36 protein-coding genes and 1 riboswitch (1 of these 37 only partly in view) are annotated in these 47,394 nt (G+C 73.3%); of the genes, 20 read left to right on the top strand and 16 right to left on the bottom strand.

Going from position 1 to position 47,394, the window contains the following annotated elements:
• Positions 1-5: 5 nt before the first annotated feature.
• Both SM573_RS29140 and SM573_RS29135 read right to left on the bottom strand, forming a co-directional pair.
• A complete protein-coding gene (locus SM573_RS29140; RefSeq protein WP_474614869.1) occupies positions 6-1,013 on the bottom strand; it encodes a glycosyltransferase family 2 protein in 1,008 nt (335 codons plus the stop codon).
• A complete protein-coding gene (locus tag SM573_RS29135) occupies positions 1,010-2,662 on the bottom strand; it encodes a carbamoyltransferase family protein (protein WP_474614870.1) in 1,653 nt (550 codons plus the stop codon). Before SM573_RS29135 ends, SM573_RS29140 begins: the two co-directional genes overlap by 4 nt.
• A gap of 186 nt (positions 2,663-2,848) precedes the next feature.
• On the opposite strand from SM573_RS29135, the gene SM573_RS29130 reads away from it, so the two are divergent.
• Positions 2,849-3,490, top strand: a complete 642-nt coding sequence (locus SM573_RS29130; RefSeq protein WP_474614871.1) for a class I SAM-dependent methyltransferase — start codon at positions 2,849-2,851, stop codon at positions 3,488-3,490.
• Positions 3,491-3,602: 112 nt separating this feature from the next.
• On the opposite strand, the gene SM573_RS29125 is transcribed toward SM573_RS29130, so the two are convergent.
• Complete coding sequence (locus tag SM573_RS29125; protein ID WP_474617512.1) at positions 3,603-4,862, bottom strand: SGNH/GDSL hydrolase family protein; 1,260 nt, start codon at positions 4,860-4,862, stop codon at positions 3,603-3,605.
• A gap of 428 nt (positions 4,863-5,290) precedes the next feature.
• Between SM573_RS29125 and SM573_RS29120 the strand changes: the two genes are divergently transcribed.
• Positions 5,291-7,348, top strand: coding sequence for a DNA gyrase/topoisomerase IV subunit B (locus tag SM573_RS29120; protein WP_474617511.1), 2,058 nt, complete (start codon positions 5,291-5,293; stop codon positions 7,346-7,348).
• A 52-nt stretch (positions 7,349-7,400) separates the two neighbouring features.
• Positions 7,401-9,884 carry a DNA gyrase/topoisomerase IV subunit A gene (locus SM573_RS29115; RefSeq protein WP_474614874.1) on the top strand — a complete coding sequence of 828 codons (2,484 nt, stop codon included), beginning with the start codon at positions 7,401-7,403 and terminating at the stop codon, positions 9,882-9,884.
• Between the two features lie 130 nt (positions 9,885-10,014).
• Here the strand turns inward: SM573_RS29115 and SM573_RS29110 are convergent, their stop codons facing one another.
• From SM573_RS29110 to SM573_RS29095, 4 genes are all read right to left on the bottom strand, one after another.
• Positions 10,015-11,358, bottom strand: a complete 1,344-nt coding sequence (locus SM573_RS29110; protein ID WP_474614875.1) for a uracil-xanthine permease family protein — start codon at positions 11,356-11,358, stop codon at positions 10,015-10,017.
• A 198-nt stretch (positions 11,359-11,556) separates the two neighbouring features.
• Positions 11,557-12,882, bottom strand: coding sequence for a polysaccharide pyruvyl transferase family protein (locus SM573_RS29105; RefSeq protein WP_474617510.1), 1,326 nt, complete (start codon positions 12,880-12,882; stop codon positions 11,557-11,559).
• A gap of 237 nt (positions 12,883-13,119) precedes the next feature.
• Positions 13,120-13,755 carry an alpha-ketoglutarate-dependent dioxygenase AlkB gene (locus SM573_RS29100; RefSeq protein WP_474617509.1) on the bottom strand — a complete coding sequence of 212 codons (636 nt, stop codon included), beginning with the start codon at positions 13,753-13,755 and terminating at the stop codon, positions 13,120-13,122.
• 57 nt (positions 13,756-13,812) lie between these two features.
• A complete protein-coding gene (locus tag SM573_RS29095; RefSeq protein ID WP_474617508.1) occupies positions 13,813-15,138 on the bottom strand; it encodes a polysaccharide pyruvyl transferase family protein in 1,326 nt (441 codons plus the stop codon).
• A gap of 293 nt (positions 15,139-15,431) precedes the next feature.
• On the opposite strand from SM573_RS29095, the gene SM573_RS29090 reads away from it, so the two are divergent.
• The 5 genes from SM573_RS29090 (at position 15,432) to SM573_RS29070 (ending at position 20,752) form a co-directional block, all read left to right on the top strand.
• Positions 15,432-16,799, top strand: coding sequence for an acyltransferase family protein (locus SM573_RS29090; RefSeq protein ID WP_474617507.1), 1,368 nt, complete (start codon positions 15,432-15,434; stop codon positions 16,797-16,799).
• Between the two features lie 92 nt (positions 16,800-16,891).
• Positions 16,892-17,371 carry a hypothetical protein gene (locus tag SM573_RS29085; RefSeq protein ID WP_474614880.1) on the top strand — a complete coding sequence of 160 codons (480 nt, stop codon included), beginning with the start codon at positions 16,892-16,894 and terminating at the stop codon, positions 17,369-17,371.
• Positions 17,372-17,493: 122 nt separating this feature from the next.
• Positions 17,494-18,267: a hypothetical protein gene (locus tag SM573_RS29080; RefSeq protein ID WP_474617506.1), complete on the top strand. Its 774-nt coding sequence runs from the start codon at positions 17,494-17,496 to the stop codon at positions 18,265-18,267.
• Positions 18,268-18,666: 399 nt separating this feature from the next.
• Positions 18,667-18,809, top strand: a riboswitch (cyclic di-AMP (ydaO/yuaA leader).
• A 236-nt stretch (positions 18,810-19,045) separates the two neighbouring features.
• A complete protein-coding gene (locus SM573_RS29075) occupies positions 19,046-19,885 on the top strand; it encodes a C39 family peptidase (protein ID WP_474614882.1) in 840 nt (279 codons plus the stop codon).
• A gap of 120 nt (positions 19,886-20,005) precedes the next feature.
• Positions 20,006-20,752, top strand: a complete 747-nt coding sequence (locus SM573_RS29070) for an alpha/beta fold hydrolase (protein ID WP_474617505.1) — start codon at positions 20,006-20,008, stop codon at positions 20,750-20,752.
• Positions 20,753-20,763: 11 nt separating this feature from the next.
• Here SM573_RS29070 and SM573_RS29065 read toward each other — a convergent pair whose 3' ends face one another.
• The 4 genes from SM573_RS29065 to SM573_RS29050 form a co-directional block, all read right to left on the bottom strand.
• Positions 20,764-22,479 carry a CDP-glycerol glycerophosphotransferase family protein gene (locus SM573_RS29065; RefSeq protein WP_474617504.1) on the bottom strand — a complete coding sequence of 572 codons (1,716 nt, stop codon included), beginning with the start codon at positions 22,477-22,479 and terminating at the stop codon, positions 20,764-20,766.
• Between the two features lie 45 nt (positions 22,480-22,524).
• Positions 22,525-24,045, bottom strand: coding sequence for a D-ribitol-5-phosphate cytidylyltransferase (locus SM573_RS29060; RefSeq protein WP_474617503.1), 1,521 nt, complete (start codon positions 24,043-24,045; stop codon positions 22,525-22,527).
• Positions 24,046-24,191: 146 nt separating this feature from the next.
• Positions 24,192-24,989: an ABC transporter ATP-binding protein gene (locus tag SM573_RS29055; protein WP_474617502.1), complete on the bottom strand. Its 798-nt coding sequence runs from the start codon at positions 24,987-24,989 to the stop codon at positions 24,192-24,194.
• On the bottom strand, positions 24,982-25,887 hold the full coding sequence (locus SM573_RS29050; RefSeq protein WP_474617501.1) for an ABC transporter permease: 906 nt from the start codon (positions 25,885-25,887) through the stop codon (positions 24,982-24,984). Before SM573_RS29050 ends, SM573_RS29055 begins: the two co-directional genes overlap by 8 nt.
• Positions 25,888-26,052: 165 nt before the next feature.
• Here SM573_RS29050 and SM573_RS29045 point away from each other — a divergent pair, with 165 nt between their 5' ends.
• The 5 genes from SM573_RS29045 (at position 26,053) to SM573_RS29025 (ending at position 32,359) form a co-directional block, all read left to right on the top strand.
• A complete protein-coding gene (locus tag SM573_RS29045; protein ID WP_474617500.1) occupies positions 26,053-26,685 on the top strand; it encodes a TetR/AcrR family transcriptional regulator in 633 nt (210 codons plus the stop codon).
• A gap of 147 nt (positions 26,686-26,832) precedes the next feature.
• Complete coding sequence (locus SM573_RS29040; RefSeq protein WP_474617499.1) at positions 26,833-27,942, top strand: DegT/DnrJ/EryC1/StrS family aminotransferase; 1,110 nt, start codon at positions 26,833-26,835, stop codon at positions 27,940-27,942.
• Positions 27,939-28,967, top strand: a complete 1,029-nt coding sequence (locus SM573_RS29035; protein WP_474617498.1) for a Gfo/Idh/MocA family protein — start codon at positions 27,939-27,941, stop codon at positions 28,965-28,967. The genes SM573_RS29040 and SM573_RS29035 overlap by 4 nt, the downstream gene beginning before the upstream one ends.
• Positions 28,964-30,658, top strand: a complete 1,695-nt coding sequence (locus SM573_RS29030; protein ID WP_474614891.1) for a glycosyl transferase family 1 — start codon at positions 28,964-28,966, stop codon at positions 30,656-30,658. Before SM573_RS29035 ends, SM573_RS29030 begins: the two co-directional genes overlap by 4 nt.
• Positions 30,659-30,739: 81 nt before the next feature.
• Positions 30,740-32,359: a glycosyltransferase family 4 protein gene (locus SM573_RS29025; RefSeq protein ID WP_474614892.1), complete on the top strand. Its 1,620-nt coding sequence runs from the start codon at positions 30,740-30,742 to the stop codon at positions 32,357-32,359.
• Positions 32,360-32,435: 76 nt separating this feature from the next.
• On the opposite strand, the gene SM573_RS29020 is transcribed toward SM573_RS29025, so the two are convergent.
• The 3 genes from SM573_RS29020 to wecB are packed head-to-tail and all read right to left on the bottom strand — an operon-like array spanning position 32,436 to position 37,088.
• A complete protein-coding gene (locus tag SM573_RS29020; protein WP_474614893.1) occupies positions 32,436-34,559 on the bottom strand; it encodes a glycosyltransferase family 1 protein in 2,124 nt (707 codons plus the stop codon).
• A complete protein-coding gene (locus SM573_RS29015; RefSeq protein ID WP_474614894.1) occupies positions 34,556-35,968 on the bottom strand; it encodes a glycosyltransferase family protein in 1,413 nt (470 codons plus the stop codon). The genes SM573_RS29020 and SM573_RS29015 overlap by 4 nt, the downstream gene beginning before the upstream one ends.
• Positions 35,969-36,002: 34 nt before the next feature.
• Positions 36,003-37,088: a non-hydrolyzing UDP-N-acetylglucosamine 2-epimerase gene (gene wecB, locus SM573_RS29010; RefSeq protein WP_474614895.1), complete on the bottom strand. Its 1,086-nt coding sequence runs from the start codon at positions 37,086-37,088 to the stop codon at positions 36,003-36,005.
• A gap of 453 nt (positions 37,089-37,541) precedes the next feature.
• Here wecB and SM573_RS29005 point away from each other — a divergent pair, with 453 nt between their 5' ends.
• On the top strand, positions 37,542-37,961 hold the full coding sequence (locus tag SM573_RS29005) for a hypothetical protein (protein ID WP_474614896.1): 420 nt from the start codon (positions 37,542-37,544) through the stop codon (positions 37,959-37,961).
• 46 nt (positions 37,962-38,007) lie between these two features.
• Here the strand turns inward: SM573_RS29005 and SM573_RS29000 are convergent, their stop codons facing one another.
• Positions 38,008-39,192, bottom strand: coding sequence for a hypothetical protein (locus tag SM573_RS29000; RefSeq protein WP_474614897.1), 1,185 nt, complete (start codon positions 39,190-39,192; stop codon positions 38,008-38,010).
• A gap of 244 nt (positions 39,193-39,436) precedes the next feature.
• On the opposite strand from SM573_RS29000, the gene SM573_RS28995 reads away from it, so the two are divergent.
• From SM573_RS28995 to SM573_RS28980, 4 genes are all read left to right on the top strand, one after another.
• Positions 39,437-41,065: a glycosyltransferase family 4 protein gene (locus tag SM573_RS28995; protein WP_474617497.1), complete on the top strand. Its 1,629-nt coding sequence runs from the start codon at positions 39,437-39,439 to the stop codon at positions 41,063-41,065.
• Entirely contained in the window at positions 41,062-42,630 is a 1,569-nt protein-coding gene (locus SM573_RS28990) for a glycosyltransferase family 2 protein (RefSeq protein WP_474614899.1), read from the top strand. Before SM573_RS28995 ends, SM573_RS28990 begins: the two co-directional genes overlap by 4 nt.
• Before the next feature lie 4 nt (positions 42,631-42,634).
• Positions 42,635-43,918, top strand: coding sequence for a nucleotide sugar dehydrogenase (locus SM573_RS28985; RefSeq protein WP_474614900.1), 1,284 nt, complete (start codon positions 42,635-42,637; stop codon positions 43,916-43,918).
• A 200-nt stretch (positions 43,919-44,118) separates the two neighbouring features.
• The gene (locus SM573_RS28980; RefSeq protein ID WP_474614901.1) at positions 44,119-45,864 is read left to right on the top strand and encodes a CDP-glycerol glycerophosphotransferase family protein; all 1,746 of its coding nucleotides are present in this window, start codon (positions 44,119-44,121) and stop codon (positions 45,862-45,864) included.
• A gap of 84 nt (positions 45,865-45,948) precedes the next feature.
• On the opposite strand, the gene SM573_RS28975 is transcribed toward SM573_RS28980, so the two are convergent.
• Complete coding sequence (locus SM573_RS28975; protein WP_474614902.1) at positions 45,949-46,491, bottom strand: acyltransferase; 543 nt, start codon at positions 46,489-46,491, stop codon at positions 45,949-45,951.
• Positions 46,492-46,801: 310 nt separating this feature from the next.
• Between SM573_RS28975 and SM573_RS28970 the strand changes: the two genes are divergently transcribed.
• Positions 46,802-47,113: a hypothetical protein gene (locus SM573_RS28970; protein WP_474614903.1), complete on the top strand. Its 312-nt coding sequence runs from the start codon at positions 46,802-46,804 to the stop codon at positions 47,111-47,113.
• Between the two features lie 194 nt (positions 47,114-47,307).
• Positions 47,308-47,394, top strand: the start of a protein-coding gene (locus tag SM573_RS28965; protein ID WP_474614904.1) for a response regulator transcription factor. 570 nt of this gene lie beyond the right edge of the window; 87 of the gene's 657 nt are visible here — the first part of the coding sequence; it begins with the start codon at positions 47,308-47,310; its stop codon lies beyond the right edge, outside the window.

Below are 47,394 nucleotides of genomic sequence, written 5' to 3'. Positions count from 1 at the left end.
GAGGGTCACGGCGCGACCTCCGCGCGTACACCCCGGCTGCGCCACCAGCCGCGTACCCAGTGGGTGACCGCCAGCGGCGGGATCAGCGCGCTGGTGAGCAGCATCGTGGTGATCTCGTCGGCCGAGCGGGGGCCGGGCGCGATCCGGGCCCGCGCGAACTCGGCGGTGCCGGCCGCCCAGGCGAGGGCGGCGAGCCCGGTCGCCACGCCGAGCGCCCGGCGGGACCCCGTGGGCCGGGCCGGCCGGGCACGCAGGGCCGTGCCGGCCAGCGCGAGGACTCCCGCCGCGGTGACCGCGGCGTGCCGGTGCCGCCGGCCCGGCGGCAGCCCCAGGTCGGCGCGCCAGTCCGGCCCGTACAGCCGGCGCAGGAGGGCGTCGTCGGCGTTGCCCCGCTGGGTGCGCAGGCTGATCCAGCGGCCCTCGGGGCGTACCGGATGGGTCACCACCCGCCGGCCACGGAGCAGCTCCCAGCCGGCGCGGCGCACCCGGTGGGCCAGCTCCGCGTCCTCCCGGTAGGCGCGCGGGAAGCGTTCGTCGAAGCCGCCGACGGCGGCGAGCGCCGCCCGGCGGTAGGCCATGTCCGCGGTGATCCACTCGCCCTCGGCGAGGCCCGCGGTGCTCCGCTCCCAGTCCGTCGGCCGCCGGTGCGCCGGCAGCGGCACGCGCACGGCCCCCTGCACGCCGCCGACCCGGTCCCCGACGGCCAGGTCCGCGACCAGCCGCCGGGCCCAGCCGTCGGTGGGCACCACGTCGTCGTCGAGGAAGACCACCCACGGTCCCCGGGCCGCCCGCCAGCCGACGTTGCGGGCCGCCGCCGGCCCGGCGCCGTGCCCGCGCAGCACTTTGGCGTACGCGGCCAGCGCCCCCGGCACCGCCAGCTCACCGGTCGGGTCGCGCCGGTCGTCCACCAGCAGCACCTCCACGGCGGGCAGGTCGTCGAGCTGCCCGGCGAGGGTCTCCAGCAGCACCGCGAGGCTGGGCCGACCGACCGTCGGCACGACGACGCTGATCACCGGCCACCGCCCAGCGCGCCGCGGCGCACCGCGAACGGGCCGAGCGCGAGCAGCTCCACCGGGGCCGAGCCGAACAGCTCCATCGCCTCGCGGGGCGTGTCCACCATGGGTCGCCCGGCGGTGTTGAGCGAGGTGTTCACCACCACGGGCAGGCCGGTGAGCCGTTCGAACTCGGCCAGCAGCTCCGCCACCAGCGGCTCGGTGTCGGGAGAGACGGTCTGCACCCGGGCGGTGCCGTCCACGTGGGTGACGGCCGGGATACGGTCCCGCCAGTCGGGCCTCACCCGGTGCACGAAGAGCATGTACGGGCTGGGCAGCTGCCCCTCGAAGATCTCGGCGGCCCGCTCGGCGCGGACCATCGGGGCGATCGGGCGGAACTGCTCCCGGCCCTTGACGTCGTTCATCCGGCGGGTGGTGTCCGGGTCGCCGGGGTGGGCGAGCAGCGACCGGTGCCCGAGGGCGCGGGGGCCGTACTCGCTGCGTCCCTGGTACCAGGCGACGATGCCGTTGTCGGCCAGCACCCGGGCCGCCTCGGCCGCGATCGACTCCGGTCGCGTGTACGGCAGGGCGGCCCGGCGCAGCTCCGCCTCCAGCTCCTCGTCGGACCAGCCGCGGCCGAGGTCGGCGCCGACCATGGGAACGGGCCGGTCACCCAGGCCACGGGCGACGTGCAGCGCGGCGCCGAGCGCCGTCCCGGCGTCGCCGGCGGCCGGCTGCACCCACACCCGGCGGTACGGGCCCTCGGCGGCGATCCGCGCGTTGGCGACGCAGTTCAGGGCCACGCCACCGGCCAGGGCCAGGGTCGACGGGCCGCCGGACGCGTCGTGCAGCCAGCGGGCGAGGTCGAGGATCACCTCCTCCAGCCGGGCCTGCACGCTCGCGGCCAGGTCGGCGTGGTCCTCGGTCATCTCGCCGTCGGGCTCGCGGGCCTTGGCGAGGCTCGACCAGTCGATGCGCTCGACGGTGAACCCGCCGTCGTCGCTGGCGTGGACCAGCTCCCGCAGCGCGCCGAGGTGCCGGGGCCTGCCGTAGGAGGCCAGCGCCATCACCTTGTACTCGTCGCTGGAGTGCAGGAAGCCCAGGTGGCGGGTCAGGTCCTCGTAGAGCAGGCCGAGCGAGTGCGGCAGCTCCTGCGTACGCAGCGACCGCAGCCGGCCGTCGTCGTACCGGCCCGCGAGGTGGCTCGCCACCTCACCGCGCCCGTCGAGGACGAGCACCGCGGTGTCGTTCCCGGCGTCCGGGGCGGCCAGACCGGCGGACGCGGCGTGCGCGACGTGGTGGGGGACGAACCGGACCTTCGCCGGATCCAGCCCGGGCAGGGCGGCGGCGAGGAACTGCGGGGCCCGGTTGGCGTACTCGACGCGCAGCCAGTCCCACGGATCGGCGAGGCCGAGGCGCTCGGGCTCCCGGCAGAGCGAGGGGTCGAAGGAGTAGGCCACGGCGTCGAGGTCGTCGACCGTGAGGCCGGCGCTGGCCAGGCACCAGGCGGCGGAGAGCTCCGGCAACTCCCAGGCGGAGAAGGGCACCGGACGCTTGCCGTGCTTGCGGCGGCTGAACCGCTCCTCTTCGGCGGCGGCCACCACCCGTCCGTCGACGACCAGGGCGGCCGCCGGGTCATGGAAGATCGCGTTGATACCGAGGACCCGCATGACACAGGTCCGTACCCTCGACTTCTCCCCCTAACCTCTAGATCATCGACTTCTCCCGGCCATCCGCTGTGGAGAATCGGCGGCGGGTCGACCGCGGATACCCTGGGTGTTCGTCGCGTCGCCCACCGTTGCCGGGCGGTCGTGATCCGGGCCAGCGACACCGGCCCACCGGGAGAGGGGGAAGGGATGTCCGGCCGACGCGTCTCGCATCCGGTGTTCGCCCGCGTGTTCGCGAGGGCCAGCGTGAACATGGACCGCGCCGGCGGCGCCGCCCACCGGCACCGCCTGGTGGCCGGTCTGCACGGGACGGTCGTGGAGGTCGGTGCGGGGAACGGACGTAACCTCGCGCACTACCCGGCCACGGTGACCCGGGTTCTCGCCGTCGAGCCGGAACCGCGGCTGCGGGCCGCGGCCCGGGCCGCTGGGCCCGCGTCACCCGTGCCGGTGACGGTGGTCGCCGGGCTGGCCGAGGGGTTGCCGCTCGCCGACGGTGCGGCCGACGCCGTGGTGGTGTCGCTGGTGCTCTGCTCGGTGGCCGACCAGGTGGCCGCCCTGCGCGAGGCACGCCGCGTGCTGCGACCGGGCGGCCGGTTGCGCTTCTTCGAGCACGTCCGGGCGGAGTCGCCCGGCCTGCGCCGGGTCCAGCGCGCCGTCGACGCGACCTGCTGGCCGCTGCTGTGCGGCGGCTGCCACACCGGCCGCGACACCCTGGCGGCCATCGCCGCCGCCGGTTTCACCGTCACCGAGCTGGACCGGTTTCGCTTTCCGGCCACCACGGTGCCGGGCCCGGCCGCCCCGCACGTGCTCGGCACGGCGGTCCGGGGGTAGGCGGGCCGGGGACGCGGGCCCGCCGGCCGGGACGACGCGGTCGTGGCGATGGTGGCCGCCCGCGCGGCGACGGGCCCCACCGGCGGCGGCGGGACCCGTCGCGCGCCCGGTGTCAGGAGACCGTGACCGACCCGTTGGCGGCGCGGACGCAGGAGACCGCGCGGGCGGTGGTGGCCGCGGCGCCGGCGAGGCACTGCCCGAGCACCTGGTGTCCCGCCGCGTTCGGGTGCCACGACTCCTGGCAGGTCTGGAAGTACGTGGCGCAGGTGTTCGCGATCCGCTGGATGGCGATCTTGTCCTTGCCGGAGAGGCTGGTCACGAAGGTGCCGTTCGGCGGGTCGTCCTGGAGCCGGATCGGGGTCGCGAGGGCGCCCGTGGGGCTGGACGCCGACTCGCAGAGGCGGGCGCCGTCGAAGGCCCGTTGCACGTTCAGGTAGACCAGGTCGGCGGTGGGGAACTCGGCGGCCAACGTGTCCCGGGTGGACTTCACGAGGGTGCCGAGGCCCTGCGAGAAGCGGTGGCCGGGCAGCAGGCTCGCCCGGTGGATCGGGCAACCGGCCGCGTACCTCTCGGCGCCGAGCGCGCGGAACTTGTCCCGGGTGTCGTCCCGGCTGTCCTCCTCGTGGAAGCTCGAGTAGAGGTCGAACGGGAGCGGATTGGTGTAGTCCTGGAAGACCACGCGGTGCTGGCCGTCGGCGTCCACCTGGTCGAGCGTGGTCAGCAGCTGGCGTACGGCCGTGACGGTCTCCGTGGTCGCCGCGCTGAACTGCGCCGCGGTGGCCAGGTCGGCGTCGGTGCACGGCTGCTGCGGGACCGGGCCGTTGAGGTAGGCCCAGAACTCCCACCAGCCCGTCCAGGCGTCGGCGATGAACCGGTTGGCGCACTTCTCGGCCACGTTGCCGAAGGTGAACGAGCTGTTGTTGGAGCCGAGGCCGACCAGGACGAGGTCGATGTCGTGGGTCTGGGCGACCGCGCGGAGCTGGTCGAGTTGGCTGGCGACCTGCCGGCCCTTGGCCCGCTGCGCCGAGGCCGTGGCGATGTCGTGGGGCTGCCCGCCGGAGCAGGCGAGGTTGAACCGGGCCTGGATGCCGGGCAGCGTGGCCCGGTGCAGCGAGGCGTTCGCCGAGCGGTGGCAGAAGTACGCGTTGCTGTTCGGCGCCGTCCAGCCGGGGAAGCCCTGCGCGACGCCGTTGACGTCGACGACCGGGGCGTACGACCCGGCGCCCTCACCGCTGACGAAGCTGTCGCCGAGGGCTACGGCGGCGGTGGGCAGCGCGGCGGAGGCGGGAGCCGGCAGCCCGACGGCCGTCGACAGTGCGGCCGTGGCGACGGCGAGCGCCGCCAGCAGGGTGGTACGACGGAATCTGGACATGCGCCCTCCATCAACCCAGGGAAATATGAAAGATCCTCCGAGAGCGCGATCAGATCACCTCGTTGTCACGGACGTCAATCCCTCGATGCCCGCTTCCGCGTCCCCAGCGGTCCCGTTGGTCACAGCGGGCGCACCGGCCCCCGCAGTCACCGGGGGCGGGTCGCAAGCCCCGCGCCCGGGCGTCGTCCGGGTCCGGCTGCGGGCCGGTCCCGCCGGCGCCCCGGCCGGAATCCGGTGCCACCAGCGGGTGTTGCACCTGCGGGCGCCGCGTACCGTACCGGCCGTTCCCCGTGTCACCGCCGCCGCCGTTCGGCGCGGCGGGTCGCGCGGGGTTGTCGGGGCCTCCGGCTAGGCTCGCTGCGGCGCGCCGCGCCGGCGCGACCGCCGGTGAGCGGCACCACACCGCCGAGACCTGGGAGTACGACCCGTTGACCGCAGATCCTGAGACCCTGTACGGGGCCGACGACCTCACGCACCTCGAGGGGCTGGACGCCGTCCGGAAGCGGCCCGGCATGTACATCGGCTCCACCGACAGCCGTGGCGTGGGTCACCTCGTCAACGAGATCCTCGACAACTCCACCGACGAGGGTGTCGCGGGTCACGCCACCCGGGTCGAGGTGACGCTGCACGCCGACGGCTCGGTGCAGGTCGACGACGACGGCCGGGGCATCCCCACCGACGTCCACGCCCGGTCCGGCCTCTCCGGCGTCGAGCTGGTGCTCACCCGCCTGCACGCGGGCGGCAAGTTCGGCGGCTCGGGCTACAAGACCTCCGGCGGCCTGCACGGCGTGGGCGCCTCGGCGGTCAACGCGCTCAGTCGCCGGTTCGACGTCACCGTGCGTCGGGCAGGCAAGATCCACTCGATGTCGTTCCGGCACGGCGTGCCCGGCATCTTCGACGGCGACGGTCCGGACGCCCGGTTCACCGCGGGCCCCGGCCTGCAGGTCGTCGGGGCGATGAAGCGACGCCAGCCCACCGGCACCTCCATCCGCTGGTGGCACGACGCCCGCTACTTCGAGACCGGCGCCGCGCTGGATGTCGACGCCGTCCGGATGAAGCTGCGCAACACCGCCTTCCTGGTGCCGGGCGTCACCTACGTGCTGCGCGACCTCACCGGCGCGGAGCCGGTCGAGGAGACGTTCCACTTCCCCAACGGTCTGACCGACATGGTGGAGTTCCTCGCCCCGGCCGGCGACCGCCCGGTCTCCGGCACCCTGCTGGTCACCGGGGAGGGCACCTACCGGGAGAACGCCGCCGACGCCAACGGCGTCATGCAGTCCAACGTCCAGCGGCGCGCCGAGATCGAGATCGCGTTCCGCTGGGGCACCGGTTACGAGCGCACCGTCGAGTGCTTCAGCAACACCATCCGCAACGCCCACGGCGGCACCCACCGCAAGGGCTTCGAGCGGGCCCTGGCGCGCACCCTGGCCGACGCGGCCCGCAACACCCGGGGTCTGCTGCGGGCCAAGGAGGACGCGCCGACGCTGGACGACGTCCTGGAGGGGATGACCGCCGTCGTGCACGTGCGGATCCCCGAGCCGCAGTTCACCTCGCAGACCAAGGACGAGCTCTCCACGGCCGGCATCACCAAGGTGGTGCAGCAGGTGGTGGAGCAGCACCTGAAGTCCTGGCTGGAGGACCGCAAGACGCGCGCCGAGGCGCGCACCGTGCTTCAGAAGATCGTCGACGCGGCCCGCGTCCGCCTCACCCAGAAGCAGCAGAAGGACGCCGCCCGCCGCAAGACGGCGCTGGAGGGCGCGTCGATGCCGGCGAAGCTGGTCGACTGCCGGGCCACCGGCATCGACCGCAGCGAGCTGTTCATCGTGGAGGGTGACAGCGCGCTCGGCACCAGCCGGATGGCCCGCTCGTCGGAATACCAGGCGCTGCTGCCGATCCGAGGCAAGATCCTCAACGTGCAGAAGGCCAACCTCCAGCAGGTGCTGGACAACGCCGAGTGCGCCGCGATCGTCCAGGTGCTCGGCGCCGGTTCCGGTCGCACGTTCGACCTCTCCGCGCTGCGCTACGGCCGGGTGCTGATCATGGCCGACGCCGACGTGGACGGCGCGCACATCCGGACGCTGCTCATCACGCTCTTCGCCCGCTACATGCGTCCACTGATCGAGGCCGGTCGGCTCTACGCGGCCATGCCGCCGCTCCACAAGATCACCACGAAGGGGCGCAACCCGCAGACCGTCTACACCTACACGCAGGCGGAGATGGAGGCGACGGTCCGCAAGCTGGAGAAGGCCGGCAAGCAGGTCGTGACGCCCATTCCGCGCTTCAAGGGCCTCGGCGAGATGGACGCCGACGAGCTCTGGGAGACCACGATGAACCCGGCCACCCGGGCCGTCCGCCGGATCACGCTGGACGACGTCGACGCCGCCGAGCGGATCCTCGACCTGCTCATGGGGGAGAAGGTCGAGCCGCGCCGCAACTGGCTCATCGAGTCGGCCGACCTGGTCGACCGCGAGGCGATCGACGCGTGAGCCGGCACGACGCGAGCACGGGCACCGGGTCCACCCGAGGGGAAAGCTGAGCATGGCACGCCGCAAGGAAACGAAGGTCGACCTCTCCGCGTTCGACCAGGCGGGCGCGCGGGTCTTCGACAACCCGCTGGTCGCCGAGGTGTCGGACTCCTACCTGGAGTACGCCTTTTCGGTCATCCACTCCCGCGCCCTCCCCGACGCCCGGGACGGGCTGAAGCCGGTGCACCGGCGGATCCTCTGGTCGATGTACGAGCAGGGGCACCGCCCCGATCGCGGCCACGTGAAGTCCGCGCGGATCGTCGGCGACGTGATGGGTAAGTACCATCCGCACGGCGACGGGGCGATCTACGACGCCATGGTGCGCCTGGCCCAGGACTTCTCGCTCAACGTGCCGCTGATCGACGGGCACGGCAACTTCGGCAGCCCCGACGACGGCCCGGCCGCCGCGCGCTACACCGAGGCGCGGATGTCGCGGGAGGCGATGCTGCTCGTCGGCGAGCTGGGCGAGGACACGGTCGACGTCGAGCCGAACTACGACGGCTCCCTGACCCAGCCGACCGTGCTGCCGGCGGCCTTCCCCAACCTGCTGGTCAACGGCGCGTCCGGGATCGCGGTGGGCATGGCCACCAACATGATCCCGCACAACCTGGGCGAGGTCGTCCAGGCCGCCCGCTGGCTCATCAACCACCCGGACGCCTCACTGGACAGGCTCATGGAGTTCGTGCCGGGCCCCGACCTGCCCACCGGCGGGCTGCTGCTCGGCCTCGACGAGGTGCGCCGCGCCTACGAGACCGGGCGCGGCGTCGTCCGCATGCGCGCCAAGGTCGAGATCGGCCCGGTGGAGGGCAGCCGCGGCCGGCAGGCGATCACCGTGGTCGAGCTGCCGTACGGCATCGGCGCGGAGAAGGTCATCGCCGCGATCACCAACGAGGTGACGAAGACCAAGCGCCTCAGCGGCATCGCCGACGTGAAGGACCTCACCGACCGGGAGAACGGCACCCGCCTGGTCATCGAGTGCAAGGTCGGCGTCAACCCGCAGGCGCTCCTGGCCGACCTCTACCGGCTCACGCCGCTGGAGCAGTCCTTCGGCATCAACAACCTGGTGCTGGTCGACGGGCAGCCGCAGACCCTCGGGTTGAAGGAGCTGCTGGAGGTGTTCCTGGCCCACCGCTACGAGGTGGTGACCCGGCGCAGCTCCTACCGCCGGCGCAAGCGCGAGGAGCGCCTGCACCTGGTCGACGGCCTGCTGATCGCGCTGCTCGACATCGACAAGGTGGTCAAGCTGATCCGGGGCAGCGAGGACGCGCAGGCCGCCAAGGACGGCCTGATGCGGAGGTTCACGCTCTCCGAGATCCAGGCGACCTACATCCTGGACACTCCGCTGCGCCGGCTCACCCGCTACGACCGGCTCGAACTGGAGGCCGAGCAGGAGAAGCTGCGGGCCGAGATCGCCGACCTGTCGAAGATCCTCGACGACCCGAGGGTGCTCAAGAAGCTGGTCTCCGACGAGCTGGCCGCCGTGGTGAAGCAGTTCGGCGCGCCGCGGCGCACCACGCTGGTCGATGGCGACCTCAAGGAGGTGCTGGCCGCGTCGGCGCCGGCCGGCCCGCTGGAGGTGGCCGACGACCCGTGCCAGGTCATCCTCTCCGCGACCGGGCTGGTGGCCCGCACCGCGGCCGAGTCGGAGGAGACGGCCGAGGGGCGCCGGCGGCACGGCCGGGTGAAGCACGACGTCGTACGCGCCGTGGTGCCGTCCACGGCCCGCGGCCGGGTGCTGCTGGTGACCAGCGCCGGCCGAGCCTTCAAGATCGACGTACTGCCGCTGCCGGTGCTGCCGGAGCAGGCCGGCACGGTGTCGCTGCGAGGCGGCATGTCCGCCGCCGAGCTGGTGCCGCTGGAGGCGGGGGAGACCGTGGTGGGGCTGGCGCCGCTCGGCGCCCCCGGCGAGGGCTCCCCGGGCCTCGCGCTCGGCACCCGGCACGGCGTGGTCAAGGTCTGCGCGCCGGAGTGGCCGGTCCGCGCCGACGAGTTCGAGGTGATCGGCCTCCGCGAGGGCGACGAGGTGGTGGGGGCGACCTGGCTCACCGACGGCGCGGAGGCGCTGACGTTCATCACCTCGGAGGCCTCGCTCCTGCGCTTCCCGGCGAAGCTGGTCCGCCCGCAGGGGATCCGGGGTGGCGGCATGGCGGGCATCAACCTGCCCGGCACGGCCCGGGTGGTCTTCTTCGGGGCGATCCGCACCGACGATCCGACCCACGGGGAGCCGATGGTGGTCACGTCCACCGGCGCCACGGTCAAGGTGACGCCGTTCGCGGCGTACCCGGCGAAGGGGCGGGCGACGGCCGGCGTGCGCGCTCAGCGGTTCCTCAAGGGTGAGACCGACGTGGCGGTCGCCTGGGTGGGACCGCGTCCGGTCGGCTCCACGGCGAACGGCGAGCCGGTCGAGCTGCCCGCGGCGGATCCGCGCCGAGACGGCTCCGGCTTCGCCGTGATGCTCGGCCCCACGGTCGTGGGCCACCTCGTCGAACGCGACTGACCCCGGCGCACGACGGCGGCGCCCTGCGGACCGGCGGGTCCGCAGGGCGCCGCCGCGGTCTCCGCCGATCGTGACGGTGGTGCCGCGCGTCGCGCGCGGTAGCTGCCGGGCGGCCGGTGCGCGGGGTGGGTCAGAGCTCGGGTTCGGGGGCCGGACGGGACGCCGGGGTCGTGCCCCGCAGGCGCGCGACCAGACGCATGCCGTGGTAGATCGCCAGGGCGGCGGCCGTGCCGAGGGCGATGCCGTTGAACGAGAGGTCGCCCGCGGTCAGGGTGTAGTTCGCGGCGCCGACGATGACCGCGACGGCGGCCGTCATGAGGTTCACCGGGTCGTGGAAGTCGACGCGGTTCTCGATCCAGATGCGTGCGCCCAGGATCGCGATCAGCCCGTACAGCGCGGTGGTCGCGCCGCCCAGCACGCCGGCCGGCACGGTGAGGATCAGCGCGCCGAACTTGGGGCTCAGCCCGAGCAGCACCGCCGCGATGCCGGCCACCCAGTAGGCGGCGGTGGAGTAGACCCGGGTCGCCGCCATCACCCCGATGTTCTCCGCGTACGTGGTGGTGCCCGAGCCGCCCCCGGAGCCGGCGAGGACCGTGGCGAGGCCGTCGCCGAGGAAGGCCCGCCCCATGTCCCGGTCGAGGTTGCGACCGGTCATCGCGCCGACCGCCTTGACGTGCCCGGCGTTCTCCGCGATCAACACGAGGATCACCGGGATGACCAGCACCACGGCCCGCAGGCTGAAGCTCGGCCCGTGGAAGGCCGGCAGGCCGACCCAGGCGGCCTCGCGCAGCCCGGTGACCGCCGCCGGGTCCAGCTCACCCAGCGCGGCGGCGAGCAACCAGCCCACGAGCACGCCGAGCAGGATGGAGAGCCGGGCCAGGAAGCCGCGGAACAGCACGGTGGCGAGCAGGATCGCGGCGAGGGTCACCACGGCGATCAGCGGCTGGGCCTTCACCCCGGTGCCGGCGCCGCCGCCGTCCCAGGCCACCGGCGCCAGGTTGAGGCCGATGAGTGCGACGATCGCGCCGGTCACCACCGGTGGCATCAGCGCGTCGATCCAGCGGGAGCCGGCGAGCTGCACCACCACGCCGACCAACGCCAGCGCCGCGCCGGCCACGAGGATCCCGCCGAGCGCCGGGCCGATGTCCCCACCGGCCTTCGCGGCCAGCACCGGGGCGATGAAGGCGAACGAGGACCCGAGGTACGACGGCAGCCGGTTGCCGGTGACGAGCAGGAACAGCAGCGTGCCCAGCCCGGAGAAGAAGAGCGTGGTGGCCGGGGGGAAGCCGGTGATCAGCGGAACCGTGAAGGTGGCGCCGAACATCGCCACCACGTGCTGCACGCCGATGCCGACGGTGCGGGGCCAGGACAGCCGTTCGTCGGGGTGGACCACGTCACCGGGGCGTACGGCCCGCCCGTCACCGTGCAGGGACCAGGGGGACCAGCGGGAACGCTCGGCAGGGGTCGGGGTCATGGCACGCCCTTCGCGTCGGTGGGATGACGGGGACGGATGACGACCCTGGACGTTGTTTCTAGCACGGGTGATCGACGGCGCCGCGCAGGTGTCGCGGTGCCGTGATCGCCGGGGGCCGCGGGCCGGCACCGACCCGGGGCCGCCGTGGCGAGTGCGAGCGCGTCGGCGGCCCGGCGTGCCGCCACCCGCGTACGACGATCAGCGCCCCAGCATCCGGCGGACCCGGCCGCGCACCGCCTGCTTGACCTGCTCACGCAGCGGCTGTGACCGGCGGCCCTTGAGCTTCTCCCGCAGCGACCGGTTCTCGTCCCGCAGCCACTGGATGCGCGTCAGCAGCTCGTCGGTGTCGTACGCGGAGACCGGCCGGACCGCCGGCGGGAAGACGGTGCGGCGGACCTGCTCGTCGAAGCGGCGGGCGCTGTCCCCGTCGGCGAACGACAGGCCGAGGTCGTGCCGGGTGAGGAACGCGGTCATCCGCGCGAAGCGCTCCTTGTGCCCCTCGTTGAGGGCCGTGTAGTCGGCTTCCTCGTAGAGCTGGGCGGCGTCGACGTCGGTCGGTACGTCGCGCAGCAACCGGTGGGGGATGTCGAAGTAGCGGGCCAGCTCCAGGGTGCGCGCGTCGTGCGCGAGGAGGAAGCCGGGAGTGCCGGAGATCAGCGAGGTGATGGTGCCGTGGATCCGGGTGCCGAAGGCGAAGGTGAACCCGGACAGGTACTCCATCCAGGGCCAGGGGTCCATGAACATCCGCACCTTGTCCTCCACGAAGAGGGGGTGCGAGGTGTGGATGGGCATGTCGTCGGTCTTGCCCCGCAGGTGCGGCGCGTCGCCGTAGAGCAGGGTGCCGAGGGTGTACAGGTCCTGCGCCACGTACCGCAGGTTCGGGTAGCGCCGGTGATGGTTGACGACGAGGGGGGCCAGGTCCCGGGCGTACGGCGAGATGACGAAGGCGAGGCGGTCCTCGGGTTCCAGGGACGCCTTGCGCTTCTCGACGCGCAGGTTGTCGCCGTGCAGGAACATCGAGGGGCAGCCGATCTGCTCGACCGCGGAGAATCCGAGCCCGCGCAGGTAGTCCTCGGTGATCTCGCCGCGCACGCCGATGCCGTGGGACCGGTCGAGCACCGCCCGGCAGAAGGCGCTGACGGGCTCGTCGAGGCGGCGCAGGTGCTCCCGGTCGCCGTCGACGTCGGTCTGCACCCCGACACCGAGCACCACCACGGGGATCTTCAGCCGCTCGATGAGCCGGGTCATCGACTCCAGTCGCTGCACGTAGTCGTGCCGGAACGCGTTGGCCAGCGGGATGACGAAGACGTCGTACTTCTCGTTGATCTCGTCGGCGTCGCGCGGGTCGGCCCGGAACCGCGACGGGGTGATCTCGGCGGTCGAGGTGGCGAGAAGCTTGTGCGCGGCGTGGCTGAAGACCAGGTTGCCGGTGTTCTTGCCGATCCAGTCCCGCTCGTAGGTCTCCTCGGCGCTGAGGGCGTCGAACGGCCCCTTGCGGGCGCGCAGCAGGATCCGCTGATGCATCGCTGGCTCCATCCCTCGTCCGTCGGCGTGCGGTTTCGGCTCCGCGGATCGTCCGCACCGCGCCCGGAAGCCGGTGTACGCCGTCGCCCCCGGGCCCCGCGATAGTAGGTCACCGGTCGGCCCACCCGGCGGCCGCGTCGGTCTCCCCGCGGACTGGGGACCGTGGAGGCGCGTGGCGTGGCGGCCGCGCGCCACCCGTCGGAACAGGTGGCGTCGGCGGACCCGCGACGAGCCCGGTCAGGCGACGCCGACGGGACGGAACTGGACGCTGACCCGGGGGCCCACGGCCCGGTTGGTCTTCGGCACGGCGTGCTCCCAGGTGCGCTGGCAGGAGCCGCCCATCACGATCAGGTCGCCGTGCCCGAGCGGGAACCGCAGGCTCGCCCCGCCGCCGCGCGGACGCAGCAGCAGCGGTCGCGGTGAGCCGAACGAGACGATGGCGACCATCGTGTCGCTGTGCGCCGAGCGGCCGATGGTGTCGCCGTGCCAGGCGACGCTGTCGCGGCCGTCGCGGTAGAGGCACATACCGGCGGTGACGAAGGGCTCGCCCAGCTCCGGGGCGTAGTGCCGGGTGAGCGCCGCGCGCGCCGCGGTGAGCACCGGATGCGGCAGCGCGCGGTCGCCGTCGTACCAGCAGAGCAGGCGGGGCACGTCGACCTCGCTGTCGTACATCGTGCGGCGCTCGGCCCGCCAGGGCACGTCCCGCAGCAGCGTGTCGAGCACCTGGTCGGAGCCGTGCACCCAGCCCGGCAGGTGGTCGACCCACGCGCCGCGGCCGAGCTCGTGCCGGCGCAACCCGCCGGGCAACCGCCCGAGCGACGGCCCGGAGTCGGTGAGGTCGAGCATCGACGGCTGGTAGGCGGCCTGCGTCATGAGGCCACCCTAGCAGCACTTTCGTACATCCGTACGAGCGCGCCACCGGGTGGCGGCTCAGCGGTTCAGCAGGCTCCGCACCCGGCCGCCCACCGCCCGCCGCACCCGGGCCCGCAACCGCGTCTCCTTCTGCGCCTCCAGCTGGCTGTGCATCGTGTCGCCGCGGTCGCGCAGCCACTCGATGCGAGTCAGCAGCTCCTCCCGGCTCGCGGCGCCGACGGGGCGTACGGCGGGCGGGAAGGTGACCGCCCGCACCTGGGCGTCGAAGCGGCTGGCGCTGTCCCCGTCGGCGAAGGCGTGCCCGAGGTCGTGCCGGGCGAGGAAGGCCAGCATGGTCTCGAAGCGCGCCTTGTGCCCGTTGTTGAGCGCGCTGTAGTCGGCCTCGGCGTACAGGTCGGCGGCGTCCACGTCGGCCGGCACGTCCGGCATCACCCGGTGCGGGATGTCGAAGTAGCGGGCCAGCTCCAGGGTGCGGGAGTCGTGCGCGAAGAGGTAGCCGGGGGTGCCGGCGAGCAGCGCCGTGATGGTGCCGTGGATCCGGGTGCCGAAGTTGAAGTCGAACCCGGACAGGTAGTCCATCCACGTCCACGGGTCGACGAACATCCGCACCTTGTCCTCCACGAAGAGGGGGTGCGAGGTGTGGACCGGGATGGGGCTCGTCTTGCCCCGGTCGGCCGGCGCGTCGCCGAAGAGCAGGGTGCCGAGGGTCTTCAGGTCCTGCGGCAGGTAGCGCAGGTTGGGGTACCTCGCGTGGTGGTTGGCCACGACCGACGCCATGGACTTGACGTACGGCGAGATGGTCATCGCGACCCGGTCGTGCGGCTCCAGGGCCGGCTTGCGCTTCTCGATGCGCAGGCTGTCGCCGTGCAGGAACATCGACGGGCAGCCGATGACGTCGACCGCCGAGAAGCCCAGCGTACGCAGGTAGTCCGCGGTGATCTCGCCGCGCACGCCGATGCTGTGCGAGCGGTCGAGGACCGCCTTGACGAAGCCCTTCACCGCGTCGTCGATGGGGCGCAGGTACTCGCGGTCGCCGTGGATGTTGGTCTGTACGCCCACCCCGAGCACCACCACGGGGATCTTCAGCCGCTCGATGAGCCGGGTCATCGTGACGAGCCGGTGGGCATAGCTGCGCCGGAACGCGTTGGCCAGCGGGATGACGTAGACGTCGTACTGCTCGTTGATCCGGTCGGCGTCGCGCAGGTCGATCTTGAATTCGGTCGAGGAGATCTGCGCCGTGGACGTGCGCAGCAGCTTGTGCGCGGCGTGGCTGAACACCAGGTTGCCGCTGTTCTCGCCGATCCAGTTGCGTTCGAAGGTCTCCTCCGGCGAGTACACGTCGAAGGGCCCCTTCCTGGCCCGCATGAGGATCCGCTGATGCATCGCTGGCTCCACCTCTCGTCGGTCGGCGACGCGCCGATCCGCACGATCGTCCCGGGTACGGCGTCCGGAGGTCACTCCCGCGCCCCACGGATCCCGCGATACTAGGTCACCGCGACGCCGGGACCACATCCACGCGTCTCTCCTCTCCCACGCGCACCGGGCACCCCTGGGACCGTCGGGGTAGGGTGCCCGAACGCGTGGAATGACCGGATCCGCGCGGTGGGCGGCCGCGCCGCCCGCGAGATCGACTCCCGGGAGGAGAGGTACGTGCTGCCGACGCGGGGTGAGCCGGCATGACGGTCGTCGCGGCGGAACCGTCGTCCGCCCGGTCCACCGGGCCCGGCACGCCGGCGGGCCGGCTGCCCTCCCTCACCGGGCTGCGCTGGATGGCGGCGCTGCTGGTGTTCGGCTTCCACGCCGCCACCATGCGGATCGTCGCCGAGCCCGGCCTTCAGGAGGTCATGGGCCGGGTCTTCTCCCTCGGCCTCTCCGGGGTGCAGTTCTTCTTCATCCTCAGCGGCTTCGTGCTGGTGTGGTCGGCCCGACCGGGTGAGCGGTGGCGGGTCTTCTGGCGCCGCAGGTTCGCCAAGATCTGGCCCAATCACGTGGTGCTCTGGGCGCTCGCCCTGGTGGTCGCGTTCTGGTTCGCCGACCCGGTGCGGCTCGGCGTCGCGCTGGAGAACCTCTTCCTGCTCCAGGCCTGGGATCCGCGGCCGGGTCACTTCTACAGCGTCAACACGGTGAGCTGGTCGCTCTCGTGCGAGTTCTTCTTCTACCTCTGCCTGCCGATGGCGTTGCCGCTGGTGCGCCGGGCCCGGCCCGGGCTGCTCCGGGCCGTCGTCGTCGCGGTGCCGCTGCTGATCCTGGCGCTCTGGCCCGGCCAGCTGCTGGTGCCGGAGGAGCACCGGTGGTGGTTCACCCAGGTCTTCCCGCTGGTGCGGTCCCTGGAGTTCTGGATGGGCGTCGCCGCGGCGGAGCTGATGCGACGAGGCCGGTGGCGCGGCCCGGGACTCCCGCTGGCCAGCGTCCTCTTCGTCGCCACCTGGGTGGTCGCCGCCGGCTGGATCCCCGCCGAGTTCTGGGCGGCGCTGCTGTCGGTGGCGTACGTCCTGGTCATCACGGCGGCGGCCGACGCCGACGTGCGCGGCCGGCGCTCGCCGTGGCGATCGCGGCCGATGGTCTGGCTCGGCGAGGTCTCGTTCGCCTTCTACCTGGTGCACGTCCTCGTCGTGACGACGGTGCTCCGCCTGAGCGGTGACTGGGGCACCGGCCTGCCCGGCTGGTGGGGTCCGGCCGCCGTGCTCGGCTTCCTCCTGCTCACCCTGGCGCTGGCCGCGCTGCTGCACCGCTGGGTCGAGACACCGATGACGCGTCTGCTCGGGCCGCGCCGGTCGGCCCGCCGGCTCGCGGAGCCGGCCGCCGATCCGGTGTCCGGCCCGGGCGCGGGTCCCGCCACCCGCCCGGTCGTCGCCCCCGCCACCCGTGCCGCGGCGACCACGGTGGACGGTTCCGGTCCCGCGGTGGATCCGAGCGCTGCCACGGCGACCCGTGCCGCGCCGGTCGTGCCGAGGCCTCGATCCGGCGACGGGGGCGCGGGCGGTCGGCCGGGCTCCGCGAGAGCCCGCGACGACGCCCACCGGGTGCCCGTGGACGGGCGTTGAGCGGCGTCCACCCAGGTCGGAGCCGTCGGCGTGGCGCGGACGACACGCCCGCCATCGATGCGGACCGGCGGCGGCGACGGTAGCGTTGACCCGTGCTTCCCGTCGCGCTCACCTGTCCGCTGTGGTGGGTGGCGCGGTGGGCGACCCGGCTGCTCGCCAGTCTCGCGGTCGTCGGAGCGCTGACCCTCGGGGCGCTGTCGCCCGCCGCGGCCTCGGCGGCACAGGGGCCGGGAGCCGTCGACGACCCGCCGCCGGCCGGCGTGTGGGTCGCGGGCGCCGCGTCGCACGGAGACGAGCCGGCGAGGGCCGGGAAGACGATCGACACGCCGTCGCTCGCCGCGTTCGGGGCGCCGGGCGCCGAGGTGGTCGGTCCGCACCGCGCGGCCGACGCGGCGCCAGCGGCCGCCGAGCGCGTGCCGGGTCAGGCGCCGCACGAGACGGTGGCGGTCGCCGCCGATCTCGCACTGCCGGCGCTGGTGCGCGCGGGTCCCGCCGAGCCGGGCGTCCGGGCCCGGGTGCCGCACACGGCCGTGGCGCCGGTCCGGGCGTCGCGGGCCCCGCCGGGCGTCTGAGTTCCGGGCGCCGGCCCTCCGCCGTCGCTCCGACCCGCCCTCTGACGACCGCCCGGCCCACCCGCCGCGCGACTGTCGTACGCCCGCCCTGCCAGCGCATCCGCTCTTCCCGAGGTAGCGACATGGAGAAGACCGTCCTCTACCAGTTCCTCATCGAGGTGCCGCAGGCCGCCGCCATCTGGTCCGCCCTGCTGGTGCTGGCCCTGATCGTGCTCACCGTGCTGGTCGCCCGTCCCGAGCGCGACCGGCCGGAGGGCGACCCGTCGGTCCCCGCGGCGGCGACCGACCGTGAGCTGGCCGTGGCCGAGGCGGCCGACCTGCGCCGGTACGCCGAGGAGGTGGCCGTGGCCGCCTCCGGCGCGGCGCAGACCGCCCGCCGGCGACGCGCCGAGTGGCTGACCGCCCAGACGGAGCTGGAGCGGGCCTGGGCCGCGTACGACGAGGCGGAGACGGTCGCCCGCCGTTTCGCCGGCGCGGGTGCCCTGCCCACACCGCGTACGCCCCACACGCCGGCCGAGTACGCGGCGCGGGAGCGGTACCTGCACCGCGCGGCCACGGCGGCGCACTGGCGGGGCGAGCTGAGCCTTCGCCAGCTCGGTGAGGTGTTCGGGCACCGCGACGGGTGGGATCCCCGGCTGCATCCGGTGGAGCAGGAGGTGCGGCTGGCCCGGGTGGTCCGCGACAGCCGGCTGGCCGACTACCGGGCCGCGCAGGAGCGGGAGCGGTCCGCCTGGCGGGGCGCCGACCTCGCCGCCGAGGCGGCCCGGGCCCTCGCCGCCGAGGCGTATGCGGCGGCGGCGCGGCTGCACCCGGCCCGGATGTCGGCACCGGCCGTGGCCCCCGCCGTCTCGGCGCCCCCGTCCACGGCCCGCTGGCGCCCCGCCCGCGTCGGCTGACACCGGGCGGCGAGGACGACCGCCGGATCGGGGCCGTCGGCGACGCCGGTCGACGCACGCCGATCGGGCACCCGGCAGATCCGATGACCATTCACCCGGTTTGAGTGATAAGACCGATTTTTGCCGAGTGAGCCCCGTCACATGTCTCCGAAAACGGTCAGCACGGCTCAGCCGGGCGCAATTGTCCCCGGCTTCCCGCACGGTTCCCGCCGGCCTGTCCCGTACCGCCCCTCGGGCGCCGACGAAACCGCTCGTCCCATTGAGTCACGTCAGCGTCCCCACGCCCGGAAAAATTGTGCCCGCGACCAGGTTTAAGCAGGTGGGACGGGGTTGGCAGGCTCCACGCCGACCAGTACTGTCGGCCCGTCCGGTGCGGTAACCGATCGCAAGAGGCGACGCCGCGCCGACCTGCCTAATCGTGATTTCACGAGCCGGGGACCCACTTGCACGTCCGGGGTGAATCCGCGAGCCACGGCCCGCGGTAGGGCGATCTTCCCGCCCGAATCCGTCAGCTAACCCGGTAGGCGGTGTCGGAAGGAGTTCCATCCTCGTGCAGCACGAACCCACCCCTCGGCCCTCGCCGACCCTCCACGGCACCGCGGTGCCCACGCCCAGCCGCTCCGTAGCGGCGCTCTGATCCCGGCACCCGCGATGTCCCGCCCGGCCCACCGGGCGTTTCCCTGAGCGATCCCACAGCCGCGGACGGCACGGTCCGCGCGATGACGCACACCCGATTCCGGTCGGCGCGATCGCTCACCCCCCGATCCGTGGAGGAACTGTGAAGCACACCCTGAAGCGTCAGCTCCGTCGACTGGCCACCCAACGCCCGTACCAGGTCGCCGCCGCCTCGGCCGCCGCGCTGGTGCTGGCGACCACCACCGGCGCGCTGATCGGCACCGCCGACGACGCGCCCGCCGCGCAGGGCGCCTCTACCGCGGTCGCGGAGCTGCGCAGCGACGTCAGCGCCGCCTCGCGGGGCGAGGCGCGGATCGCGACCCCGGCCGACAGCGCCCCCGCGACCAGCGCTCCCGCCTCGCCGAGCGCCTCGCCCGAGGCGAAGAAGAAGGCCGCTGACCCGGACCTGACCCGCAAGCCGTCGCCGCCCAAGCCGCCGGCGAGCAAGGTGCTCGACTACGACTACCAGGCGCAGACCACCTACTACTACTGCGGGCCCGCCGCCACGCGGAACGCGCTGAGCGCGGCCGGCATCGAGCGCAGCCAGGACGATCTGGCCGCGCAGCTGGGCACCACCGAGATGGGCACCAACTCGGCCGAGGACACCACCCGGGTGCTGAACGCGGTCGTCAAGGGCAACCCCTACCGGACCCGGATGTTCCCGACCGCGCCCAGCCCGGCACAGATGGACCAGCTCCAGGCTGACGTGGTCAAGGCCGTGACCGACGGGCGCGGCGTGGTCGCGAACATCGCCGGTGACGCGGTCGACGTCGACGGCGGCTGGCACTCGTTCCCCGGCGGGCACTACATCGCCGTGGTGGGCTACCGGGACCAGGGCCGCACGGTCAAGATCGCCGACTCGGCGAACCCGGCGGTGCCGTCGTACTGGATCACCACCATCGACCTCGCGAACTGGATGACCACGCGCGGCTACTCCGCCTGACCACCGCGCTCACCTCGGGCGCCGGCACCCCGACGGGGGCCGGCGCCCGACGTCGTCCATCGCCGGCTGTCGGATGTTCACCACTCGCCCGCGTACCGCGCCGGTGGCACACTGCCGACCATGGTCGACGACACCCCTGCCCCCACGGCGGGCGAGCCGCTTCTCCTGCTGCTGCACGGGATGGGCGCCACCGGCGCCGTCTGGCAGCCCTGGGCGCCCCTGCTGCGGCGCCGGTGGGGCGGACGCTGGCTCGCGCCGGACCTGGCCGGGCACGGCTCGTCGCCGTCGCTGCCGGCGTACTCGTTCACCGCGCTGGCCGAGCGGGTGGCCGCCGCGCTCACGCCGACCGACCGGCTGGTCGTGCTGGGGCACTCGCTCGGCGGAGTGGTCGGGCTGACCCTCGCCGCGCGTGGCGCCGGGCTTCCCGTGGTGGCGGTCGTGGGTCTCGGCATCAAGGCGGTCTGGTCGCCGGCCGAGCTGGCGAAGACGCGCGAGCTGGCCGCGCGACCCGTCGCGTGGTTCGCCGGCCGCGACGAGGCGGCCCAGCGTTACCTGCGGGTCTCCGGCCTGGCCGGGCTGCTCGACGCGGACCATCCGGCGGTCGCGGCCGGGCTGCGCGAGGTTGACGGGCGCTGGCGACTGGCCATGGACCCGGGCGCGTTCGCCGTGGGCGAGCCGGATCTGCCGTCGCTGCTGGCCGCCACCGACGTGCCGGTCCTGCTGGCGCGCGGCGAGCACGACCCGATGGTCACCGACGAGCAGCTCGCGCGTCTCGGGGTGCCGGTGCGGACGCTGCCCGGGCTCGGGCACAACGCGCACGTCGAGGACCCGGAGGCGGTGCTGGCGCTGGTCGAACCGTACCGCTGAGACCGGACCGGTCAGGCGGTGGGGGACAGGGGCGCCGGGTCCGACTCCACGGGCCGCCCGATCCGCGGCGCGTGCGGGCTCCAGCCGGCCCCCAGCTCCCGCCGGGCGGCCTCCAGGAACGCCTCGGCGTACGAGTCGGCCGGGAAGTCGCCCAGGTAGCGCCGGCGGGTGGCCCAGCGCTGGGCGGCCAACGTGTCGGCACCGAGCAGTTGGTCCAGCACCTCGTCGAGGTTGGCCATGTCCCGCCGCAGCACGTAGCCCGCGGCGGCCAGCGGGAACCGGTCGGTGAACGCGTCGCCGTCGGCGCCCATGTCGGTCACCGCGAACGGCTTGCCCGAGTAGAGGTAGTCCGAGATCACCCCGGAGACGTCGGAGACCAGCGCGTCGGACCGGTTCACGCACTCCACGAGGCTCAGCTCGCGGCCGGCCGCGGCACCCCAGAGATGCTGGCGGCCGGTCTGCGCCCGATCGGCCGCCAACAGCTCCGTCAACCGGCCGAGCTGCCGGGCCGAGACGGGATTCTGCGTGGTGTACGGGTGGGCTCTCAGGATCACCGTGACCCCCCGGTACAGCAGCCGGCGCAGCAGCGGCTCGGCGACCGGCAGGGAGCAGTAGTCGGCGTCCGCGTGGTGCCCCGTCCACGTCGGCGTGTAGAGCACGGTGCGCGGCCCGTCGGCGGACCGCGGCCGCGGGCGCACCTCGATCGACTCGACCTGCGGCCGGCCGACCACCACGAACTTCTCCGCCGGGATGTCCACCCCGGCCCGGGCGTACCGGTCGATCGCCGCCTGGCCGGCCACGAAGATCCGGTCGAAGATCGCCGATACCGGGTTGGCGCTCGGCGCCTTGTCGCTGTCGCCGTGGTGCAGCTGGATGTGGGTCAGCTGGGTGAAGCGGATGCAGTGGCTGTTCTTCGCGCCGTGGTTGACGTAGAAGGCCACCTTGAGGGTCGGCACCAGCGCCTCGTCCATGGCCCGGAGGGTGGGGCAGTAGACCACCGGGGCGGAGGTGGCCGCGGCGATCGGCGCCAGGAACTCCGGCTCGCGCAGCAGCACGACGAACGGCCGGCCGATCCGCTCCAGGTAGGGCAGCCACATGGTGACCTGGTACTCCGACCCGGGCGGGGCGGAGAAGTAGAGAAGGAACTCCGGCTGGTGCGCGCGCAGCGCGCGGCGTACCGCCCCGCCGGCGGCCGGTGGCCGGAAGCGGCGCCGGGCCAGGTCCAGCCCCACCAGCCCGGCGCCGGCGGCGACCAGGAGGGCGGCGGCCAGCGCGACCGCCGCCGGGAGGCGCGTCGCGGCGGCCAACGCCACGAGGGTCAGCAGTCCGAACTGCGCGTCGCCGAGGCGTGCGGCGATCGTCGGGGTCCAGGATCGCGCCGGCAGGTTCGCCACCTGGATCTCCAGGCCGCCCGCCTCCCGCAACGGCCCGGCCAGGAGCACGAGGCCGAGGAGGGCCAGCGCGGTCGCGGCCAGCGCCGGGTCGAACCCGCCGTCGAGCCGACGGGCGTACGCCACCAGGACGGCGGCGGCGATCAGCGCCGTCTCGGCCGCGGTGTCCGCGGCGGGGCGGATCCGCCGCTCCGCGACGGCGGCGCCGATGGCGGCCACCGCCAGCACCAGCCCCCAGCCGGTCGCGCCGGTCAGCGCGGCGACGAGGAACGCCAGCACGGCCAGCCCGATGCTCAGGCATCGGGCGATCAACTTGCGGACCAGGTCACCACGCATGTCGCTCCGATCACCGCCGTTGTCTGAAGGTCCGCGGTCGCGCCGTCAGCCGACCGTCGCCGCGCTGTCGGCCTCGGCGGGTGCCGCCTGGGTCGGCACCGTCCGGCCCGCCACCGCCTGCGGCGGCTCACCCGGTGCGCGCCGCACGTCGATGATCTGGCCGGTCAACTCCGAGATCAGCACGTCCAGCGAGGCCCGGGCCACCGCCTCGGCGGAGAGCAGGGTGTGCTCGGGCTCCTCACCGAACGCCCGGGTGCGCATCGGGGTCGCGGTGCGCTCCGGGTTGACGCAGTTGACCCGTACGCCGAACTCGGCCCATTCGTCGGACAGCGCCTGCGTGAGGTTGACCAGCGCCGCCTTCGTCGACGAGTAGAGCGCGTAGCGCGCCCGGCCCCGGGTGTACGAGCTGGAGGTGTAGAGCAGCAACTGGCCCTTGGTCTGCTGGAGGTACGGCAGCGCCAGGCGGGCCACGGTGACCGGCCCCACGAAGTTGACCTGGAGGAGGCGGTCGATGGTCTGCTCGTCCATCTCGGCCAGGGCGCCCTTCTCCAGGATGCCGGCGGTGACCACCACGTGGTCGATCCGGCCGGTCGCCTCGAAGGCGGTCCGGAGGGCGGCCTCGACGTCGGCGGCCCGCTCCACGTGCGTGCCGGTGCTGGACCGGCTGAACGGGAACACCTGGGCGCCGTAGCCGCGGGCCAGCTCCGCCAGGTCGTGCCCGATGCCGTAGCTGCCCCCGAAGATGACGATCGTCCGGCCGGTCAGCTCCTCGCGGTAGCTGCGGTCGTCGGCGAGCCGGGGCACCCGCGCGGCGGCGAGCTGGAAGAGCTTGTCCGCCAGGTGCACGTCGACCGGGTGGGTGACCTTGATGTTCTCGTCCGAGCCGTCGATGACCTTGATCGGCGTGCCGGGCAGGTAGCGCAGCACCACCCCGCAGTCGTCGGTGGCGGCGAAGTGCGGGTCGCCCTCGGCGCGGCGGTAGGCCTCGCGGATGGTGCCGGAGCGGAACGCCTGCGGTGTCTGCCCGCGGCGTAGCGAGGAGCGCACCGGAATGTCGGTGATGCAGTCGTTCCCGTCGACCTGGATGATCGTGTCCGCGGAGGGGATGGCCACGTCGACCGCGGAGTACGTCCAGAGGGCGTTCACGCACTCCCGGACGATCCGGTGGCTGACGAGGGGGCGTACCGCGTCGTGGAAGAGGATGTTGCAGTCGTCCTCGCCGACGGCGTCCAGCGCGATCCGGGTGGTGTCGTTGCGGGTGTCGCCGCCCTCGATCACCGCGCTGACCTTGCGGAGGCCGGCCTTTTCGACGATCTCCTGTGCGTCGGCCACGTGGCCGGGGGCCATCAGCACGATGATCTCGTCGATCTCCGGCGCGGCCTCGAAGACGGCCAGGGTGTGCTCGATGATCGGCTTACCGGCGATCTTCAGCAACTGCTTCGGGATGCCGAGCCCCAGCCGTGTCCCCGTCCCCCCGGCGAGGATCACAGCCACCGTCCGCGAGGGCCGCCAGGGCGCCGGGCTCGCCGGCGTGGCGTCCGCTGCGGTGGTGTGGTCCTGCGTCATTGCCGTTCCTCGCTTCTGCCCGGATGTGGTGGTCTGTACGCCGGTGACCGCTTGGTGAACCTTGGCCGACGTTCTGGAAACCTTAGCGCCTACGACTGAGCGCACCGACCGGGCCAGCGGGCCCGGTCGATGCGCTCACGGAGGGGCTACTTGCCCTCGTACGCGTCGCAGACCTCCTTGGTCGGGCCGTCCATCTTCAGGACGCCGCCCTCCAGCCAGATGGTCCGCTCGCAGGTGTCCCGGATCGAGCTGAGGGAGTGGCTCACCAGGAAGACGGTGCCGGCGCTCTCCCGCAGCTCCCGCACGCGCTGCTCGCTGCGGGCCCGGAACTTCCGGTCACCGGTGGCCAGCGCCTCGTCGATGAGCAGCACGTCGTGCTTCTTCGCCGCGGCGATGGCGAAGCGCAGCCGGGCGCCCATGCCGGAGGAGTAGGTCCGCATCGGCAGGGAGGCGAAGTCGCCCCGCTCGTTGATCCCGGAGAACTCGATGATCTCCGGGGCCAGCCGCTTGACCTCCTCCGGCGCCATGCCCATGGCCAGGCAGCCGAGCACCACGTTGCGCTCACCGGACAGGTCGTTGAGCAGGGCGGCGTTCACGCCGAGCAGCGACGGCTGGCCCAGGGTGTAGACCGCCCCCCGGGCCGGCGGGAGGAGCCCGGCGATGGCCCGCAGCAGGGTCGACTTCCCGGAGCCGTTGCTGCCGATCAGGCCGATGGCCTCGCCCTGGTACGCCGTGAAGCTGACCCCCTTGACCGCGTGGACCTCGCGGATGTTCGGGGCGCTGGTGCGCGACACGATGCGCTTGAGGGCGGAGACCGGACTGGTGCCGCCGGTGGCCCCCTTGTGGATCCGGTAGATCACGTGCACGTCGTCCACCACGACGGTGGGGACGCGCCCCGAGTCGACGACGGCGGTGCTGCCCGCCGGCTGGATCTGGTCAGCCACGGCCGTACTCCTCTTCTCCGCGCCAGAAGTAGACGAACCCACCGAACCCGACCACCGCCGCCCACGCGACGGCGAGGATCCACAGCCGCAGCGGCGAGGACGCGATGTGCTCGGGGTGGGCCGAGTCGAGCAGGGCGTAGCGGGCCAGCTCGATGTAGACCAGCGCCGGGTTCGACTCCATGATCGTCGCCGCCCAGCGGGGGAGCCGATCGGCGAAGAGGTTGACGCTGTAGAGCACGCCGGAGGCGTACAGCCAGGTGCGCATCACGAACGGCATGACCTGCTTCAGGTCGGTGATCTTCGAGCCGAGCCGGGCCATCACCATGCTCAGGCCGATGTTGAAGACGGTCTGGAGCGCCAGCGCCGGCACGACGAGCAGCCAGCGGAGGGTCAGCGGCTCACCGGTCAGCAGGACGATCCCGGCCAGCACCACCATCGACATGAGCAGCTGCTGGAGCTGCACCAGGGCGACCGTGATCGGCAGGGCCGCCCGGGGGAAGTGCAGCGCGCGGATGAGGCCCAGGTTGCCGGTGATCGCGCTCGTGCCGTTCTGCGCCGCCGTCTGCGTGAACAGGAAGATGAACACGCCCGTGCAGAGGTAGGCGATGAAGTTCGGCACGTTCTTGTTCTGCGAGACGATCACGCCGAAGATCAGGTAGTAGACCGCCGCGTTGGTGAGCGGGGTCAGCACCTGCCACAGTTGGCCGAGCTGGGTGTTGCTGAACGACGAGGCGACCTTCGCCCGCGAGTACGCGGTCATGAAGTGCCGGTACGCCCACAGTTGGCGGGTGTACTCGCCCAGGGTCGGGCGTTGCCCGGCGACCCGGAGCCCGTACTGCTGCGCGAGCTGAGCCCGGGTGAGCCCCGATGAGGGGTCGGCCACCGCGGTGTTGGCCATTTTCAGGCACTCCGATCTTTCGTGCCGATGGGGAGCAGTGAGAGTGTGTCGCGGCGATGGAATCTAGCGTGGCCGGTGCGGGGAGGGCTGCCTCGCTGCAGCGTGGAAGGTAGTGCAAAACACGTCGGGACGCAACCGTACCGTCGTTGCGCTACATTGTCCCACGTGACGACCGAGAAGAGGCGCGCTCCGGCCGGCGCGGCGGTGCTGCGTGGCGAGATCACCACGGCCATCCGTCGTGCCGTCATGGCGGAGTTGGCCGAGGTCGGCTATGGCCGTTTCTCGATCGAGGCGGTGGCCCGCCGCGCCGGGGTGAGCAAGACCGCGATCTATCGGCGCTGGCGTTCGAAGCTGGATCTCGTGCTGGACCTGGTCTCCGCCGCCGCCGGGCGGAACCTGCCGCTGCTGGACACCGGGAGCCTCCTCGGTGACCTGGAGATCCTGCTGCACGTGACGGCCCGCGCGCTGCGGCACCGGATGGCCTCGCAGATCGTCCCCGACCTGCTCGCCGAGGCCGCCCGCAACCCGCAGATCGCCGAGAAGCTCCAGCAGACGCTCGAGGACTACCAGCGCACCGTCGGCGGCATCCTCATCGGGCGGGCGGTCGAGCGCGGCGAGCTGGCCCCGAGCACCGACCAGCGCATGGCCGTCGATCTCATCGTGGGGCCGATCTACTGGCGTCTGGCGATCGCCCGGGCCCCGCTCGGCGCCGACGAGGTGGCCCGGATGGCGAGGGCGATCGTCGCCGCGCTGCGGGTAGCATGCACGGGGCCGGTCCGCGACGAGGTGGAAGTCTGACGTCCGTGTCGCTCTCCCTGAAGCACCGCGCCACGCCAGTGGTCCCACGGGCGCACTCAGCTGGTGGCCGGTTCCTCTTCACCTGAACCCGCTACCATCGCCCCCCGAACCCCCCGAATGAACACTTTTTCGACAGGAGGAAGCCCCATGGCCGGGCTGCACCCAGAGTTCATCCCCCCAGCACGACCGATCATCGGTGAGGCCGAGATCGAGGCGGCTGTCCGGGTGCTGCGGAGCGGCCGGGTCGTGCAGGGCCCGGAGGTCGCGGCGTTCGAGGAGGAGTTCGCGGAGCTGGTGGGCGGGCGGCACTGCGTCGCCGTCAACTCCGGCACCTCCGCGCTCCAGCTCACCCTGATGGCCCTCGGCTTCGGCCCCGGCGACGAGGTCATCGTGCCCTCGTTCTCCTTCGCCGCCAGCGCCAACGCCGTCCGCCTGGTCGGCGCCGAGCCGGTCTTCGTCGACATCGAGCCGGGCAGCTTCTGCGTCGACCCGGAGGCGGTGGCCGCCGCCGTCACCCCGCGCACCGTCGCGATCATGCCGGTGCACCTCTACGGCCACCCCGCCGCGATGGACCGGATCATGGCCATCGCCGAGCGGCACGGCCTCGCCGTCGTGGAGGACGCCGCCCAGGCCCACGGCGCCACCCTCCACGGCACCCCCGTCGGCGCCTTCGGCACCGCGGGCTGCTTCAGCTTCTACCCCACGAAGAACATGCACTCGCTCGAGGGCGGCATGATCAGCACCGCGGACGCCGGGCTCGCCCGGACCCTGCGGTTGCTGCGCAACCAGGGCATGGAGCAGCGGTACGCCAACGAGATCGTGGGCGCCAACATGCGGATGACCGACGTGGCGGCCGCCATCGGCCGGGTGCAGCTCACCCAGCTCGCCGAGTGGACCGAGCAGCGCCGCGCCAACGCCAAGTTCCTCGACTCCGCCATCACCGGCATGGTCACCCCGCCGGTCGCCGACGGCGCCCGGCACGTCTACCACCAGTACACCGTCCGCGTCCGGGGCGACCGCGACGCCGCCGGGCAGCGCCTGACCGAACTGGGCATCGGCAACGCCGTCTACTACCCGACCCCGATCCACCGGCTCAAGCCGTACCTCACCGAGGCCGGCGAGCCGGGCCCCTGGGACCTGCCGGAGACCGAGCGCGCCGCCGCCGAGGTGATCTCGCTGCCGGTGCACCCGTCGCTCACCCAGGCCGACCTCGACCGGATCGCCGAGGGTGCGAACCTCGCCGGGGGTGCCCGGTGAGCGGGGGACGCAAGCTGCGCGCCGGCCTGATCGGCCTCGGCGCCATGGGTCGCAACCACGCCCGCGTGCTGTCCGGCCTGGACGGTGTCGAGCTGGTCGGCGTCGTCGACCCGGCCGGTGACGTCACCGGCACGCTGCGCGCGCCGGTGGTCCCCGAACTCGGTGACCTGCTGGCGCTGGGCATCGACTACGCCGTGGTCGCCTGCCCGACGGCCCTGCACGAGAGGGTCGGCCTGGAGTTGGCCGCCAACGGCGTGTCGGCCCTGATCGAGAAGCCCCTGGCCCAGTCGGTCGAGGCGGCGACCCGGCTGGTCGAGGCGTTCGAGGCCGCCGGCCTGGTCGCCGGCGTCGGTCACATCGAGCGCTACAACCCGGCCCTGCAGAACCTCCGCAGCCGGCTGGAGGCCGGCGAGCTGGGCGAGGTCTTCCAGGTCGTCACCCGGCGCCAGGGCCCGTTCCCGCACCGGATCGCCGACGTCGGTGTGGTGATGGACCTGGCCACCCACGACATCGACCTCACCGCCTGGGTGACCGGTCAGGAGTACACCTCGGTGTCGGCCCGCACCGTCTCCCGCAGCGGCCGCCTGCACGAGGACATGGTGGCCGTCGTCGGCCAGCTCTCCGACGGCACGATGGTCAACCACCTCGTCAACTGGCTGAGCCCGCTCAAGGAGCGCTCCACGGTGATCACCGGTGACAAGGGCTGCTTCGTCGCCGACACGCTCACCGCCGACCTCACCTTCTACGCCAACGGCGCCATCGACACCGAGTGGGAGGCGCTGCGCGCCTTCCGCGGTGTGGCCGAGGGCGACATGGTCCGCTACGCGATTCCGAAGCGGGAGCCGCTGCTGGTGGAGCACGAGCGGTTCCGCGACGCGGTCGAGGGCAAGCAGAGCGACATCGTCACCCTGCGCCAGGGCCTGCGTACGGTCCAGGTCGCCGCCGGCCTGCTGGAGTCCGCGTCGGTCGGCCGCGTCGTGTCGGTCGCCCCCACCGGCAGCGAGCCGGAGTCGGCACTGCGATGACCCCGCCGTCGGCTCGGCGGACGGTCCCCTCGGTCGGGCGGCGGGTCCGTCCGCGGCTGCGTCGGACGCTCCGTCGCGCGGTCGCCGCCCTGCCGTGGACGCACCCCTCCGTACGGCAGGTCTGTGAGCTGCCGACGACCACCACGCTGCTGGTCCACGCCGGACGGATCGCCGACGACCGGGCGCTGCCCACGATGGTCGCCGCGCTGCGCCGGCTGCCGAAGGTCCACCTCGCACTGGTCTGCGCCGAAGCCGACCTGCCCACCGCGGCGCACCTGCGGCAGGTGGCGGAGGAGGCCGGCGTCGCCCGGCGGGTACACGTCGTACCCCGGCCACGGCGGATGGAGCCGGCCTTCCTCGCCACCGCCGACCTCGCCGTGCACGGCTTCGAGCGGGCGGGCGACGGGGTGCCGCTGGTGCCGGCCGTGCTCGACCTGTACCGGGCCGCGGGGCTCACCGTGGTGGCGGGCAACGCCCGGGCGGTGCGCGAGCACCTGACCCGTCAGGGCGGCGCCCACCTCTTCGCGCCCGGCTCCCTGCGGTCCTTCGTGGCCGCCGTCGAGCGGGCGAGGCAACCGGCCGCCGACCCGGAGGCCGAGACCCGCGCCGTCCCGGCGACGGTCGCCGGCACCCCCGGGCGCTGGCGGCCGCTGGGCGCCGGCCCGGTACGGCTCGGTCTGGGCACGGCGAACTTCGCCGGGCAGCTCTCCGCCCTGGCCGTCGCGATCAGCGCCGCGCGGTCGGACGTCTCGGTCGAGCTCGTCGTGGCGAAGCCGCCGGAGTCGTTCCAGCACGCCGCCGACGTGGTGCTCCACTTCCCGTCGGAGCACCACGTCGACATCCAGCTGGACCAGATCCGGCGGGTGCTCACCGGGTACACGCACCTGATCGTGGACGCGTTCCGGCCGGTCCTCGGCCGGTTGAACGGTGACGACATCGCCGCCGACCTCCCGGCCCTGAACCGCGCCGGGATCAAGGTCGCGTTGCTGGCGCACGGCAGCGAGATCCGTCATCCCGGCGCGCACCGGGAACGCCACGCCGAGTCGGCGTTCCGGGACGCACCGGAGGAGTTGCGGGAACGACTCACCACCGTCGCCGAGCGGAACCGGCACATCGCCGAGACCAGCGGCCTGCCGCTCTTCGTCACGACGCCGGATCTGCTGGACGACGTGCCCTTCGCCACCTGGGCGCCGCTGGTCGTCGACGTCGACGGGTGGAGCTGCGACCGCCCGGTCCTGGAACGGTCGCGCCCGGTCGTGCTGCACGCCCCGTCGACCCGCTGGACGAAGGGCACCGACCGGCTTTTGCCCCAGCTGCGGGAGCTGCACGACCGTGGGGTCATCGACCTGCGGCTGGTGGAGGGGCTGCCCCACACCGAGATGCGCCGGCAGGTGCAGGACGCGGACATCGTCGTGGACCAGCTCGTCATCGGCAGCTACGGCACGTTCTCCTGCGAGGCGATGGCCGCCGGCAGGGTGGTGGTCGCGTACCTGAGCGAGAGCGCGCACCGCGCGGTGGGCGTCCAGCCGCCGATCGCCAACGCGACGCCCACCACGCTGGTGAAGACGATCGAGTCCCTGCTCGACGACCGTGCCGCGGCGACCGCCCTCGCCGCGGAGGGGCCGGGCTACGTCCGTGCACACCACGACGGCCGGCGCACCGCGGAGGTCTTCGATGCGTTCCTCCGGTGACCTGCCGGGTCGTCGCCGCGGCGAGCCCCGGTCGCAGGTCGAAGCTGCCGTAACACCCGTCACGAGGAGAAGGCGCCCCTGATGCAATCTGCTCCGAACACCGGTACCCGACCGACCCGGGGACGGGTGGTGATGCTGGTCGACAACGGCGTCCACGGTGACTCCCGGGTGCAGAAGGCCGCCCGGTCCGCCGCCGAGGCCGGATGGGAGGTGATCCTGGTCGGCATCCTCAAGGGCAACTCGCCCGAGGAGAGCTGGCGGATCGGGGACGCCGAGGTCCGGCTCATCCGGGTGCCCCGGGTGCTTCCGCACCCGATCACCTACCGTCGTGCCCTGCTGCGCCGGCCGCTCGCCTACCGGCCGGGCCCGGAGGCGAGGCGGAAGCTCAACAAGCTCAAGGCCCGCCGGGACGACCTCAACTTCGCGCTCTCCCAGATCAGGGTCGCCCGGGCGGGCGGTGCGCCGCGCTCGGCGGAGCTGGCCGGGAAGGCGCGGCTGGCCGCGCCCTACTTCCTCAACAAGGCGATGTTCCAGTGGGTGAAGTTCCGTCACCGGGAGCTGCAGCGCCTCCAGCAGCACCAGCAGGACCCGACCTCCCGGCTCGACCGGGCGGCGCTGCGGTTCTGGCAGCGCCTGCACGGCGACCGGGCCTGGCGCCGCCTGGACCCGGAGCTGTGGGACTTCGAGCTGGCCTTCGCGCCGGTGGTGGACGAGTTGCAGCCGGACCTCATCCACGCCCACGACTTCCGGATGCTCGGCGTGGGCGCCCGTGCCGCGATGCGTGCCCGCGCCGGCGGGCGTGACGTCAAGCTGGTCTGGGACGCCCACGAGTTCGTGCCCGGGATCATCGGGCGGCCCACCAACCTGCGCTGGCTGCCCGCGCAGATCGCGTACGTGCGGGAGCACGCCCCGTACGCCGACGCCGTCATCACCGTCTCCTCGACGCTGGCGGACCTGCTCCGCGAGACGCACGACCTGCCGGAGCAGCCCGCGGTGGTGCTGAACGCCCCGCCGGCCACGCTCACCCCCGAGCAGCGGGCCACCCCCGTTCCGGACATCCGGGCGATGTGCGGGATCGGCGCGGACACCCCCCTGCTGGTCTACTGCGGCGGGATCAACCCGTCCCGCGGAGTCGACATCATGATCCGGGGCCTCACCGCGCTGCCCGACGCGCACGTCGCCCTGGTGTCGGTGCACCCGAACGGCAAGATCCCGATCATGTACGAGTTGGAGGAGCTCGCCGCCGAGCTCGGCGTGGCCGACCGGGTGCACCTCCTGCCGTACGTGCCGCACTGGCAGGTGTCCGCCTTCGTGGCCCCCGCCGATCTCGGCGTCATCCCGATCCACCACAAGCCGAACCACGAGCTGGCGCTGATCACCAAGTTCTTCGAGTACGCCCACGGTGGACTGCCGATGGTGGTCAGCGACGTCAAGACCATGGCCGAGGCGACCCGCGCCACCGGGCAAGGCGAGGTGTTCCGCGCCGAGGACCTGGACGACTACCTGCGGGCCGTCCGCGCGGTGCTGGCCGACCCGAAGCGGTACCGCGCGGCGTACGACCGGCCGGGTGTGCTGGAGCAGTGGACGTGGGAGGCACAGGCGCGGGTGATGGACGAGGTCTACACCCGCCTGTTGCCGCACCACCCGAAGGCGGCGGCTGCGGCCGTTCCGGAGCAGCCGACGGCCCTGCCGGTGCGCTGAGGCGCCGACGACGTCGCGAGAAGGGGCTCGGCCGACGGCCGAGCCCCTTCTCACGTGTAGGTGCGGTGACGGCCGCTCAGCCGTCGAGGAGCAGCCGGTCGTAGACGGACTGGGTCACGGTCCAGTCCCACGTCTTCAGGACGTGCTCGGACGCGGCCCGGCCGGTCTCCCGCCACTGCTCCTCGGTGGCGGTGGCGGCGAGGATCCGCTCCGCGGCCTCCTCCGGGCTGTCGACCACCCAGTCGGCGGGGAACAGGGTCCGGGCGCTGTGCGGCTTACCGGCGAAGAACGGCCAGTCTCGTACGACCGGCACGGCCCCGCTGGCCGCTCCCTCCACCAGGCCGCAGTGGAAGCTCTCCCGCACAGAGGTGCTGAGGATGACGCCCACCTCCTGCAGCGCGGTCGGGACGTCGTCGGTCTGCCCGTAGCGGCGTACCGCGCCGATCGGCTCCAGCTCGGCCAGCTCCCGGCTGAGCAGCCTGCCGTAGTCCTTCGCCGGCTTGCTGGTGCGGTTGTTGAAGTTGCTGCCGATGAGGGTGAGCCGGTACCGCTCGTCCTTCTCGCGCAGCTTCCGCAGCACCTGGACCGCCCAGCGCGGGTCCTTCGCCACCGAGCTGAACCCGACCATGCCGAGCGTGAACCGGGCGTCGGCCGCCTTCGTCCGGGGGTAGCGCTGCAGGTCCATGGCGTTGTCGACGACCCAGAGGCGCGGGCCGCCCGCTCCGGCGAGCTGGGGCAGCACGGCCGTCGACAGGTCACGCAGGTGCTCGGAGACGAACACGACGTCGTCGACCCGGGAGAAGTCCACCAGGTGCGGCCAGAAGTTGAACGCCTCGAAGCTGTGCAGGCGGACGATGATCCGGGCGCTTCCGGGGTCGTGCAGGGTGAACAGCGCGGCGGTGGCCTGGCACCAGTCGATGAAGACGGTGTCCGCCCAGTCCAGGTGTGGTCGCAGCCAGTCCTCGATCTTGGCGCCGTACGACGAGGTGCCGGCGAGCAGGTGCTCCATGACGGCGCTGCCGCTGAGCGCCAGCGGACGGGTCACCGGGTCCTCGTAGAGGTCCAGGAAGCGGACCTCCACGTTCGGCATGGCGCGGTAGCGCTCCAGGATCTCCTGCAGGAAGTTGTCGTTGATCAGCGTGGTGACCAGCAGCCGCAGCGGCCGGTCGGTCGGCGGCGGGGCGGCCGGGGTGAGACGGCCACGGGGCTCGGACAACTTCCGTGCCGCCGCGCTGGCGCGGAACGGCGCCAGGAAGCCACCCGGGTCCGTGCTCATCGGTGAGGAGAGCCGGTCGAAGTGCAGTACGCGGTTCGACGACAGGCTCCACGCCTTCGAGACGGCCGCGGCCGCCTTCTTGCTGTCCTTCGGCAGCAGGCTGTCCGCCAGGGCGAGCTGAGCGCGGATCGCGTCGTGCAGCCCGGCGGGCACCAGCCCTTCGGTCAGCTCGGCCTGCGCCGCCTTGTAGAGGATGTCCGCCCGCGTCGCCGCGCTGCCGATCCGGCTGGCCGCGGCGGAGGCCGTGCGGGCGGCCGTGGCCGGGCGCCCGGCGCGCACCGCGCTGGCGTGCAGCCGGACGGCGAGCTTGCTGCGGAGCCGGTCCGGGACCCGTGGGGCCGCCACCGCCCGCGTCCAGAACCACGAGGCCGCCGGGTTGCTCATGGCACGCTGGCCGGTGGCCTTCCTGAGCGTGGTGCGGACAGTCTCCACCGCGGCCCGGCGCGCGCCGCGGGTGCCGATGCCGGCCGCCGCGCTGACGCGGCGCTCCAGACGCCGGCTCACCGACTCGGTCCGCTTCGCGTCGAGCGCCTTCTGGGCGGGCACCAGGCCGTAGTAGGCGCCCGCCCGGGTGTTGCGCTGCGCCATCTCCCACACGGTGTGGACCGCGCGCGGGTCGAGGGCGACCAGCAGGTCGGCGGTGCGGTAGCGCTGCCGCAGCCAGGGGTGACGCCGCGCGTGCAGCCAGAGCTTCCGGTTGGCCGAGGCCCGACCGAGGGCACTGCGGAGACGGCCGTCCCGCTTGTCGGCCGGTACGACGAACGTGCGGACCTCCGCCAGCGACGGATCGATCGGCAGTTGCTCGGTGTCGAAGAAGCAGGCCACGGTGACCGTGGCGCCCTTGCTGCGGAAGCGCTCCAGCGCCTCGACCAGGACGGCCGGTTGCTTCGGCGCGGTGCCGGCCACGATGAGCACGGTGGTCACGGGTGAACATCTCCAGTCGGTGCGGCCGCGGCCGTGGTCAGGACACCGACCGTGGTCGGCCGGACGATTTCGGTGAGGTGCCGGACGGCGGGCGCGAGGACGGCGGGACGCGCGTACCGGCGGGCGATCTCGCGCGCCGCGGCCCGGTCCTCGGCGGTGGCCTTGAGAGCCATCCGCGCCGCCTCGGAGAACGACGTGGCGAGGCGGTGCGGGTCCAGACCCACCGCCCCGGTCCACAGGGGATGCCCGGCGAGGATGTTCGTGGCGTCGTGGTCGACGTCGTGGGCGGAGAGCACCGGCAGACCGGTGGCCATGAACTCGTACACCTTGCCGGAGGTGACGTAACGGCCACCGACCAGCATCAGGACCAGGGCGTCCCAGGAGCCGTAGAGCGACGACAGCTGCGCCTTCGGCACCGGGCCGCCGAAGGTGACGCCGTCGACGGCGGCCTCCTTGAGCAGGTCCATGTGCCGGTTGGCCTCGCGCATCGGGCCGGCGCCGATGTGGCCCCGCACCTCGAAGCGGGACCGGGCCAGGACGGGGTCGTTGCGGCGCGCGATCCGCCATCCGTCCAGCACGGACTCGAGGAAGGCGGGCGTGAAGTTGACCGAGCCGAGGTAGCCGAAGGTCAGCCCGGCCTCCGGATCCGGGGTGCGGTCGCCGACGTCCGGGAGGCTGTCCTCGTCGTAGCCGTTGCGGACGACGTGCACCCGGTCGGCGAGGTCGGGGTAGCGCTCCCGGTAGAAGCCGGCGATGGGGTCGTTCACGCACCAGACGGCGACGGCGTGCTCGAGCACCTTGGACTCCCACCGGCCGGAGACCGAGTCGCGGGTGAAGGCCTCGCCGCCGCCGATCACGTCCAGCGACCAGCCGTCGCGGAAGTCGACGGCGTAGGGGACCTTGTACTCCTCCCACAGCTTCCAGGTGGCGGCCAGGTTCACGTACGGGGCACACGAGGCCAGCAGCAGGTCGGCCGGGTGTTCGCGGTGCACCCGCAGCACCGCCTTCTCCAGCTCGTAGCGCCAGCCCCCGAAGACGGGCTCCGGGAAGATCTTCTGCTCGCGCTTGCGCAGGCGGGTGATCCACCCCGCCGGGTCGAGCGAGCGCTCCTCCGAGAAGGCCCGGATGTCGGTCTCCAGGTCCTCCCTGATCAACGGCAGCTCGACCACCTTGACCCGCGGGTCGACCTTCTCCGAAAGGCTGTGGTCGAGGCCGTACTCACGCTCCCAGGCCTCCTGGCAGATCGTGATGACGGTGATGTCCCAGCCCAGCGCGACGAACTGGTTGGCCGTCTCACGCAGCCGGTAGGCGCTGCTCTTGGCCGCCGGCGGGAAGCCGATCGCCAGGTAGATGACGTGCGGTCGGCGCCCGCCGCCGGACCGCGGAAGGGGGGCAACTCGATTGCTCATCGCAGATAGCCGATCGTGAGGAGGGGGGACGCCGTCATGCCACGTGGTTCCGCAACGTCTCGGCGACGCGCCGGGCTGCCCGCCCGTCGCCGTACGGGGTGCCGCGCGGGGTCTCCGGGGCGGGTCGGGTGGCGGTGGTCACCCAGTCCGCGCCCAACTCGCGGGGGTCGGACACCAGGACGTTCCAGCCGCCGTCGAGGGTCTCCACCCACTCGGTCTCGGTGCGCAGGGTGGTGCAGGGGCGGTCCAGCAGGTAGGCCTCCTTCTGCAGGCCACCGGAGTCGGTCACCACGCCGACCGAGCCGAGGACCGCGGCCACCATGGCGGCGTACGGGAGGGGCCGGCCGGCGTGCAGCGCGCCCCGCGACAGCTTGAGCCCGTGCTCCTCGGCCCGGGCGACCAGCCGCGGGTGTGCCAGCAGCGCCACCGGCACCGGCAGGTCGGCCAGCGCGTCGAGCAGGGTGGCGAGCCGTCGCGGGTCGTCGGTGTTCTCGGCGCGGTGCAGGGTGGCGAGCAGGTACGGCTGCCGCGGGTCGATGCCCTCGGGCAGCGCCGGCTCGGGCCGGCCGCCGCGCAGGACGTCGTCCCGGACCCGCAGGCAGACGTCCACCATGACGTCGCCGACGAGGACCGACCGGGCCGCCAGTCCCTCCGCGGCCAGGTGCCGGACCGCCTCCTCGGTGGGCGCGAGCAGCAGGTCGGCGGCGTGGTCGGTGAGCACCCGGTTGTGTTCCTCGGGCATCCGCCGGTTGAACGAGCGCAGCCCGGCCTCCAGGTGGGCCACCGGAAGGTGCTGCTTCACCGCCGACAGCGTGCCGGCAAGGGTGGAGTTGGTGTCGCCGTAGACCAGGACCCAGTCCGGGTGCGCGTCGGCGAGCACCGGGTCCAGCGCGGCCAGCGTCCGCCCGGTCTGCACCCCGTGGCTGCCGGAGCCGATGCCCAGGTGCACGTCCGGGTCGGGGATGCCGAGGCCGGAGAAGAAGACGTCGGACAGGTCGGCGTTGTAGTGCTGGCCGGTGTGCACGATCACGTGCTCGATCCCGTCCGCCGCGAACGCCGCGGCGATGGGTGCCAGCTTCACCAACTGCGGTCGGGCGCCGACGATGCTGACGACCTTCACTACCTGACTCCTCGGATCTGGGGCGGGGGCGACGAACGGGTCGGTGCTGACTGCCGGGGCACGGCCGGGCGGCGAGGGTCACCTCGCCGTCGTGATGTCCCGGGACGAACTGGCTATGGAGCTGTGGTGGCGCCGGTCCCCGGCGAACACGGGGACGACCACGGCGGGTGGCGCGCCCCGTCGACGGCTCGAACGGCCGTGTCGGCCACGGACCCGCCGGCCGGGCGACGGCCCTTGGAATAGTAGTGCGGCTCGGCGTCGGACGGCGGTTGCGGTCGGCGTCGCATCGGCGCGGAACCGGCCCGTGGACGCGGCGCGTCCGGCCGCCCCGTTCCAGGCGCGACGACAATCACCCGGTAACGGGACACGGGGCACAACACTAGCCGATTCCGTCCTGTCCGCCGCGACCGTGACCGATGCGAGTCCCCGGTCTGAGCCGTAGGATTCCGGGCGATGCCGATCTTTCTGGTTTGTTCCCTGCGACGCGACCGATGTGGGGCGGAACGTGCCCGTCGTCGCGCCTGGGTACGGGATGACGTCGATCTACTGGAGCGCGGCCGGTTTCGCGGGCCCGAGGGCTACTTCCTCGGGCCCGTCTCCGACTCCGACGCGACCGGGCGGTGGGGGGTCGAGCCGCAGCCGACCGCGAAGGTGCTCACCGCGGTCTCCCGGGGAGAGCGGGGCACCGCGCTCAGCACGGACGAGATCGCCCAGGCGAAGGCGGACGTCGCGCACTGGAAGGCGGACGCGGTGGTGCTGCCCGACCGGGTGCGCCGGGCGGACGACCTCAAGACGGTGCTCGAAGCCATGTACGGCCCGGGTCGGCGGGTCGACGACGTGTGGCTCTGGGACGTGGGCCCCTACACCCGCTGACGACGGCCGCCGGGGCCGCCCACCGGTGGGCGGCCCCGGCGGCGGGCTACGGCGAGTACTTCCAGAGGATCAGCAGGTAGCCGCCGAAGTAGGCGGACAGGATCGTCAGGCCGGTCAGCACGGTGACCGCCCGGGCCCGCCCGGCCCGGGCCAGGACCAGCGCCAGCGGGAGCAGCAGCGGGAAGGCCGGCAGCAGGAACCGCGCCTTGGAGTGGTAGTAGCCGGCCGCACCGAGGGTGGTGACCAGCAACAGGCCGCTGTAGAGCAGCAGTTGCCAGGGTTGCCGGTCGAGCACGCTCAGCACGAAGAGCAGCACCGCCACGAACGCCACCGCGGTGACCATGTACATCTCCAGCGCCGAGGCCTCGCCCAGCACCTTCTGCGCCCGCCGCACGGTGTCGACGCCGAAGTCGAAGCTCGTGCCCCAGCCCGCGTCCTGGATGTGGAACCAGCCGTCCGGCCGGCCCGTCCGGTAGCCGACCCAGGCGAGGTATCCCAGCCAGCCGGCGGGCGTGAGGACCATGGCCACCCAGGGTCGCCAGCCGTCGCGCCGGCGGACGGCGGCGACGAGCGCGGCCAGACCCACCACGGCGATCAGCGCGGACGCGGTCGGTCGGGTCAGGCCGGCGAAGAGGCAGAGCACGCCGGCGGTGAGCCAGCGCTCCCGCAGCAGCGCGTACAGGGTCCAGGCGGCCAGCGCGGTGAACAGACCCTCGGTGTACGACATCGTCTGGACGATGCTGTGCGGCAGCACCCCCCAGAGCGCGGCGAGCAGGATCCCGACGCCCCTGCCGTGCAGCAGGTTGCCGACGGCGAACAGCCCCCACGCCGCGGCGAGCGCGGCGGCCCAGGCGATGAGCAGTGCGGTCCCGCGGAGGTCGAAGGGGCTGAGCGGTTCCAGGAGAGCGGTCAGACCGGGATACAACGGGAAGAAGGCCATGTTGCTCTGCAACTTCTCGTAGCCGTCGTAGCCGTGCTCCGCGAGCCGCAGGTACCAGGTGCCGTCGGCGCGGGTGAGGTAGCCCACCGGGTTGTGGTCGCCGGCGTGGGCCCAGAAGTAGAGCACCAGCCCGCCGACCACCCGCGTCGCCGCGTAGGCGCCGAGCGCCGGCAGGGCCAACCAGGTGGCGGCGCGCAGCCGGTGGGCGAGGCCGGCACGCGACGCCGGTGCCTCGGCGGGGGTCGGTTCCGTCGACGGCGAAGGGCGCTCGCCGGTCGTCACCACGTCCATTCATGTCCTGTCTGGCGCTGTCGCGGGGAAGACGGTCGGGGCGCGCACGGAGGAGGCTGCCACCGGCCCGGGATGGCCTCCGGAAGGCACAGCGGTCACCGGTCGTCGACCACAATGCAGGTTAGCAACCGGTACGGTTCCGCGGGCAACGCGTAGGCCGCGCGGGGCGGGCGTGGTGCCCCGGTTGTCGTAGACTCGCCCGGGTCCCGCGGGCGCGGTGCTGGCTGACACGAAACGGACAGGAATGGCATCTGACGGCAGGACCGCAGCGGCGGCCACCCGGGGACGGGTCGTCATGCTGGTGGACAACGGGGTCGTCGGTGACTCCCGGGTGCAGAAGGCGGCACGCTCGGCGGCGGACGCCGGCTGGGACGTCGTCCTCCTCGGGCGCGCGCCGGCGGGCGGCAAGCCGCAGAGCTGGCGGCTCGGCGACGCCGAGGTCCGCCTGATCCCGATGCCCGAGCCGCTGGCCCGGCGACGGCACGAGTTCCGCCGGGCCTGGCTGCGCCGGCCGCTGGCCTACCCGCCCACCGGCGTCGCGGCCCACCGCACCCAGTCGGTCAAGGCCTGGCGCGCCGACCTCCAGGTCCGGCGGGCGCTGCTCACCGCCGCGGCACGCGAGTCCGGCGCCGGCCGGCCCGGTGGCCTCTCCTGGGCCGCCCTGCGCGCCGAGGAGAAGGTCGCCGGCCTGACCCGCAAGTGGGTGGGTTTGCGCAACCGGCAGCTCAACCAGGCCCGGCGCGGCCGCAAGCTCGACGGCCCCTGGGACCGGGCGTACACGCTGTTCTGGCAGAAGCTGCGCGGCGACGGCGCCTGGCGCCGCCTTGAGCCGGGCCTGTGGGACTACGAGCTGGCCTACGGCCCGGTCGTCGACGAGTTGGCCCCGGACCTGATCCACGCCAACGACTTCCGCATGATCGGCGTCGGAGCCCGCGCCAAGATCCGTGCCGCCGCGCAGGGGCGTCGCGTCGCCCTGGTCTGGGACGCCCACGAGTACCTCCCCGGTGTGCAGCCGTGGCGGGACAACGCCCGCTGGCTGCCGGGCAACGTCGCCCACGAGCGGGAGTACGTGCCGTACGCCGACGCCGCGATGACGGTCTCGGGCGGCCTGGCCGACCTGCTCCAGCGGGAGCACGGGCTCGCGGAGCGGCCGGCGGTCGTGCTCAATGCCCCGGCGCTGGCCGAGCTGCCCTCGGATCCCGCCGAGCCGGTGCCGGACATCCGGGCGCTCTGCGGCGTCGGGCCGCACACGCCGCTGCTGGTCTACAGCGGGGTGGCCGCGGCCAAGCGCGGTCTCGGTGTGATGGTCGAGGCGCTTCCCCGGCTGCCCGAGGCGCACGTCGCGTTCGTGGTCAACAAACCGGACTCCGCGTACGTCCGCGGCCTGGTCGAGCGGGCCACGGAGCTGGGCGTGGCCGGGCGGGTGCACGTGCTGCCGTACGTGCCGCACCACCAGGTGGTGCCGTTCCTGTCCGGGGCGCAGGTCGGGGTGATCCCGATCCAGCACTGGCCGAACCACGAGATCGCGCTGATCACGAAGTTCTTCGAGTATTCACACGCCCGTCTGCCGCTGGTCGTCTCGGACGTCCGGACGATGGCCGAGACTGTCCGCGAGACCGGGCAGGGCGAGGTGTTCACGGCCGAGGACGTGGCCGACTTCGTGCGGGCGGTCACCGCGGTGCTCGCCGACCCGGCGCGGTACCGCGCCGCGTACGACCGGCCGGGGCTGCTGGCCGGCTGGACCTGGGAGGCGCAGGCGGAGGTGCTCGACGCCGTCTACTCCCGGCTGCTGCCCGACGCCCCGCCGCGCGCCGTGCCCGCCGCCGACCCGGCCTCCGCCGCGGCACCGACCTCGGTGGAGGTGAGGGCGTGAGCCAGCCCGACGTGACGGTGGTCGTCGCGGTCTACAACACCATGCCGTACCTGACCACCTGCCTGGACTCGCTGGTGGGCCAGACCATCGGGCTGGACCGGCTGGAGGTCGTGGCCGTCGACGACGGCTCCACCGACGGCAGCGGCGCCGAGCTGGACCGGTACGCGGAGCGCTACCCCGGCACGGTCCGGGTGCTGCACCAGCCCAACTCCGGGGGTCCGGCCGCGCCGAGCAACCGCGCCCTCGACCACGCTCGCGGCCGGTACGTGTTCTTCATCGGCTCCGACGACCACCTCGGGCCGGAGGCGCTGGAGCGCCTGGTGGACGCGGCCGACCGGTGGGACTCCGACGTCGTGCTCGGGCGGATGATCGGCACCAACAAGCGCTACGTGCACCAGGCGATCTACGCACAGACGCGCGAGCAGGTGGACCTGTTCGACAGCGCGATGCCCTGGTCGCTGTCGAACACGAAGCTGTTCCGGCGGGACCTGATCGAGCGGCACGGGCTGCGCTTCCGCACGGACATGCCGATGGGCAGCGACCAGCCGTTCACGCTCGAGGCCTGCTACCGGGCGAGGAAGATCTCCGTCCTCGCCGACTACGACTACTACTACGCGGTCAAGCGGGACAACGCGCAGAACATCACCTACGCGAGCCGCTTCGAGGAGCGGTTGCGCTGCGCCGAGGAGCTCGTCGGTTTCGTCGCCGGCCTCATCGAACCGGGCACCCGGCGGGACGCCATCCTGCTGCGCCACTTCAGCTGGGAGGTGGCGAAGCTCCTGCGCGCCGAGTTCCTCGGTCTCGACGGGGACGTCCAGCAGCAGGTGCACGGCCGGATCCGGAAACTGGCCGAGGCGTACCTCACCGACGCGATGCTGGCGCGGATGGCCCCCGACCTGCGGCTGCGGCTGGTCGTCGCCCGCGACGCCGACCTGGCCCGGCTGCGCGAGCTGATCGGGCAGCAGGCCCACTCGACGCCGCCGGAGGTGACCGTGGAGGGCGACCGGTGGTACGGCCACTACGTCGGCTTCCGCGACCCGTCCCTCGGCTACCCGGACGAGTGGTACGACGTGACCGACCGGGCCGCGACGATGCTGGCCGCGATGACCGCCACGGAACTGGCCTGGGGCTACGACCCCACCGGCGGCCGTACGCTGGTCGTCACCGCGCGGAGCCGCTGGGCGGAGCTGGCCGACCTCCCCACCGAGGCGGTCCGGGTGAGCCTCGGAGAGTTGACCGGAGTGACATCGGTCACTCCGGGCGATGCCGGTACCGTCGTAAGGGCGGACTTCGCGATGGACCGGTTGCTCCCGGGCGTCGCGGCGAACGGGGAGCGTCGGATGGTACGGGCCGAGGTGACCGCCCTGGGCGGGACCGGCTCCGCGCCGCTGCGCACGGATCGCCCGCTCGCCGCACCCCGCCTGCTGGCCCGGCACGGGGTCCGGCTCCACCTCGTCACGCCCACCACCAACCACAAGGGCCAGGTGATCGTCGCGATCACTCCGGTGACGCCCCGCCGGTTCCTTGCCCGCCTGCGCCGTATCTGGCCCTCTGGAGGAAAGTAGTTCCATGAACATCTGCGTCGTCGCGCTCGGAAAGATCGGCCTGCCGCTCGCCGTGCAGTTCGCCTCGAAGGGGCACCGGGTGATCGGTGCCGACGTCTCCGAGCGGGTCGTCCAGCTGGTCAACGACGGTGCCGTGCCGTTCCCCGGCGAGGCCGACCTGGACGTCAAGCTGAAGGAGGCGGTCGCCGCCGGGCTGCTGTCCGCCACCACCGACACCGCCGCCGCGGTCGCGGAGTCCGAGGCGGTCGTCGTGGTCGTGCCGCTGTTCGTGGACGCCGAGGGCGTGCCGGACTTCGGCTGGATGGACGACGCCACCCGGGCCATCGCCCGTGGCCTCAAGCCGGGCACCCTCGTCAGCTACGAGACCACCCTGCCGGTCGGCACCACCCGCAACCGCTGGGCGCCCATGCTGGAGGAGGGCTCGGGCCTCACCGCCGGCACGGACTTCCACCTGGTCTTCAGCCCGGAGCGCGTGCTCACCGGCCGGGTCTTCGCCGACCTGCGCCGCTACCCCAAGCTCGTGGGCGGCATCGACGAGGCGTCGGCGGAGCACGGGGTGCGCTTCTACGAGGCGGTCCTCGACTTCGACGAGCGGGCCGACCTCAACCGCCCGAACGGGGTGTGGGACCTGGGCTCGGCCGAGGCGTCGGAGCTCGCCAAGCTGGCCGAGACCACGTACCGGGACGTCAACATCGGGCTCGCGAACCAGTTCGCGCGCTTCGCGGACACGGTGGGCGTGGACGTCACCAAGGTCATCGAGGCGTGCAACACGCAGCCGTACAGCCACATCCACCAGCCCGGCATCGCGGTCGGCGGCCACTGCATCCCGATCTACCCCCGGATGTACCTCTGGAACGACCCGGCCGCCACCGTCGTCCGCGCCGCCCGCGAGGCCAACGCGGCGATGCCGGACTACGCCGTCGACCTGCTCGCCGCCGCCTACGGGGACCTGACCGACGTGGGCGTGCTGGTGCTGGGAGCCGCCTACCGGGGCGGCGTGAAGGAGACGGCCTTCTCCGGCGTCTTCCCGACCGTCGAGGCGCTGCGGCAGCGGGGTGCCCGCCCGTACGTGTCCGACCCGATGTACACCAACGACGAGCTGGTCGCCCACGGCCTGCCCGCGTACGACGGCGAGCCGCTCGGCGCCGCGATCGTGCAGGCGGACCACGCCGAGTACCGCACCCTCGCCCCGGCCGACCTGCCCGGCGTGACCGTCCTGGTGGACGGTCGGCGGGTGACCGACCCGGCCCGTTGGGCCGGCGTCCGCCGGGTGGTCATCGGCGGCTGACCCACCGACCCGACACGGGCCCCGGCCGTCGCGCGGTCGGGGCCCGTCGCGTTGCGCGACCCCCGGGGCACCAGGGGTGACGCGCTCCCGTGGTCGTTCACCCGCCGGACACCCCGGCAATACTTGTGATACTTGCCCCGTTTAAGGTCGCAGCGGCCGTATCGAACCTCATCTCCCGGTGAACGGACAGGAGTGTGCCGTTGTTCAGCAGAGTACGGAGCCAACAGGGCATGGCCTCGGTCGGCGTGACCCTGCTCGGCTACGGGGTCATGGTCCTGGCCGGCGTCTTCGGCTGGGTGGTCCCGTTCGCGGTCGCCGCGCTGGTCGTGCTGGCCGGCGAGTTCGCCCTCGCCACCCGGTTCGCCGAGACAGGCGCGCTGCTGGAGAAGGCCGGGCTCGGGCCCGTCTGGCGGTGGCTCGTCCGCGACCTCTCGGTCGTCCTGCTGATCGTGAGCACCGTACGGCCCGGCGTCGCCGCGACGGTCGGGGTCCTGCTGGTGCCCGCCGCGCTCTGGACCGTGGCCGTCGGCACCACCGCCCTGCACCGGGTCGTCGACGGCCGGGCCGCCACGCCGGCGTTCACCCGCAACATCGACCTCGGGTCGGTACGCCGGGTGCCGGTGCCGCCCGCCTGGGCGCAGCGCGTCGCCGGCCTGCGGATGCCGCTGCTCAACTTCCTGCTGCCGCCGGCGGCCGTGGCGGCCGCGCTGGTCGACGGGGTCGCTCCGGTCGTCGTGACCGGTCTGGTCACGTTGGCCGCCGGCCTCGCCACGGGGGCGGTGCTGACGCTCACCCTGCTGCGGGGGCGCGGCGGCGCGCCCGGCGTGCTGCCCGCCGTGTACGCGTGGATGGCCCGGGAGCGCCCCGAGGTGGCGCTCTACTTCGCCGGGCCCGGCAAGGACGTCTACCAGGCGAACATGTGGCTCGCCCCGGTGGAGGCGACGGGTCGCCGGGCCGTGGTGCTGCTCCGCACCGAGGAGGCGTTCCACGCGCTGGCCGACACCCGGCTGCCGGTGATCTGTGTGCCGGCCGGGGTCGACTTCATGAACCTCGATCTCCGCTCGATCCGCGTCGCCCTCTACGCCGCGAACGTCGGCGCCAACATCCACATGCTGCGGGAACCGGGCGTCAAGCACGTGTTCGTCGGCCACGGCGACAGCGACAAGCAGGCCAGCGTCAACCCCTACAGCAAGGTGTACGACGAGGTCTGGGTGGCCGGCCCCGCCGGCCGGGAACGCTACGCGCGGGCCGGGGTGGGCGTGCGCGACCAGGACATCGTCGAGGTCGGCCGGCCGCAGCTGGCCGGTGTGCACACGTTCGGCTCGGCCCGCACCGACCGTCCCTTCACCGTGCTGTACGCCCCCACCTGGGAGGGGTGGCTGGACGACGATCCGTACCACACCTCGCTGGTCGCCATGGGCGAGCGCATCGTGTCCAGCCTGCTCGACGCGAAGGTGCGGGTGATCTACAAGCCGCACCCGCTCACCGGCAGCCGCTGGGCGAAGGCCCGGGCGGTCAACGACCGCATCGTCGCCATGATCGCGGCGGCCGGTGGCCAGGTCGACGCGACCTCGCTCGACGGCACCGCCCACCTGGTCGTCACCGGCCGCATCCCGGCGCTGTTCGACTGCTTCAACGTCACCGACCTGCTGATCAGCGACGTGTCCAGCGTGGTCTCCGACTTCGTGCAGAGCCAGCGGCCGTACGTGGTGGCCAACCCGGCGGGCCTGCCGGAGGACGAGTTCCGTCGCGCGTTCCCGACGGCCCGCGCGGCGTACCTGCTCTCCGCGGACTGCGGCGAGCTGGGGAAGATCCTCGACGTCACCCGGGCGGGGGACGACCCGATGACCGAGGCGCGACGGGAGCTGAAGGCGTACCTCCTCGGCCCGGACGAACCGAACCCGATGGATCGTTTCCGCGCCGAGGTCGACCGCCTCTGCGCCTGATCCACACCTCGGCGGCCGGTGAGCGGGACACGCTCGCCGGCCGCCGTCGTGTGCCGGACGCCCGTGCCGGCGCCCGCGTTCCGGTCAGTCCCGCCGCGGCGGGTTCGCCACGTCGCGCGAGATGACCTCGCCCTTCTCGTCGACCCAGCCCTTCGGCCGGGCCGGGTTGCCGGCCACCAGCTGGTACGGCGCCACGTCGCGGGTCACCACGGACCCGGCGGCGATCATCGCGTACTCGCCGACCTCGATACCGCAGACCAGCGTCGCGTTGGCGCCGATGGAGGCGCCCCGGCGGACGAGCGTCGGCGTGATGGTCCAGTCCGGGTTCTGCGCCCGGGGTCGGAAGTCGTTGGTGAAGACGGCGCTGGGGCCCACGAAGACCTCGTCCTCGATGGTGACACCCTGGTAGACCGAGACGTTGTTCTGGATCTTGACGCGGTCGCCGACCGTGACGTTCGCGTCGACGTACACGTTGCGGCCGATGACGCAGCCGGCGCCGACCCGCGCGCTCGACCGGATGTGGGCCAGGTGCCAGACCTTGGTGCCGTCGCCCACCCTGGCGCCGTCCTCCACGTCGGCCGTCGGGTGCACGAAGACGGAAGCGGACCGGTCGTTGCTGTCAGTCATCTCAACTCACATCGTCACAGGGCGCGCCGCCGCGCCGTCGGTGCCGGGGTGACCACGGCGGCTGACCGCCGCGTGCCCGTCCCGGCCGGGACCACCCGGACGCCCCGGGCATCGGATCCGGCGCGCGGGCACGACGCAGCATATCGACCGCCGCGGGGCGTGGCCGCGACACCGGGGCGGCCGCGGGCCGCGCCCCGCATGGTGGCCGGTGCGCCGTCGGGGGCCTTTCCGGCGGGCCGGTTCGCGCGTACACCCGCGCTCGCGCGTTCGCAGCCGGCATGCTCGGGGGAGGGCTCGCGGAGGGATGGCGATGCAGAGCTACGACGACGACTGGACCGACGGCCAGCGAGCCGTCTACGACGAGTGCTACCGGGCCGGCGGCGAGTGGGCCGCTGACCCGGACACCGCGGCCGAGGACGTCCAGTACGTGATCAACCTCGGGCAGGCGGACGACGACACGTTCACCGACGCCGAGATCGACTACGCCCCCCTGGTCGACGCCGTCACCCAGGCGACCGGCGAGAACGTGACGAGCGTGCCGGCCAGCCACGAGGACCCCGGGTTCCGTGGCTTCGTCGACGGGGTCCACGACGCCGTGTCGGACGACGTCTTCGGCCTCTGACCCCGGCACGCCGCGCGCGGTGGGGCGACAGCGTCCCCCGCGGCGTCCGCCCGCGCCCTCGGCGGCGGCCGGACCGTGCGGCCCCGACGCGACCTGCCCGATCCGCTCCGACTTCCCGGGACGACCGGGGACTCCCGGTCGGCGCGCCCGTCTGCCACGATGCGGGGACAGTGGATCGAGGGACGGAGGCAGGGGTGCGGATCCTCCTGGTCGAGGACGATCGTCGGGTGGCCGCCGCGCTGTCGTCCGCGCTGACCCGGCGCGGCTACCAGGTGGAGCAC

The sequence above is a fragment of the Micromonospora xinjiangensis genome (assembly GCF_056150165.1).
This window is presented reverse-complemented; position numbering and strand designations above follow the sequence as displayed.

Coding starts and splice junctions, on each gene's coding strand:
- SM573_RS29065 (WP_474617504.1), bottom strand. CDS start 22,479: ATGCGTGGTGACCTGGTCCGCAAGTTGATCGCCCGATGCCTGAGCATC.
- SM573_RS28985 (WP_474614900.1), top strand. CDS start 42,635: ATGAACATCTGCGTCGTCGCGCTCGGAAAGATCGGCCTGCCGCTCGCC.
- SM573_RS29125 (WP_474617512.1), bottom strand. CDS start 4,862: ATGTCCAGATTCCGTCGTACCACCCTGCTGGCGGCGCTCGCCGTCGCC.
- SM573_RS28975 (WP_474614902.1), bottom strand. CDS start 46,491: ATGACTGACAGCAACGACCGGTCCGCTTCCGTCTTCGTGCACCCGACG.
- SM573_RS29090 (WP_474617507.1), top strand. CDS start 15,432: ATGACGGTCGTCGCGGCGGAACCGTCGTCCGCCCGGTCCACCGGGCCC.
- SM573_RS29025 (WP_474614892.1), top strand. CDS start 30,740: ATGCAATCTGCTCCGAACACCGGTACCCGACCGACCCGGGGACGGGTG.
- SM573_RS29110 (WP_474614875.1), bottom strand. CDS start 11,358: ATGACCCCGACCCCTGCCGAGCGTTCCCGCTGGTCCCCCTGGTCCCTG.
- SM573_RS29070 (WP_474617505.1), top strand. CDS start 20,006: ATGGTCGACGACACCCCTGCCCCCACGGCGGGCGAGCCGCTTCTCCTG.
- SM573_RS29115 (WP_474614874.1), top strand. CDS start 7,401: ATGGCACGCCGCAAGGAAACGAAGGTCGACCTCTCCGCGTTCGACCAG.
- SM573_RS29005 (WP_474614896.1), top strand. CDS start 37,542: ATGCCGATCTTTCTGGTTTGTTCCCTGCGACGCGACCGATGTGGGGCG.
- SM573_RS29040 (WP_474617499.1), top strand. CDS start 26,833: ATGGCCGGGCTGCACCCAGAGTTCATCCCCCCAGCACGACCGATCATC.
- SM573_RS29015 (WP_474614894.1), bottom strand. CDS start 35,968: ATGAGCAATCGAGTTGCCCCCCTTCCGCGGTCCGGCGGCGGGCGCCGA.
- SM573_RS29030 (WP_474614891.1), top strand. CDS start 28,964: ATGACCCCGCCGTCGGCTCGGCGGACGGTCCCCTCGGTCGGGCGGCGG.
- SM573_RS29050 (WP_474617501.1), bottom strand. CDS start 25,887: ATGGCCAACACCGCGGTGGCCGACCCCTCATCGGGGCTCACCCGGGCT.
- SM573_RS29105 (WP_474617510.1), bottom strand. CDS start 12,882: ATGCATCAGCGGATCCTGCTGCGCGCCCGCAAGGGGCCGTTCGACGCC.
- SM573_RS29000 (WP_474614897.1), bottom strand. CDS start 39,192: ATGGACGTGGTGACGACCGGCGAGCGCCCTTCGCCGTCGACGGAACCG.
- SM573_RS28970 (WP_474614903.1), top strand. CDS start 46,802: ATGCAGAGCTACGACGACGACTGGACCGACGGCCAGCGAGCCGTCTAC.
- SM573_RS29100 (WP_474617509.1), bottom strand. CDS start 13,755: ATGACGCAGGCCGCCTACCAGCCGTCGATGCTCGACCTCACCGACTCC.
- SM573_RS29130 (WP_474614871.1), top strand. CDS start 2,849: ATGTCCGGCCGACGCGTCTCGCATCCGGTGTTCGCCCGCGTGTTCGCG.
- SM573_RS29060 (WP_474617503.1), bottom strand. CDS start 24,045: ATGACGCAGGACCACACCACCGCAGCGGACGCCACGCCGGCGAGCCCG.
- SM573_RS29080 (WP_474617506.1), top strand. CDS start 17,494: ATGGAGAAGACCGTCCTCTACCAGTTCCTCATCGAGGTGCCGCAGGCC.
- SM573_RS29135 (WP_474614870.1), bottom strand. CDS start 2,662: ATGCGGGTCCTCGGTATCAACGCGATCTTCCATGACCCGGCGGCCGCC.
- SM573_RS28995 (WP_474617497.1), top strand. CDS start 39,437: ATGGCATCTGACGGCAGGACCGCAGCGGCGGCCACCCGGGGACGGGTC.
- SM573_RS29095 (WP_474617508.1), bottom strand. CDS start 15,138: ATGCATCAGCGGATCCTCATGCGGGCCAGGAAGGGGCCCTTCGACGTG.